This is a genomic window from Nonomuraea sp. NPDC003214 (assembly GCF_053590035.1).
Genome location: NZ_JBSFSX010000008.1, coordinates 1 through 55,337, shown reverse-complemented (window position 1 = coordinate 55,337; position 55,337 = coordinate 1). Strand labels below are relative to the sequence as shown.

55 protein-coding genes and 1 pseudogene (1 of these 56 running past the window's edge) are annotated in these 55,337 nt (G+C 71.8%); 24 read left to right on the top strand and 32 right to left on the bottom strand.

Annotated features, from left to right (window positions below; all coding sequences use genetic code 11):
- Together ACWDXC_RS25095 and ACWDXC_RS25090 are read left to right on the top strand one after the other, a co-directional pair.
- Nucleotides 1-1,883, top strand: the 3' portion of a protein-coding gene (locus tag ACWDXC_RS25095; protein WP_449985925.1) for a sodium-translocating pyrophosphatase. Its footprint begins 403 nt before the window's first position; 1,883 of the gene's 2,286 nt are visible here — the last part of the coding sequence; the start codon falls outside the window, past its left edge; its stop codon occupies nt 1,881-1,883.
- A 360-nt stretch (nt 1,884-2,243) separates the two neighbouring features.
- The gene (locus ACWDXC_RS25090) at nt 2,244-2,720 is read left to right on the top strand and encodes a SixA phosphatase family protein (protein WP_449985923.1); all 477 of its coding nucleotides are present in this window, start codon (nt 2,244-2,246) and stop codon (nt 2,718-2,720) included.
- On the opposite strand, the gene serB is transcribed toward ACWDXC_RS25090, so the two are convergent.
- The 3 genes from serB to ACWDXC_RS25075 are packed head-to-tail and all read right to left on the bottom strand — an operon-like array spanning nt 2,692 to nt 5,642.
- Complete coding sequence (gene serB, locus ACWDXC_RS25085) at nt 2,692-3,927, bottom strand: phosphoserine phosphatase SerB (protein WP_449985920.1); 1,236 nt, start codon at nt 3,925-3,927, stop codon at nt 2,692-2,694. The two genes, ACWDXC_RS25090 and serB, sit on opposite strands and share 29 nt — an antisense overlap.
- 51 nt (nt 3,928-3,978) lie before the next feature.
- Nucleotides 3,979-4,989: an S-adenosylmethionine:tRNA ribosyltransferase-isomerase gene (locus tag ACWDXC_RS25080; RefSeq protein WP_449985917.1), complete on the bottom strand. Its 1,011-nt coding sequence runs from the start codon at nt 4,987-4,989 to the stop codon at nt 3,979-3,981.
- The gene (locus ACWDXC_RS25075; protein ID WP_375072595.1) at nt 4,986-5,642 is read right to left on the bottom strand and encodes an SDR family oxidoreductase; all 657 of its coding nucleotides are present in this window, start codon (nt 5,640-5,642) and stop codon (nt 4,986-4,988) included. Before ACWDXC_RS25075 ends, ACWDXC_RS25080 begins: the two co-directional genes overlap by 4 nt.
- A 93-nt stretch (nt 5,643-5,735) precedes the next feature.
- On the opposite strand from ACWDXC_RS25075, the gene ACWDXC_RS25070 reads away from it, so the two are divergent.
- Together ACWDXC_RS25070 and ACWDXC_RS25065 are read left to right on the top strand one after the other, a co-directional pair.
- On the top strand, nt 5,736-6,851 hold the full coding sequence (locus ACWDXC_RS25070; protein ID WP_449985914.1) for a GAF domain-containing protein: 1,116 nt from the start codon (nt 5,736-5,738) through the stop codon (nt 6,849-6,851).
- Complete coding sequence (locus ACWDXC_RS25065) at nt 6,848-7,465, top strand: response regulator (protein WP_449985912.1); 618 nt, start codon at nt 6,848-6,850, stop codon at nt 7,463-7,465. Before ACWDXC_RS25070 ends, ACWDXC_RS25065 begins: the two co-directional genes overlap by 4 nt.
- On the opposite strand, the gene ACWDXC_RS25060 is transcribed toward ACWDXC_RS25065, so the two are convergent.
- Nucleotides 7,466-8,191: a hypothetical protein gene (locus ACWDXC_RS25060; RefSeq protein WP_449985910.1), complete on the bottom strand. Its 726-nt coding sequence runs from the start codon at nt 8,189-8,191 to the stop codon at nt 7,466-7,468.
- 68 nt (nt 8,192-8,259) lie between these two features.
- On the opposite strand from ACWDXC_RS25060, the gene ACWDXC_RS25055 reads away from it, so the two are divergent.
- On the top strand, nt 8,260-9,048 hold the full coding sequence (locus ACWDXC_RS25055; RefSeq protein ID WP_219509562.1) for an ABC transporter ATP-binding protein: 789 nt from the start codon (nt 8,260-8,262) through the stop codon (nt 9,046-9,048).
- Here the strand turns inward: ACWDXC_RS25055 and ACWDXC_RS25050 are convergent.
- From ACWDXC_RS25050 to ACWDXC_RS25025, 6 genes are all read right to left on the bottom strand, one after another.
- Nucleotides 9,045-10,220: an ABC transporter permease gene (locus ACWDXC_RS25050; RefSeq protein ID WP_449985907.1), complete on the bottom strand. Its 1,176-nt coding sequence runs from the start codon at nt 10,218-10,220 to the stop codon at nt 9,045-9,047. The genes ACWDXC_RS25055 and ACWDXC_RS25050 overlap by 4 nt on opposite strands.
- Nucleotides 10,221-10,224: 4 nt before the next feature.
- Nucleotides 10,225-10,896, bottom strand: coding sequence for an ABC transporter ATP-binding protein (locus tag ACWDXC_RS25045; protein WP_449985904.1), 672 nt, complete (start codon nt 10,894-10,896; stop codon nt 10,225-10,227).
- Nucleotides 10,889-12,583 carry a peptidoglycan-binding protein gene (locus ACWDXC_RS25040; RefSeq protein WP_449985901.1) on the bottom strand — a complete coding sequence of 565 codons (1,695 nt, stop codon included), beginning with the start codon at nt 12,581-12,583 and terminating at the stop codon, nt 10,889-10,891. Before ACWDXC_RS25040 ends, ACWDXC_RS25045 begins: the two co-directional genes overlap by 8 nt.
- Nucleotides 12,580-13,452: a hypothetical protein gene (locus ACWDXC_RS25035; RefSeq protein WP_449985899.1), complete on the bottom strand. Its 873-nt coding sequence runs from the start codon at nt 13,450-13,452 to the stop codon at nt 12,580-12,582. Before ACWDXC_RS25035 ends, ACWDXC_RS25040 begins: the two co-directional genes overlap by 4 nt.
- A gap of 79 nt (nt 13,453-13,531) precedes the next feature.
- Nucleotides 13,532-14,431 (bottom strand): hypothetical protein, encoded by a 900-nt coding sequence (locus tag ACWDXC_RS25030; protein WP_449985897.1) that lies wholly within the window; start codon nt 14,429-14,431, stop codon nt 13,532-13,534.
- Nucleotides 14,428-14,751, bottom strand: coding sequence for a PadR family transcriptional regulator (locus tag ACWDXC_RS25025; RefSeq protein ID WP_449985895.1), 324 nt, complete (start codon nt 14,749-14,751; stop codon nt 14,428-14,430). The genes ACWDXC_RS25030 and ACWDXC_RS25025 overlap by 4 nt, the downstream gene beginning before the upstream one ends.
- Before the next feature lie 121 nt (nt 14,752-14,872).
- Between ACWDXC_RS25025 and ACWDXC_RS25020 the strand changes: the two genes are divergently transcribed.
- From ACWDXC_RS25020 to ACWDXC_RS25010, 3 genes are all read left to right on the top strand, one after another.
- The gene (locus tag ACWDXC_RS25020) at nt 14,873-15,796 is read left to right on the top strand and encodes an SPFH domain-containing protein (RefSeq protein WP_449985892.1); all 924 of its coding nucleotides are present in this window, start codon (nt 14,873-14,875) and stop codon (nt 15,794-15,796) included.
- A 79-nt stretch (nt 15,797-15,875) separates the two neighbouring features.
- A complete protein-coding gene (locus ACWDXC_RS25015; protein WP_219509569.1) occupies nt 15,876-16,631 on the top strand; it encodes a sulfite exporter TauE/SafE family protein in 756 nt (251 codons plus the stop codon).
- Nucleotides 16,632-16,661: 30 nt separating this feature from the next.
- Nucleotides 16,662-16,880, top strand: a complete 219-nt coding sequence (locus ACWDXC_RS25010; RefSeq protein ID WP_357584728.1) for a hypothetical protein — start codon at nt 16,662-16,664, stop codon at nt 16,878-16,880.
- Nucleotides 16,881-16,882: 2 nt separating this feature from the next.
- Here ACWDXC_RS25010 and ACWDXC_RS25005 read toward each other — a convergent pair whose 3' ends face one another.
- The 6 genes from ACWDXC_RS25005 to ACWDXC_RS24980 form a co-directional block, all read right to left on the bottom strand.
- Complete coding sequence (locus ACWDXC_RS25005; RefSeq protein ID WP_449985888.1) at nt 16,883-17,701, bottom strand: NAD(P)H-binding protein; 819 nt, start codon at nt 17,699-17,701, stop codon at nt 16,883-16,885.
- A 29-nt stretch (nt 17,702-17,730) separates the two neighbouring features.
- Nucleotides 17,731-18,552 (bottom strand): Rieske 2Fe-2S domain-containing protein, encoded by an 822-nt coding sequence (locus tag ACWDXC_RS25000; protein ID WP_219509572.1) that lies wholly within the window; start codon nt 18,550-18,552, stop codon nt 17,731-17,733.
- Between the two features lie 119 nt (nt 18,553-18,671).
- Entirely contained in the window at nt 18,672-19,283 is a 612-nt protein-coding gene (locus tag ACWDXC_RS24995; RefSeq protein WP_219509573.1) for an HD domain-containing protein, read from the bottom strand.
- A gap of 1 nt (nt 19,284) precedes the next feature.
- A complete protein-coding gene (locus ACWDXC_RS24990; protein ID WP_449985884.1) occupies nt 19,285-21,495 on the bottom strand; it encodes a molybdopterin-dependent oxidoreductase in 2,211 nt (736 codons plus the stop codon).
- A 151-nt stretch (nt 21,496-21,646) separates the two neighbouring features.
- Nucleotides 21,647-22,315 carry a hypothetical protein gene (locus ACWDXC_RS24985; RefSeq protein ID WP_449985881.1) on the bottom strand — a complete coding sequence of 223 codons (669 nt, stop codon included), beginning with the start codon at nt 22,313-22,315 and terminating at the stop codon, nt 21,647-21,649.
- A gap of 1 nt (nt 22,316) precedes the next feature.
- On the bottom strand, nt 22,317-22,532 hold the full coding sequence (locus ACWDXC_RS24980; RefSeq protein ID WP_219509575.1) for a hypothetical protein: 216 nt from the start codon (nt 22,530-22,532) through the stop codon (nt 22,317-22,319).
- A gap of 638 nt (nt 22,533-23,170) precedes the next feature.
- Here ACWDXC_RS24980 and ACWDXC_RS24975 point away from each other — a divergent pair.
- Together ACWDXC_RS24975 and ACWDXC_RS24970 are read left to right on the top strand one after the other, a co-directional pair.
- Nucleotides 23,171-24,034 carry a helix-turn-helix domain-containing protein gene (locus tag ACWDXC_RS24975; RefSeq protein WP_219509576.1) on the top strand — a complete coding sequence of 288 codons (864 nt, stop codon included), beginning with the start codon at nt 23,171-23,173 and terminating at the stop codon, nt 24,032-24,034.
- Between the two features lie 54 nt (nt 24,035-24,088).
- Nucleotides 24,089-24,313, top strand: a complete 225-nt coding sequence (locus ACWDXC_RS24970; protein WP_364167925.1) for a DUF397 domain-containing protein — start codon at nt 24,089-24,091, stop codon at nt 24,311-24,313.
- A gap of 195 nt (nt 24,314-24,508) precedes the next feature.
- On the opposite strand, the gene ACWDXC_RS24965 is transcribed toward ACWDXC_RS24970, so the two are convergent.
- Both ACWDXC_RS24965 and ACWDXC_RS24960 read right to left on the bottom strand, forming a co-directional pair.
- A complete protein-coding gene (locus tag ACWDXC_RS24965) occupies nt 24,509-25,957 on the bottom strand; it encodes a catalase (RefSeq protein WP_449985877.1) in 1,449 nt (482 codons plus the stop codon).
- A gap of 23 nt (nt 25,958-25,980) precedes the next feature.
- Nucleotides 25,981-26,385 carry a Fur family transcriptional regulator gene (locus tag ACWDXC_RS24960; protein ID WP_219509579.1) on the bottom strand — a complete coding sequence of 135 codons (405 nt, stop codon included), beginning with the start codon at nt 26,383-26,385 and terminating at the stop codon, nt 25,981-25,983.
- Nucleotides 26,386-26,547: 162 nt separating this feature from the next.
- Between ACWDXC_RS24960 and ACWDXC_RS24955 the strand changes: the two genes are divergently transcribed.
- Together ACWDXC_RS24955 and ACWDXC_RS24950 are read left to right on the top strand one after the other, a co-directional pair.
- Nucleotides 26,548-27,624: a CapA family protein gene (locus ACWDXC_RS24955; RefSeq protein WP_364167923.1), complete on the top strand. Its 1,077-nt coding sequence runs from the start codon at nt 26,548-26,550 to the stop codon at nt 27,622-27,624.
- A 162-nt stretch (nt 27,625-27,786) separates the two neighbouring features.
- Entirely contained in the window at nt 27,787-28,356 is a 570-nt protein-coding gene (locus tag ACWDXC_RS24950; protein WP_449986591.1) for a TetR/AcrR family transcriptional regulator, read from the top strand.
- 4 nt (nt 28,357-28,360) lie between these two features.
- Here the strand turns inward: ACWDXC_RS24950 and ACWDXC_RS24945 are convergent, their stop codons facing one another.
- A complete protein-coding gene (locus ACWDXC_RS24945; RefSeq protein ID WP_219509581.1) occupies nt 28,361-28,639 on the bottom strand; it encodes a hypothetical protein in 279 nt (92 codons plus the stop codon).
- A gap of 180 nt (nt 28,640-28,819) precedes the next feature.
- Between ACWDXC_RS24945 and ACWDXC_RS24940 the strand changes: the two genes are divergently transcribed.
- Nucleotides 28,820-29,350 carry a tetratricopeptide repeat protein gene (locus tag ACWDXC_RS24940; protein WP_308125975.1) on the top strand — a complete coding sequence of 177 codons (531 nt, stop codon included), beginning with the start codon at nt 28,820-28,822 and terminating at the stop codon, nt 29,348-29,350.
- A 360-nt stretch (nt 29,351-29,710) separates the two neighbouring features.
- Here the strand turns inward: ACWDXC_RS24940 and ACWDXC_RS24935 are convergent, their stop codons facing one another.
- From ACWDXC_RS24935 to ACWDXC_RS24900, 8 genes and pseudogenes are all read right to left on the bottom strand, one after another.
- Nucleotides 29,711-30,349, bottom strand: coding sequence for a hypothetical protein (locus tag ACWDXC_RS24935; protein ID WP_219509582.1), 639 nt, complete (start codon nt 30,347-30,349; stop codon nt 29,711-29,713).
- Between the two features lie 219 nt (nt 30,350-30,568).
- Complete coding sequence (gene clpB, locus ACWDXC_RS24930; protein ID WP_364167917.1) at nt 30,569-33,139, bottom strand: ATP-dependent chaperone ClpB; 2,571 nt, start codon at nt 33,137-33,139, stop codon at nt 30,569-30,571.
- Nucleotides 33,140-33,172: 33 nt separating this feature from the next.
- Nucleotides 33,173-33,496 (bottom strand): annotated as a pseudogene (locus ACWDXC_RS24925) (heat shock protein transcriptional repressor HspR); the annotation flags it as partial.
- Between the two features lie 3 nt (nt 33,497-33,499).
- Nucleotides 33,500-34,678 (bottom strand): molecular chaperone DnaJ, encoded by a 1,179-nt coding sequence (dnaJ, locus tag ACWDXC_RS24920; protein WP_449985870.1) that lies wholly within the window; start codon nt 34,676-34,678, stop codon nt 33,500-33,502.
- Between the two features lie 19 nt (nt 34,679-34,697).
- Nucleotides 34,698-35,312, bottom strand: a complete 615-nt coding sequence (grpE, locus tag ACWDXC_RS24915; RefSeq protein WP_449985867.1) for a nucleotide exchange factor GrpE — start codon at nt 35,310-35,312, stop codon at nt 34,698-34,700.
- Nucleotides 35,313-35,319: 7 nt separating this feature from the next.
- Complete coding sequence (gene dnaK, locus ACWDXC_RS24910; RefSeq protein WP_219509586.1) at nt 35,320-37,188, bottom strand: molecular chaperone DnaK; 1,869 nt, start codon at nt 37,186-37,188, stop codon at nt 35,320-35,322.
- Nucleotides 37,189-37,358: 170 nt separating this feature from the next.
- On the bottom strand, nt 37,359-41,156 hold the full coding sequence (locus ACWDXC_RS24905; RefSeq protein ID WP_449985863.1) for a LamG-like jellyroll fold domain-containing protein: 3,798 nt from the start codon (nt 41,154-41,156) through the stop codon (nt 37,359-37,361).
- A 115-nt stretch (nt 41,157-41,271) separates the two neighbouring features.
- Nucleotides 41,272-41,721, bottom strand: coding sequence for a hypothetical protein (locus ACWDXC_RS24900; protein WP_308125976.1), 450 nt, complete (start codon nt 41,719-41,721; stop codon nt 41,272-41,274).
- 68 nt (nt 41,722-41,789) lie between these two features.
- On the opposite strand from ACWDXC_RS24900, the gene ACWDXC_RS24895 reads away from it, so the two are divergent.
- Together ACWDXC_RS24895 and proC are read left to right on the top strand one after the other, a co-directional pair.
- Nucleotides 41,790-42,644 carry a proline dehydrogenase family protein gene (locus tag ACWDXC_RS24895; RefSeq protein ID WP_449985860.1) on the top strand — a complete coding sequence of 285 codons (855 nt, stop codon included), beginning with the start codon at nt 41,790-41,792 and terminating at the stop codon, nt 42,642-42,644.
- 19 nt (nt 42,645-42,663) lie between these two features.
- A complete protein-coding gene (proC, locus tag ACWDXC_RS24890) occupies nt 42,664-43,458 on the top strand; it encodes a pyrroline-5-carboxylate reductase (protein WP_219509588.1) in 795 nt (264 codons plus the stop codon).
- 45 nt (nt 43,459-43,503) lie between these two features.
- On the opposite strand, the gene ACWDXC_RS24885 is transcribed toward proC, so the two are convergent.
- From ACWDXC_RS24885 to ACWDXC_RS24870, 4 genes are all read right to left on the bottom strand, one after another.
- A complete protein-coding gene (locus tag ACWDXC_RS24885) occupies nt 43,504-44,247 on the bottom strand; it encodes an ABC transporter permease (RefSeq protein ID WP_449985858.1) in 744 nt (247 codons plus the stop codon).
- Nucleotides 44,244-45,134, bottom strand: coding sequence for an ABC transporter ATP-binding protein (locus ACWDXC_RS24880; RefSeq protein ID WP_449985855.1), 891 nt, complete (start codon nt 45,132-45,134; stop codon nt 44,244-44,246). Before ACWDXC_RS24880 ends, ACWDXC_RS24885 begins: the two co-directional genes overlap by 4 nt.
- A gap of 80 nt (nt 45,135-45,214) precedes the next feature.
- Nucleotides 45,215-45,883, bottom strand: a complete 669-nt coding sequence (locus ACWDXC_RS24875) for a response regulator (RefSeq protein WP_219509591.1) — start codon at nt 45,881-45,883, stop codon at nt 45,215-45,217.
- A complete protein-coding gene (locus ACWDXC_RS24870) occupies nt 45,880-47,019 on the bottom strand; it encodes a sensor histidine kinase (protein WP_449985851.1) in 1,140 nt (379 codons plus the stop codon). Before ACWDXC_RS24870 ends, ACWDXC_RS24875 begins: the two co-directional genes overlap by 4 nt.
- A gap of 109 nt (nt 47,020-47,128) precedes the next feature.
- Between ACWDXC_RS24870 and ACWDXC_RS24865 the strand changes: the two genes are divergently transcribed.
- From ACWDXC_RS24865 to ACWDXC_RS24825, 9 genes are all read left to right on the top strand, one after another.
- A complete protein-coding gene (locus ACWDXC_RS24865; RefSeq protein WP_449985848.1) occupies nt 47,129-48,292 on the top strand; it encodes an acetoin utilization protein AcuC in 1,164 nt (387 codons plus the stop codon).
- A gap of 9 nt (nt 48,293-48,301) precedes the next feature.
- A complete protein-coding gene (locus ACWDXC_RS24860; RefSeq protein ID WP_449985845.1) occupies nt 48,302-49,084 on the top strand; it encodes a phosphatase in 783 nt (260 codons plus the stop codon).
- Nucleotides 49,085-49,396: 312 nt separating this feature from the next.
- Entirely contained in the window at nt 49,397-49,600 is a 204-nt protein-coding gene (locus ACWDXC_RS24855; RefSeq protein ID WP_043629748.1) for a helix-turn-helix domain-containing protein, read from the top strand.
- A gap of 177 nt (nt 49,601-49,777) precedes the next feature.
- On the top strand, nt 49,778-49,876 hold the full coding sequence (locus tag ACWDXC_RS24850) for a 30S ribosomal protein bS22 (RefSeq protein WP_018654693.1): 99 nt from the start codon (nt 49,778-49,780) through the stop codon (nt 49,874-49,876).
- Between the two features lie 23 nt (nt 49,877-49,899).
- On the top strand, nt 49,900-50,955 hold the full coding sequence (locus tag ACWDXC_RS24845) for an NAD-dependent epimerase/dehydratase family protein (protein ID WP_449985842.1): 1,056 nt from the start codon (nt 49,900-49,902) through the stop codon (nt 50,953-50,955).
- Entirely contained in the window at nt 50,952-51,815 is an 864-nt protein-coding gene (locus tag ACWDXC_RS24840) for a lysophospholipid acyltransferase family protein (protein ID WP_449985839.1), read from the top strand. Before ACWDXC_RS24845 ends, ACWDXC_RS24840 begins: the two co-directional genes overlap by 4 nt.
- Before the next feature lie 67 nt (nt 51,816-51,882).
- Nucleotides 51,883-52,677 (top strand): SDR family NAD(P)-dependent oxidoreductase, encoded by a 795-nt coding sequence (locus ACWDXC_RS24835; protein WP_449985836.1) that lies wholly within the window; start codon nt 51,883-51,885, stop codon nt 52,675-52,677.
- 72 nt (nt 52,678-52,749) lie between these two features.
- Nucleotides 52,750-53,334: an RNA polymerase sigma factor gene (locus ACWDXC_RS24830; RefSeq protein ID WP_219509598.1), complete on the top strand. Its 585-nt coding sequence runs from the start codon at nt 52,750-52,752 to the stop codon at nt 53,332-53,334.
- A gap of 2 nt (nt 53,335-53,336) precedes the next feature.
- A complete protein-coding gene (locus ACWDXC_RS24825; RefSeq protein ID WP_449985833.1) occupies nt 53,337-54,332 on the top strand; it encodes an LCP family protein in 996 nt (331 codons plus the stop codon).
- Nucleotides 54,333-54,353: 21 nt separating this feature from the next.
- On the opposite strand, the gene ACWDXC_RS24820 is transcribed toward ACWDXC_RS24825, so the two are convergent.
- Nucleotides 54,354-55,229 carry an HAD family hydrolase gene (locus tag ACWDXC_RS24820; RefSeq protein WP_449985830.1) on the bottom strand — a complete coding sequence of 292 codons (876 nt, stop codon included), beginning with the start codon at nt 55,227-55,229 and terminating at the stop codon, nt 54,354-54,356.
- Between the last annotated feature and the right edge of the window lie 108 nt (nt 55,230-55,337).

Sequence of the window (55,337 nt, the reverse complement as noted above, 5' to 3'; positions counted from 1 at the left end):
GCGAATCGGGCGAGAAGCGCGCGATGCGCATCGCGTTCCGCACCGGCGGCGTGGCCGGCATGTTCACGGTGGGCCTCGGCCTGCTGGGCGCGGCCGTCGTCGTCTTCTTCTACCAGGGCAACGCGCCGGGCGTGCTCGAAGGCTTCGGCTTCGGCGCCGCGCTGCTCGCGATGTTCATGCGTGTCGGCGGCGGCATCTTCACCAAGGCCGCCGACGTGGGCGCCGACCTGGTCGGCAAGGTCGAGCAGGGCATCCCCGAGGACGACCCGCGCAACGCCGCGACGATCGCCGACAACGTGGGCGACAACGTCGGTGACTGCGCCGGCATGGCGGCCGACCTGTTCGAGTCCTACGCCGTCATGCTCGTCGCGAGCCTCATCCTGGGCCGGGTGGCCTTCGGCGAGGAAGGGCTGATCTTCCCGCTGATCGTCCCGATGATCGGCGTGCTCACCGCGATCATCGGCATCTTCGTCACCCGCATGCGCGACCGCGACCGCAACGGCATGGCCGCGATCAACCGCAGCTTCTTCATCTCCGCGGCGATCTCGGCGGTGCTGGTCGCCGCCGCCGCGTTCTGGTACCTGCCCAGCAGCTTCAGCGGCCTGAGCGGCGCGGCGGTGCAGTCCGACGCCGACCCGCGGATCATCGCCATCGGCGCGGTGCTCATCGGCCTGGTCCTGGCCAGCGCCATCCAGCTGCTCACCGGCTACTTCACCGAGACCAACCGCCGCCCGGTGCGCGAGATCGGCGAGAGCTCGGCGACCGGCCCGGCGACCGTCATCCTGGCCGGCATCAGCGTCGGCCTGGAGTCGGCCGTCTACTCGGCGCTGATCATCGGCGGCGCGGTCTACGGCGCGTTCCTGCTCGGGTTCGGCAACGTGACGGTCGCGCTGTTCGCGGTCGCGCTCGCCGGCACCGGCCTGCTGACCACCGTCGGCGTCATCGTCTCCATGGACACCTTCGGCCCGGTCTCCGACAACGCGCAGGGCATCGCCGAGATGTCCGGCGACGTCGAGGGCGAGGGCGCCCGCGTCCTCACCAGCCTCGACGCGGTCGGCAACACCACCAAGGCCATCACCAAGGGCATCGCGATCGCCACGGCGGTGCTCGCGGCCACGGCGCTGTTCGGGGCGTTCCGGACGGCCGTGGAGAGCGAGCTGCCGCAGGGCGCCGGGTTCAACCTGGGCATCGACGCGCCGAACGTGCTGGTGGGTCTCATCATCGGCGCCGCGGTGGTGTTCCTGTTCTCCGGGCTGGCGATCTCGGCCGTCGGCCGGGCCGCGATGCGCGTGGTCTTCGAGGTACGCGACCAGTTCCGCAACAACCCGGGCATCATGGACGGCAGCGTGAAGCCCGAGTACGGGCGCGTCGTCGACATCTGCACCCGCGACTCGCTGCGCGAGCTGGCCACGCCCGGCCTGCTGGCGGTCATGACGCCGATCGCGGTCGGTTTCGCGATGGGTTACGCGCCGCTGGGCGCGTTCCTCGCCGGGGCCATCGCGTGCGGCACGCTCATGGCGGTGTTCCTGTCCAACTCGGGCGGCGCCTGGGACAACGCCAAGAAGCTCGTCGAGGACGGCCACCACGGCGGCAAGGGGTCCGAGGCCCACGCGGCCACGGTCATCGGCGACACCGTCGGCGACCCGTTCAAGGACACCGCCGGTCCGGCCATCAACCCGCTGATCAAGGTGATGAACCTGGTGGCGCTCCTGGTCGCCCCGGCCGTGGTGCTGTACGCGGACAACGCGATGCTGCGGATCGGGATGACCGTGGTCGCCGTGGGCGTGGTGGTCGTGGCCATCATCGTCTCCAAGCGCCGCTCGGTGAACGCCGAGCCGGCCAACAACGACAACCATCGCGAGCAGGAGCCCGTAGCCTCCTGACCCGCCCGTGCACGCCCGCTCCCGAGCCTGGGGGCGGGCGTTTGCATTGCCGGCCCCGGTGAGCACCCGCCCCGTAGCCTCCCGACCGGCCCGTGAGCGCCCCGCCCGGTCGCCTCCCGACCGGCCCAGGGGCGTCCCGTCCCGTAGCCTCTGGACCGGCCCGCGAACGCCCGCCCCCGGGCGTTCTTACGGTGCGGTCGTGGTCATCCGGGAGGGGTGTTCGCCGGGCGGGCGGCCCCGATGGGAAACTGGGCGGATGGACGAGAAGCCTCCCAACGGCGGGAAGACGCTGGCCATCATCCTGCTCGCGATGCTGGCGATCCTGGCGGTGCTCGTAGGGCTGGCCGTGTGGGCGTCGAGATGACGGGGCCGCGTACGTTGATCGTGCTGCGGCACGCCAAGGCCGCCCAGGACGCCGGCGTCCCGGATCGGGAGCGGCCGCTGACGGAGCGGGGCGAGCGTGACGCGGTGCGGGCGGGGGCGGAGATCAGAGCGCTGGGCCTGGAGCCCGACCTGGTGATCTGCTCGCCGAGCCGGCGCACCACGCGCACCGCGGAGCTGGCCTTCCCGGGCGTCGAGGTCGACTACCAGCGGGACGTCTACGGCGCCTGGCCGGAGGAGCTGCTGGAGATCGTGCGCAGGGCGGATCCGGAGCGCCGGACGGTGGTGCTGTGCGGGCACAATCCGGGCGCCCTGGATCTGGCGATGCAGCTCACGGGCGGCGATTTCGGCTTCCGGCCGGGGGCGTTCGCGGTGGTGGAGGTGGAGTCGGCGTGGGCGGAGCTGTGGCCGGGCGGCGGCCGCCTGGTCACACTGTGGGACCCCAAGGAGCCGTGAGCAGCGCGTCCTCGGCGTCGGCGGCCTCGACCTCGTCCCGGGAGATGCCGAGCAGGTAGAGGATGGAGTCGAGGTAGGGCGTGTTGACGGCGGTGTCGGCGGCCTGCCGGACGACGGGTTTGGCGTTGAAGGCGACGCCGAGCCCGGCGGTGGCGATCATGTCGAGGTCGTTGGCGCCGTCGCCGATGGCGACGGTTTGGCTGATGGGCAGCCCGGCCTCCTTGGCGAACCGCTCCAGGGCCCTGGCCTTGCCGGGGCGGTCGACGATCTCGCCGACGACGCGGCCGGTGAGCTTGCCGTCGACGACTTCGAGCACGTTGGCGGCGGAGTAGTCGATGCCGAGGTCGTCGACGAGCGCGTCGGTGATCTGGGTGAAGCCGCCGCTGACGATGGCGAAGCGGTAGTCGAGCCGCTTGAGGGTGCGGACGAGGGTGCGGGCGCCGGGGGTGAGCACGACTTCCTTGCGCACCTGCTCGAACACCTCGGCGGGCAGCCCTTCGAGGAGGGCGACGCGGCGGCGCAGCGATTCGGCGAAGTCGAGCTCGCCGCGCATGGCCTCCTCGGTGACGCGGGCGACCTCGTCGAGGCAGCCGGCGTGGGCGGCGAGCAGCTCGATGACCTCGCCCTGGATGAGGGTGGAGTCGACGTCCATGACGATGAGCCGCTTGGCCCGCCGGGACAGCCCGGTGCGCTGCACGGCGACGTCGACCTGCTGGAGGGCGGCTTCGGCGGCGAGCTCGATGCGCAGGGCGTCGGGGTTGGCGCCGGAGACGGACAGCTCGATGCAGGTGACGGGCCACTGGGCGAGGCGTTCGATGCGGTCGATGTTGGCGCCGGCGGCGGCGATGCGCCCGGCGATGCCGGCGATGGCGGCGGGCTGGAGGGTGGGGCCGAGGACGCTGACCGACAGCCGGCCGCGGCGGCGCTGTTCCTTGGCCGTGGAGCCGGTGGAGAGCTCGACCTCCATGCCGAGGTCCTCGGCGATCTGCTCGACGGCGGTCCACATGGCGCCGAGCGTGGTGCCGGTGCCGGTGGAGGGGCCGCCGGCGTAGGCGACGAGCACGCCGAGGGTGAGCCTGCCGCGGATGACGACCTGCTCGATGTCGGCCACGGTCACCGGAAAACCAGACAGGACGGAGAAAAGTCTCGAAGTAACGCCCGGGCGGTCAGGGCCGGTAAATGTGATCAGGAGGGTGCGCTGGTCCACATTCAGCCACGGTACTGCGCCCGTTCGTGTGCTCGCGTACCAGGTGCCCTCCTATGCCGAGAGGATCAGGTGGGTGTCGCCGAACTCGTGCCACAGGTACCCCTCCCGTATCGCCGCCTCGTAGGCCCGCCTGAGCGGCTCCTCGCCGGCGATGGCGGTGAGCATCTGCAGGTGGCTGGAGCGCGGCTCGTGCAGGCCGGTGATCAGCCCGGTGACCGCGCGGACGCCGTCGTCGGGCGTGACGACTCGCGTGGTCCAGCCGGTCGAGGCCGACACCCGCCCGTCGGCGCCCGCGGCGGTCTCCAGCGCGCGCACCACGGTCGTGCCCGCCGCCACCACCCGGCCGCCGCTCCGCCTGGCCAGGTTGACCAGCCGGGCGGTGGACTCGGGCACCTCGTAGCGCTCGGCGTACGGGGGCTCGTCCTTCTCGGGTGAGGCCACGCCGGTGTGCAGGGTGACGGGCGCGATGCCGATGCCGCGGGCCACCAGCGCGGTCACCAGCTCGGCGGAGAACGGCCGTCCGGCGCTGGGCATCTCGGCGCTGCCCGGCACGGTCGCGAACACGGTCTGGTAGGCGTCCAGCGGCCAGTCGCGCTCCACGTACGAGTAGCGGATGGGGGCGCCGTGCTCGCGCAGGTAGGCGGGCACGTCGCGGTCGAGGGCGGCCCGCCACAGGCGCGGCGTCTCCCGGCCGAGCAGCCGCAGCGTGGCGCGTCCCGGCAGCGGCAGCCACTCGCCTGCCTCGCCGCCCAGGTACGGCTCCGACGCGGTGGACGTACGGCGGCGCAGCTCGACCAGCCAGGTGCCGTCGTCGCGTGCGGTGGAGAAGTGCACCGCGAGCCGGTCCAGCCGGACGGCGGCCGGCAGGGTGGCGGAGTTGTTGACCACGATCAGGTCGCCGGGAGAGAGCAGGCCGGGCAGGTCGGTGAAGCGCCGGTGCAGGGGCTCGCCGGCGCCGGGGGAGACCAGCAGCCGCACCCCGTCCCTGGTCAGCCCGCGCGCCTCGGGCGGCTCGTGGGCGGACAGCGCGGGCGGGAGCGCGAAGTCGAGTGCCGTGCTCATTGCAGGCTCACCCTGCCGCTCGCGGGCCGGGTCCTGATCAGGTCGTGCAGCGTGGCGGCGACCTTGGCGGGGTCGCCCGCGGCGGCGGCCTCGTCGGCGCCCACGGCGTCGGCCAGCATGCGGGTGTTCATCTCGCCGGGGTCGACCCACCAGACGGCCAGGCCGGGCTCCTCGGCGGCGAGCACGTTGGAGAGCTGGTCGAGCGCGGCCTTCGTGGCGCCGTAGCCGCCCCAGCCCGGGTAGGCGCCGGTGGCGGCGTCGGAGGAGACGTTCACGACGGCGCCGCGCCGGGCGCGCAGCGCGGGCAGCGTGGCCTGGACGAGCGCCAGGGGCGCGGTCACGTTCGTCTCCAGCAGTTCCCTGAACTCGGCCAGCGGATACGCGGCCAGCGGCGGCAGCGGGGTCGCGCCGAGCCCGCTGGCGTTGTTGACCAGCAGGTCCAGCTCGGGTACGGCCGCCGCGAGGCGGGCGACGTGGGCCGGATCGCGCACGTCGCCGGGCAGCGCGGTGGCGCCCAGCTCGGCGGCGGCCCGGTCGAGGTCGGCCGCTCCTCTGGCGGTGAGCACGAGGTTCCAGCCGGCGCCCGCCAGGGACCTGGCCAGGGCGAGGCCGAGACCGCGGGAGGCGCCGGTGATGAGTGCGGTGTTCGTCATGACTCGACGGTAGGAACCGGCGGACGCGGGCACATCGGCCGCTGGCCCCGCCCGCGGCTGGGCACTTCGTCCTAGGACCTTAGAGTGGACCGCGTGACGGCGGACCGAGACGAGATCCTGCAGGCGGTGAGCTCCGCCGTGCTCGCGGTCACCCGGCACCTGTCGGTGCGGGAGGTGCTGCAGGTCATCGTGCGCTCGGCGCAGCGGCTGCTGGACGCCCGCTACGCGGCGCTCGGCGTGCCCGATGACGACGGCTCGTTCGCCGAGTTCGTCGCCGAGGGCATCACCGACAAGCAGTGGGACGCGATCGGCCCGCTGCCCCGCCAGCATGGCATGCTCGGCGCGATGCTCCGCGACGGGGTCCCGGTCCGGCTGCCCGACCTGCGCGAGGACGAGCGGTTCGAATACTGGCCGAAGGCGCATCCGGTGATGAAGGACTTCCTCGGGGTCCCCATCCTCGACGGCCGCCAGACGCTCGGCATCATCTTCCTGGCCAACAAGCGCACGCCCGGCGGTTTCACCCAGGCCGACCAGGAGCTGCTGACGCTGTTCGCCGCGCACGCGGCCATAGCGCTGACCAACGCGCGGCTGTACGAGCGGGGCCGCGAGCTGGCCATGCTGGAGGAGCGCAACCGGATGGCGCGCGACCTGCACGACGCCGTCACGCAGAAGCTGTTCTCGCTCCGGCTCACCGCGCAGGCCGCGGCCGCGCTGGTGGAGAGCGCCCCGGACAAGGCCGCCGCCGAGCTGGAGCGGGTGCAGCGGCTGGCCGGCGAGGCGTTGGCGGAGCTGCGCGCGGTGATCGTGGAGCTGCGCCCGGCGGAGCTCGACCGGCACGGGCTGTCGGAGACGCTGCGCAAGCACGTGCGCATGCTCGACCGGCTGCATCCGGCCTCGGTCACCTACGAGTGCGCCGAGGTGCCGCCGCTGGGCTCGGAGTCGGAGGTGGTGGTGCTGCGGGTGGCGCAGGAGGCGCTGCACAACGCGCTCAGGCACTCCGGCGCCTCCGAGGTGGCCGCCAAGCTGTCGCACGAGGGCGGCAGGCTGGTGCTGACCGTGCACGACAACGGCAGCGGCTTCGAGCACGGCGAGACCCGGGGGCTGGGCCTGGTGTCGATGCGTGACAGGACCGAGTCGGTGGGCGGGCGGATGAGCGTCGAGTCCGCCCCCGGCCGTGGGACGACCGTACGCGTGGAGGTGGACGTGTGATCCGGGTGCTGATCGCCGACGACCATCCGGTGGTGCGGCAGGGGCTGCGCACCTTCCTCGACCTGCAGGACGACATCACGGTGGTGGGCGAGGCGGCCGACGGGGAGCAGGCCGTCGCCCTGGTCGGCGAGCTCGCGCCCGACGTGCTGCTTCTCGACCTGAAGATGCCGGTGCTCGACGGCCTCGGCGCGCTCGGCAGGCTGACCGGCTCGGCGACCCGGGTGCTGGTGCTGACCTCGGTGAGCGACCGGTCCGACGTGGGGCCGGCGATGCGCGCGGGCGCGTCGGGGTTCCTCTACAAGGACGTCGACCCGACCGCGCTCGTGCAGGCCGTGCGCGCCGTGCACGAGGGCCAGGTGCTGCTGGCGCCGGAGGCGGCGGAGGCGATGCTCAACGGCGGCGGCTCGGGCGTGCCCACGTCGGTGCCGCTGACCGAGCGCGAGCGGGAGGTGCTGGCGCTGATCGCGGCGGGCCGGTCCAACCGGGAGATCGCCCGCAGCCTGGCGGTCGCGGAGAAGACGGTCAAGACGCACGTGTCGAACGTGCTGATGAAGCTGGGCGTGCAGGACCGGACCCAGGCCGCGCTCTACGCGGTCCGGCACGGCCTGACCTGATCAGCGTCCCCGCTCGTTCCTGACCGGCTCGAAGATCGCGTGGTGGGCGGCCACGACGGCGCGGCGCACGGCGCGGTCCAGCTCGCGCAGGGCGGCCCCGGCGTCGGCGAGCTGGCCCGCGGTGAGCCCGCGCTCCTCGGCCAGCCGCAGCACCGCGCCGAGCCGCGTGGCGAGCGCCGACACGCGGTGGGCGCGCCCCGGATAGCCGGGGGCGAGCTCGCCGCCCTGCCCGACGTGTTCGGGGCGGCTCTGCGCGGGCCCGCCGACGGACGTGAGCGCCTGCGTGGCCGACCGCATGGCCTCCGACAGCTCCCGTTCGGCCTCGGCCACCGACGGCAGGTCCTGCCGGGCGGGCCCGGTTTCCTGTACGTCCAGCCGTACGCCGACATAGGACGACCCGCGCAGATCGAGCGACGGGACCAGGCCGAGACACCGGTCGGGCAGCACCGCGATGACGGCCTGCCCGGCGTCGACCGCGGCGGAGTTGAACGACGGCGGCCCGGACAGCCCGAGCGGGTCGCCGGGCGCCGGGAGCGCCAGGCGGAGCTCGGCGAGCCGGTCGGCACGCAGGTTTGCCAGGTAGCGGCGCAGCGGCACCTCACCGGCGACGGTGGGCCCGCCGACGGCTTCGACGTGGTCGACGGCCTCGTCAAGACCGACATGACCGGCGAGCCAGGCGTTCCCCCAGGCGACGAGCGCGGCACAGACAGGCGATTCAGGGTGCACCGATCCACGATAAGCGCTCGCCCTGCAATAGGTTTGTCTCAAGGGTCACTCCTGGAGGAGGAACGGGGATGGGTGGTCAGGTGCTGCGGTTCCAGGATGTCGCCTACAGGCGCGACGGGGCGACCCTGCTACGCGGCATCGACTGGACGGTCGAGGAGGACGAACGCTGGGTCGTGCTCGGGCCGAACGGGGCGGGGAAGACGACGTTGCTGCAGGTGGCGGCCACGCTGCTGCATCCCAGCGACGGGGTGGCCGAGGTGCTGGGGGAGCGCATCGGCGTGGCCGACGTGTTCGACCTGCGCCCGCGCATCGGGCTGGCCAGCTCCGCGCTGGCCGAGCGCATCCCGCCGGACGAGAAGGTCATCGACCTGGTCCTCACCGCCTCCTACGCGCTGCTGGGGCGGTGGACGGAGGAGTACGACTCCAACGACGTCACGCGGGCCGTCGAGCTGATCGACATGATGGGCGCCGCCCACCTGATCCGGCGTCGGTTCGCCTCGCTGTCGGAGGGTGAGCGCAAGAGGGTGCAGATCGCCCGCGCGCTCATGCCCGACCCGGAGATGCTGCTGCTCGACGAGCCGGCGGCCGGGCTCGACGTGGGCGGGCGCGAGGACCTGGTGCGGCGGCTGTCGGTGCTCGCGGGCGACTACCGCTCGCCCGCGCTGGTGCTGGTGACGCATCACGTGGAGGAGATCCCGGCCGGCTTCACGCACGGGCTGCTGCTGCGTCACGGCTCGGTGGTGGCGCAGGGGCCGCTGGAGCACGTGATGACGGCCGACAACCTGTCGCAGACGTTCGGCGTGCCGCTCGCCCTTGACCGCAGCGCCCAGGGCCGCTGGTACGTCAGGCCGTACTAGCGAAGCGCCTCGACCGGCTCCAGCCGGGCCGCCCGCAGCGCCGGGTAGAGCCCGGCCAGCAGGCCGACCAGCGCGCCCGCGACCGGCGCGGCCAGGGCGATGCGGACGTCGAGCAGCGGCGTCCAGCGCTGGACGGCCGACACGGCGACGACGGCGACGACGCCCACGCTGGTCCCGATCACCCCGCCGGCCAGCCCGACCAGCGTCGACTCCAGCAGGAACTGACCGGCGACGTGCCTGCGGGCGGCGCCGAGCGCCCGGCGCAGCCCGATCTCGGGCACCCGTTCCATCACGGTGACGAGCGTGACGTTGGCGATGCCGACCGCGCCGACCACCAGCGACACCAGGCCGAGGATCAGGAACAGGCCGTTGAGGTCGTTCTGGACGCCGTCGCGGGCCCGTGCGGGGCTGGGCGGCTTGACGACCTGCAGCAGGGCGTGGTCGGCGGGGCTGAGCGCGAGCGGGGCCTGGCGGGCGACCAGGTCGGCGGCCCCGAGGTCGGTGGCGACCAGCACGCGGGTGACGTCGCGCAGCCCGAACTCGGCGCCGGCGGTGGGCGGCACGATGACGGCGCCGGTCAGGATGCGCTCCCGCTTCAGGTCGCCGACGACGCCGATGACGCTGTAGGGGCGGCCGTCGACGAAGATCGCGGGCTGTCCGTCCAGGCCGCCGACGCCGAGCATCCGCGCGGCCTGCTCGCCGAGCACGGCCACGCGGTCGCCGCGCCGCACGTGCCCGGCGTCGAAGAAGCGGCCCCGGACCATCCGGCCCCGGGCGGCCTGCGGCAGGCTCGGCGTGGCGGCCACGACGGCGAGCGACTGGCCGGTGATCCGGGTGGGGTCCACCAGGGCGTTGGCGGTCACCGTCAGGTTGGAGCTCTCCTCCGTCTGGGCGATCGCGGTGACGGCGGCGACGCCGCGCAGCCGGGCGAGCTCGTCGGCGGCCTCCCAGGTGACCAGCGGGTCGTCGTCCTGCGGCACCTCGACCGTGAGCGCGGTCGCGGTCAGCTCGTCGAACCGGCCGACGATCTGGTTGCCCGCCGTGCCGGCGACGCCCAGCGTGACGACCAGCGTGGCGATGCCGATCACGGTGCCGAGCGTCGTCAGGGCCGAGCGCAGCGGGCGGGCCAGCACGCCGGCGAGGGCCTCCGTCCAGAGATCGCGCGGATCCACCCGTTCACTCCTCCGTCAGGATGCCGTCGGTGATGCGCACCCGCCGTCCGGCACGCGCGCTCACCTCGTCCTCGTGGGTGATGACCACGATCGTGTGCCCCTGCTCGCGCAGCTCGTCGAGCAGGTCGAGGACCAGGGCGGTGTTGCGGCTGTCGAGGTTGCCGGTGGGCTCGTCGCACAGCAGCAGCGAGGGCCGCCCCATCAGCGCGCGGGCGATGGCGGCGCGCTGCCTCTCGCCGCCCGACAGGCGTCCGGGCATGAACCCGGCGCGGTGCGTCATCCCCACCCGCTCCAGCGCCCGTTCGGCGCGCCGCCACCGGTTGCGCCGGTCGCCGCCGTACACCTCGGCCAGGGCCACGTTCTCCAGTACGGTCCGGTGCGGGAGCAGGTGGAACGCCTGGAAGACGAAGCCGATCCGGCTGCCGCGCACCCGGGTCCGCGCGCCGTCCTTCAGCGTGGTCGTCTCGATCCCGTCCAGCCGGTACGACCCCGAGGTGGGCCGGTCGAGCAGGCCCAGCGTGTTGAGCAGCGTGGACTTGCCGGAGCCCGACGGGCCCACGACGGCCACGTAGTCGCCCTTCGCCACGCTCAGCGACACCCGGTGCAGCGCCCGCACGGGCGGGTCGGCGGGGAACTCCCGGCTGACGTCGGTGAGCCGGATGACCGGTTCATCCATCGCTGACCACCACCCGGTCGCCCTCCTTGAGCGCGGCCGCCCGTACCGGGGTGATCTGGACGGTTCCGTGCGCGGTGAGCCCGGTGCGCACCTCGACGTCCTGGGTGCGGTCGGGGGCGCTCTCCACGCGCACCCGCGCCCGGCCGTCGGCCGAGGTGACCACCGCCGTGACGGGGACGGTCAGCACCGCGCTCCTGGTCGAGCCCACGGCGATCTTCACGGTCACCGGCGCGCCCACGGCGGCGCGCAGGCCCTTGGCGGCGGCGGGCGTGATGAGGACGGGCACCGTGCCCACGCCGGGCTCCGCGTCCGCGGCCTTGTCCACCCGCGCGCCCGGGCCCTTGGCGGTCAGCCGCGCCCGGTACGCGCGGCCGTCGGACAGCTCGACCACCGCGGCCATGCCGGGCTTGAGCAGCCTGCCTTCGGCGTCGCCGACGGAGCCGGTGACCATGAACGCGGTGTTGGTGACGGTGGCCACCTCGTCCTCGACCCGTTCGCCGGCCCGCGCCTCGGCCTTGTGCAGCCGGGCGGGCAGCTTCGGGAGGAACACGATCTCGCCGGGCGGGACGCTGACCCCGTACGTCCTGCGGTACTCGGCCAGCGTGGCCCGTGCGCTCGCCACGTTCCGGCGCCCGTTGGCGATCTTCAGGCGCAGCGGCGAGGTCTCCTTGGCGCGCTTCAGCGCCTGGCCTGCGGTGAGCGCGGCCTCCTCGGCGGTCCTGACGGCCTTGCGGAGCTCCGCCAGGCGCGCGTCCCTGGCGGTCGCGGCCTCCTCCAGGAAGAGGTCCACGGCCCGCCGCGCCGACTCCAGGTCCCGCTCGGCGTTGGCCGCCTTGAGCTCCAGCAGCCGCCTGTCGTCCTCGGGCTTGGCCGCGGCGAGCGCCTGGCGGGCGGCCAGCAGCTCCTCCTCGGCGGCGCGTACGGCCTGGTGCAGGGCGTCGAGCCTGCCCTCGTCCGCGGGGGTCGTCTCCGCCTGCTCGGCCTCGGCGAGCGCGCTCTCGGCCTCGGCCAGGTCCTGGCGGGCGTGGTCGAGCGCGACCTTGAGCGGCCGCACCTCGCGGCCCGCCTCCAGCGCCTTGCGGTCGGTCAGCAGCGTCTCCTCGGCGGTCTGTACGGCCTGGCGGAGCTGGTCGAGCGTCTGCCGGGCGGTCAGGTCGGGTTCCTGGGCCCGGTAGCCCTTGCTGGCGTACCAGCGCCGGACGGCCGAGGCGGTGGCCGCGTCGAACACCCCGGTGGCCGCCGTGCCGTGGCCGAAGCGCCGCAGCGCCCGCTGGAGCTGCCGGACGTCGGCGCCCTCGGTGCCAGGGGCGATCGTCCGGTGCATCGGCACCCTGCCTTCGAGCGCGAACACCGGCCGGCCGTTGACCTCCATCAGGACCGACCCCTCGGCGAGCCGCCCGGGACGCGGGGCGCGGGTGACGCGCTGCGCCTCGGCCGTGCCGCCGACCGCCCCGGCGAGCGTGACGGGCAGCGGCGAGCCGTACTCCAGGGTGCCGCTGACCGCGACGGTGCTGGTCAGCTTCTGCCGCCGCACCGGCGCGGTCACCAGCGACGGCGCGGGCGCCTGGCGGGCGGCGGCCTCGTCGGCGGGGGAGCGCAGCCGGGAGCCCACCGCCCAGCCGGCGCCCGCGATGACGAGCACGCCGGCCAGGACGCCGCCCAGCGCCCGCCGGGGACGCCGGGTCACGACCGCTCCAGGGCGAACTCCTCCAGCATGCGGCGGTCGATCTCGGTCTTCTTCGGCTGGTAGGCCGCGTAGAAGTCCTTGCCGCACTCCAGGTCGTCCAGTGCCGCCTTGATCTCCTTGTCCAGGTACGGCCTGGCCTGGTCGGCGGTCATCTCCGGGATGATGATCGCGTTCTCGTTCTTGGACCCGGCCATGCCCGGCTGCTGCTCGCGGCCGATCTCGGTCATCTCGTCGTGGAACCGGTCAGGCCCCCGCCGGGCCAGGGCCGAGGGCTTGGCCGAGGCGACCGCGTAGCCCTTGCCCTTGAGGCAGTCGCCCATGGCGGCGGCCAGGTCCACCAGGCCGGGGTCGCCGTCGATCTCGCGGGCCACGTTGCGCTTGACCGTCTGGGCGCCCTGCTTGAACAGGTCCATCTTGCTCTTCACGGCCTTGCCGAGGGCCTGCTTGGCCGCCTTGGCGTAGCAGGGGTCCAGGGCCGCGTAGTAGGCGCCGGTCTGGGTTTCCGACAGCGAGCTGACGATCTTGTCGTTGGGGTTCGAGGGGCCCGCGCCTCGGGGCATCGTGCCGGGGCCGTTCGGGTAGACGATGCTCGACCAGACGCCGAAGCCGTACTTGGCCCGGTGCGCCTTCGTGGTCTCGTAGTCGCCCGAGTCCCGCCTGCGTTCCTCGTCGGTCACCGTGGCGGCCGGGGGGACGTAGGGGACGTACTCGAAGCCCTTCTGCTTCATGCAGTCGGCCAGCACGGTCTGGAGCTGACGCTGACGGTCCTGGGGCGACGGCTGGGCCGCCTCGGGCTGTGCGGCGGGCGTGCTTCCGCAGGCGGCGAGCGCCAGGGTCAGCAGGGCGGCGGCGGTGAGTCGTCGGTGCACGGTGAGCTCCTTGCGTTCGAGGGCATGGCGAACCGGGCGCGCGTCGCGGGAGCGACGCCGCCTGGGGGAGTGGAGGGGGTCAGAGCACGGCGTGACGGCGCCCGCGATGCGGCATCGCGGCGGCGACCAGGGTCAGCGTGAGGAGCACGATCCAGTGGACGGCGTCCTGGCGGGTCTGCGCGGCCAGGTTCTCGAAGAGGATCGCGAGGGCGGGCAGCAGGTAGGCGCCGGCGGCGATCGCCCACCGGTGGTCACCCGTGAGCCGGCCCGCCCAGGCGGCCCCCGCGAGCAGGGCGGACTCCAGGGCGACCCGGGCCACCACGGACACGGACCCGCTGTCCAGCCCGCCGCCCACGTCGAGCCAGGCGGGGTCCGCGCCCGCGAGCACCGGCGCCGCCGCCACCCAGGCCCACGACCTGACGCGCACCGGCTCCCGCCGCACCGCCAGGACCGCCAGCCCGGAGATCGCCACCAGGTACGAGACGGCCGGGGCGATCGGGCCGCCGGTGCCGTACAGCGCGGGGGCGTCCCAGAGCGGGTCGGGGTAGACGGGCAGGATCGTGTGGTCCAGGACCGGACGGCCGTGGGTGATGCCCCAGACCTTGACCCCGGCGGCGGCGACGAGGGGGAGCGCGAGCAGCACCCGGCCGCGCAGCACGGCCAGGAAGGCGGCGGCCGAGACGGCGACCCACAGCGGGACGCGCCCCGCGTACGGGACGAGCGTCGCGAGCTGGACCAGGGTGAGCACGGTGACGCCCAGGTGCAGCCCGTCCGGCCAGGCGCGTCCCCGGGCGGCCTGCGTGATCCGGGTGCGGGCGCCGGCGACGAGCAGGGCGACCGCCTCCCGGGCCGGGGGCAGCCGGCGGCCGGGCTCGGTGGTCTCCAGCAGCACGTCCAGGAGCTCGCCGCCGTGGTCGGACCGGTAGCCGTGCGGGTAGGCGCGCAGCAGCAGCCGGTACTGGCGTTCCAGCGTCGTCATGCCAGGGCCGTCCCGATGACGATCGCGGCCGCCTGGCGCAGGCGCAGCGCCTCGGCGCGGAGCTGCGTGCCGCCCTCCTCGGTGAGCCGGAAGTAGCGGCGCCTGCGGCCGTCGACGGTCTCCTCCCGGTCCAGGACGACCAGGCCGCCGGCCGCCAGCCGGTCCAGCGCGCCGTAGAGCGTGCCCACGGGGAGCTTGACCCGGTGCTCGGAGAGCGCCAGGACCGTCTTGATGATCGCGTGCCCGTGCTTGGGGCCGTCGAGCAGCGCCGCGAGCACGAAGTACGCGGGCTCGCTGAGCCCACGTGATCCTTCAGCCATGACGCAGGACCATACTTCGGCTCGCGAAGTATGGTCAACCGGAATTGATCAAAACGGTCACGGAACGGCGAAACCAAATATCATCAACCGAGTCGCGCTATATCGGCTTCGGAGCGTCGCCATGACCACGCAGCAGCTCATCGTCGCCCTCGTCGTGGTCGCGGTGGTGGGCTTCGGCCTCGCCCGGACGATCCGCATCATCCCCCAGGCCACGGCCGCCGTCATCGAGCGCCTGGGCCGCTACCACCGCACGCTGACCCCGGGGCTCAACCTGGTGGTGCCGTTCATCGACCGCATCAAGGACCTGATCGACCTGCGCGAGCAGGTGGTCTCGTTCCCGCCGCAGCCGGTGATCACCTCCGACAACCTCGTCGTCTCCATCGACACCGTCATCTACTTCCAGGTCACCAACCCCAGGGCCGCCACGTACGAGATCGCCAACTTCCTCGTCGGCGTCGAGCAGCTGACCGTCACGACCCTGCGCAACGTCGTCGGCGGGATGGACCTGGAACGCACGCTCACCTCCCGCGAGGAGATCAACACCGAGCTGCGCGGCTCCCTCGACGAGGCCACCGGCAAGTGGGGCATCCGGGTCAACCGGGTCGAGCTCAAGGCCATCGACCCGCCCGCCTCCATCCAGGACTCGATGGAGAAGCAGATGCGGGCCGACCGGGACAAGCGCGCCGCCGTGCTCACCGCCGAAGGGCAGCGCCAGGCCGCCATCCTCGCCGCCGAGGGCGACAAGCAGGCGGCCGTCCTGCGGGCGCGCGGCGACGCCGAGGCCGCCGTGCTGCGCGCCCAGGCCGAGGCCGAGGCGGAGGCGATGCGGGCCAAGGGGCAGGCGGACGCGATCGGCATGGTGTTCAAGGCCATCCACGAGGGCAACCCGGACCAGCGCCTGCTCGCCTACCAGTATCTGCAGACCCTGCCGGAGATCGCCAAGGGCGACGCGAACAAGCTGTGGATCGTCCCCTCCGAGATGGGCAAGGTGCTGGAGGGCCTGGGCGGCCTGTTCTCCCCCCGCGACCCCGACAAGCCCGCCTGAGCCCCACCCTCGGGCGTTGTCCCAGGAAGGCGCCCCTCTAGGCTCTGGTGGCACGAACGGCCGGGTCTGGAGGGTCAGCGTGACAGTGTGGGAAGTGGTCGCCGTGTGGGCGGCCGGGGTGGCGGCCGGTGCGATCAACGCGGTCGTCGGGTCCGGGTCGCTGATCACGTTCCCCACGCTGGTGGCGGTCGGGATCGACCCGATCGTGGCGAACGTGTCCAACAACGTCGGGCTCGTCCCCGGCTCGTTCACCGGCGCCTACGGCTACCGTGCCGAGCTGCGCGGGCAGCGGGCCAGGCTGGCGCGGCTGGGCGTGGCGTCCGCCGTCGGCGCGGCGGCCGGCGGCGTGCTGCTGCTCTACCTGGACCCCGACGTGTTCAAGGTCGTCGTGCCGGTGCTCATCGGCCTGGCCTGCGTGCTGGTGGTGCTGCAGCCGAAACTGAACGGCTGGCTGGCGGCCCGGCGCGAGCACGCGCACCCGCACGGCGGGATGGCGCTCTGGCTGGGCGTGCTGGGCGCGGGCATGTACGGCGGCTACTTCGGCGCGGCCCAGGGCGTGCTGCTGATCGGGCTGCTCGGCGCGTTCCTGGACGAGGGCCTGCAACGGGTGAACGCGGCCAAGAACGTGCTGTCGCTGATCGTGAACGGCACCGCCGCCGTCCTGTTCACGCTGATCGCCGAGGTCGACTGGTGGGCGGTGCTGGCGGTCGCGCTGGGCGCGATGCTGGGCGGCTTCCTGGGCGCCAAGGTGGGCCGCCGCATCCCGGCCCCGGTGCTGCGCGGGGTGATCGTGGTGGTGGGAGTCGTGGCGATTGTCAAACTGGTGTACGGATAAATTTCGGGCTTTGTGGGTATAAATCCGTACATGAAGGGTGATCGGGTGGAGATCGTCATCGACGCGGGCGGCACCCCGCGTACCTACGAGGTCGCCGCCACCCGGGCGGGCCGCCGGGTCGAGGTGGCCACGCGGCGGGGGCTCGTCGAGGTGAGCGAGGTCACCCGCAGCGGCACGGCCATCCGCACGGCGCGGTTCATGTCCAGCCGCATCCTCGCCCTGGTGGAGCACCCCGCCGACGAGCAGTAGCGTCAGCGGAAGTCCGCCGCGTGATCGGCCGCCCACTGCTCGAACGGCAGCGCCGGCCGGCCGATCAGCCGCTGCACGGTGGGCGTGACCTCCTCGGGCTCGTCCACCAGCCGCCCCCACGCCTCCAGCGCGCCGTCGACGAACGCGGCGTCGCCCCAGGCCGCCAGCAGCGCCTCGCGGGCCTCCTGCGGCTCCTGGTCCTCCCAGCGCACCTCGCGCCCGACCGCCCGCCCGATGACCGCCACCTGCTCGGCCTGCGTCAGCCTGGCCGGCCCGCTCAGCGTGTAGGCGGCCCCGTTGTGGCCGGCGGAGGTCAGCACGTGCACGGCGACCGCCGCGATGTCCTTCTCGTGGATCAGTGACCTGGACGCCTGCCCGTACGGCCAGCGCACGACGCCGGTTTTGATCTGGTCGGCCCAGCCGAGCGTGTTGGCGGCGAACCCGCCGGGCCGCAGGAACGTCCAGTTGATCCCCGAGCCCCTGATCAGCCGCTCGACGTCGGCGTGGAACGTGGGCGTGCCGGCGGGGACGTTCGCCGACAGGTAGACCACGCGGCGGGCGTGCGCGGCGACGAGGTCCACCACGGGCCTGGCCGCCTCGCCGGAGAAGCCGGGCCACACCAGGAACACGCTCTCCACCCCGGTGAGGGCGGGCGCCAGGGTCTCCGGTGCGGTGAGATCACCCTTGACCGCCTCCACGCCCTCGGGCAGATCCGCCCGGACGGGATCACGCACGAGAGCGCGTACCCGCAGGCCCGCCCCCGCGAGCTGCGCCACCACATGTCTGCCCACGTTGCCGGTCGCACCGGTTACCAGAATCATGCGGCCGACGATAAAACCTCAAGTGGACTTCAGGTCAAGCTCGGCCGCACCTGCACGGTGCCGTCACGGCGTACCCGGCTGTCGAACATCGGCGCGGGCGCCGTCGCGGGTCCGTGCCGCACCGAGCCGTCGTCCAGCCGGAACGTGCTGCCGTGCCACGGGCACACCACGCACGGCTCGTCGCCGTCCATGACGATCCTGCCCTGGTGCAGCGGCCCGGCCAGATGCGGGCACCGGTCGACCAGCACGGTGACGGCGTCGTTGCGGCGCAGCACGAACAGCTCGATGTAACCCAGCCGCCGCGAGACGGGCCTGCCTTCCGGGAGGTCGGTCAGCAGGCACAGATCATGCCAGCCCAGCGGCACCAGGTGGGTGACCTGCGGGGCGTGGTTGGCCCCGGCGGCGAGCCGGTAGGCCAGGTGCCCGCCCAGATAGCCGCCTAGCGCCCCCATCCCGAGCCCGGCGTACGACAGCGCCCGGCCGGCCTGCTCGCGCCCGCGCATCCTGGCCAGCAGTGAGGCGGAGAACAGGCCCAGCGTGGTCACGTTCGCCAGCATGTGGATGAAGCCGACGCGCTGCTGCTCGATGTGCAGCGACGACCAGTCGGTCATGCCCGCCGCCGCCGTCGGCAGGGAGGTGGCGATCCCGGTGGCCAGCAGCAGCCGCACCGCCCGGGGATCGGCCTTCGCCGCGTCGAGCAGGGTGGCGGACATCCAGCAGCCCAGCGTGACCGTGGCCAGCGGGGGATGCACGGGTTTGCCCGTCGGCACCCCGTGCAGCAGGTCACGCAACAGCCCCGGGCGGATGCGCGCGCGCACGGCCTTGGCCAGCCCTCTGATCGGCCTGTCCATGGACTTGGACCTCTCGAGCCGATCGGTCAGGTCGATCGGCCCCACGAAACGCCGCAACTGCCGACGTCTCGCCCGAACTGTCTCTTTCACGACATTCCCCTACCCCAGCCTTACCGGCATCACTCGGGCAGGTGGCCCCGGGCGACGGAGAGCTCGACCAGCTCGCGGGCGTACGCGCCCAGCGTGGGCGCGCCTTCCTCGATGATCCGGACCTTCTCCAGCACCATCGCCGAGGTCACCTTGAACAGCTGCCAGGTGCCGCCCTCGGTGTGATGGTTGGCCAGGATCGGCGCGAACCTGTCGAGCGCCTTGGCGAACCTCGCCTCGGGCGTCTCCCTGGCCTCGAACTCGTCCCACAGCTCGCGCAGCCGCGCCCCCTGGTCGCCGGGCAGCAGCGCGAAGATCCGGTCGGCGGCCTGCCGCTCGGCCTCCGCCTGCGCGGCCACCGCGACGGGGTCGTAGATGAACGTGTCACCCGCGTCGATCTCGACCAGGTCGTGCACGAGCAGCATCGCCGTCACGCGCTGCAGGTCGGTCCCGGGCGGGGCGTGCTCGCCCAGGACCATGGCTAGCGTGGCCACGTACCAGGAGTGCTCTGCGTCGTTCTCCCGCCGGGAGCCGTCCATGAGCAGGTTGCGGCGGATGATCCGCTTCAACTTGTCGATCTCGACGGCGAAGGCGATCTGTGTGTTCAGGCGGTCCTCTTCTGGTGCGATAGTCACGCGCGACACCCTAATGTGCGGTGATCACCCCAGTTGGCAAAATACTTACCGGAACTCCGTTGAACACTGCGTTACCGGACAGAATATCCAGGGTGGACGCGTCGGTCAGCACGTTGGCGCTGACCCCGGCGTGCTCGGCCGCCACGCGCTGGCCGCCCGCCGTGTGCCCCCAGCCGTGCGGCAGGCTCACCACCCCCGGCATGATCGTGTCGGTCGGCTCCAGCGTCACCGTCAGCCGGCCCGTCGCCGAGCGCACCTCGGCCTCCTCGCCCAGCCCGAGCCGGGCCACGTCGGCCGGGTTGATCTGCAGCGTGCACGTGTTGCTGCCGCCCACCAGCGGGCCCACGTTGTGCATCCAGCTGTTGTTGGAGCGCAGGTGCCGCCGCCCGATCAGCACCAGATCGGGCGGCTCCGACTCCAGCCCGGCACGCAGCCGCTCCACGTCCCCGAGAATCTCGGGCGGGGCCAGCTCGACCAGCCCCGACGCGGTGTTGAGCAGCTCGTCCAGGCGCGGCTCCAGCGGCCCGAGATCCAGCCCGTGCGGATGGTCCAGCAGCTTGCGCAGCGACAGGTCCCCCTCGCCCGACCACTCGCCGTAGGGCCCGAGCCTGAGCATGAGGTCCAGCCGCAGCTCCGCGCCCGTGTCGCCGTCCAGCGCGGCCCGCAGCTCCGCCACGTCGCGCCCCTCGACCCCGGAGCCCGGCGTGCCGACCGCCCTGGCCAGCGTCTGCCCGATCACGAACTCGTCCAGATCGCCCTCCAGCCCCGAGGCGATCATGGTCAGCCTGGCCAGGATCTCCGCCTCGGACGGCCGCCCGTCCAGCGGCAGCGCCGGCGGCGAGTAACGCGCGTAGTTGCGCACCGCGAACCCCAGCAGCGCGAAGTCGTAGTGCCCCGACTGCAGCACGCGCGGCGGCGGCAGGATGACGTGCGCGTGCCGGGTGGTCTCGTTCAGGTACGGGTCCACGCTCACCATGAAGTCGAGCCCGGCCAGCGCCTCGTCCAGCCGGGAGCCGTGCGGCGCCGACAGCACCGGGTTGCCCGCCACCGTGACCAGGAACCGGATCCGCCCCTCGCCCGGCGTCTCGATCTCGTCGGCGAGCGTGGCCACCGGCAGCTCGCCGTTCGCCTCAGGCAGCCCGCGCACCCGGCTCCGCCACCGGCCCACCGTGTACGTCCTGCGCCGGCCCGCCGAACCCGTGGCGGGCTTGGGGAACATGGCGCCGCCCGGCCTGTCGAGGTTGCCGGTGAGCACGTTCAGCACGTCCACCAGCCACTGCGCCAGGGTGCCGAACTCGGCCGTGCAGGTGCCGATCCTGGCGTAGACGGCCGCGGCCGGGGCCGAGGCCAGCTCCCTGGCCAGCCGTACGATCACCTCGGCCGGCACGCCGGTGCGGCGGGCGACGGCCTCGGGCGGGAAGTGCTTGACCGCGTCGCGCACCTCGGCCAGCCCGTTGACCCGCTGCCGCACGTCCGTCAGGCCCTCGGCGAACAGCGTGTGGGCGATGCCGGCCAGCAGGTACGCATCGGAGCCCGGCCGGACGAACACGTGCTCGTCGGCCAGCGCGGCGGTCCTGGTGCGGCGCGGATCGACCACGACCAGCCGCCCGCCCCTGGCCCGCAGGGCCTTGAGCCGGCCGGGGAAGTCGGGCGCGGTGCAGAGCGAGCCGTTGGACTCCAGCGGGTTGGCGCCCAGCATGAGCAGGTAGCCGGTGTGGTCCAGGTCCGGCACCGCGACGGTCATCGGATGGCCGAACATCAGCCCGCTGGCCACGTGCTTGGGCATCTGGTCGGCGGTGCTGGCGGAGAACACGTTGCGGGTGCCCAGCGCCTTGATCAGCGGCGTGCCGTAGAGCGTCCCGGCCATCGTGTGCGCGTTGGGGTTGCCCAGGTAGACGCCGGTCGCCTGGCGGCCGTGCGCCGCCACCACCCGGTCGAGGCCCTGCTTCACGGCGGCGAACGCCTCGTCCCAGCCCGCCTCGCGCCACACGTCGCCCTCGCGGATCAGCGGCCTGCTCAGCCGGTCCGGGTCCTCGTCCAGCTTGCCGAGACTGGCGCCCTTGGGGCAGATGAAGCCCTTGCTGAAGGGGTCGTCGCGGTCGCCGCGCACGCTCGTGACCCGGCCGCCGTCGTCGAGGGTGAGCGTGAGCCCGCAGACGGCTTCGCACAGCGGGCAGGTCCGGTGGACGGTCGAGGTCATCGCCACTCCTGAGTTCGTCATCTGAACTCATCTTCACCCGTACGCCCTCCGCGGGGAAGGCCGTTCCGCATGCTCGTTCAGTGCGGAGGGCGTTGGGAAGCCCCGGAGCCCCCGCGGTCCCCGGGGCCTCGTACCGGCGTCCGCCGCTTGGCCCCGGGCGGACGCCGGAGCCTCAGCCCGGCTGCGGCAGCGCCAGCCGCCGGCTCAGATCGGGCGGCTCCTCCACCTCGCGCACGTCGCCGCGGAGGCCGGGCCGGAGCGCTTCCCACGCGCCGCGGCCGAAGAGCCGGTCGAGCCCGGGGGAGACGGCGCCCGGCAGCTCGTCCCGCCGGACGATCTCCACGATCACCAGGTTGGCCCGCTCCCGGTGCCGGTGCACCGTGACGCTCCTGGCCCAGCAGGCGGCGGCGATCTCCTCCGCGTACGCCCCGAACTCCTCGGCGCTGATGCCGGCCCTGGTCAGGATCAGCGCCTTCTCGCCCGTGGTGGTCGGGGTGATCCACAGCACCAGGGGGATCCGGCCCGCCCTGGTGTGCATGGTGGTCTCCAGGCAGGTGCGCTGCAGCCGGTGCCGGGACACCACGCACCAGAAGTGCGCGGTCAGCCAGCTCCGGCCGGCCCTCGTGGCAGCCGGCATGGAGACGGCGCTGGTCAGCAGGATGAACGGCAGCCAGCTGCCCTCCTGCGCGGCTCCCAGCACGGTCAGCGCGAACAGCGCGAGCGCGGCGGCCAGCAGCAGCTCGCTGCGGGCGCGCCAGAGCCGCACCAGCGGCCCCGCGCCGCGCGCGGCCGGCAGGTCCTCGTTGGCCGGGAAGATCTGGTTGCGCGGGTTCCTCGGCATGTCAGGACACCTCCTCCGGCACTTTGAGCGCGATCCTGAGCTGGTCGAAGCGTGGGTCGCGGTAGCGACGGGCGCCGAAGCCGGTCCTGGTCACGGTCCAGCCCCTGCGCATGGCGAACTCGTCGGGCTCCCAGCAGATCTCCCTGTCGGCCCAGGCGATGTGTTCCAGGAGCCGGGACTTGATTCGACCGAGTCCCTTGGTACCTTGTGAGTACATAGAAGACCCCTTTCGCGGCATTACTCGAGGTGGCTTCTTTCCGCCGGACTGCAGGCCGATGACGGCCGCGTCGCAGGGTGGCAGCCCTTGATGCGGCGGGCGCGTGCGTTGGCCTCGGTCCGGCATTCGCTGTGCTCTGATGAGCGATGACGGCGGCGATTCTTCAGGCGAGTGTGAGATCCCTCCGGCAGGCGGCCTCCCTGGGGCGGTGATTCGAATCCGGGACGGCGACGTTGCCGGTGTGGCGGCCTGAGCCGCTTTCAGCGAGAAGGTGAACCTTCCTGGGACGATCGTCCTCCCGCCCCTGCCCTGCTGCAATACCTTTCGCAAGAAAGATTGGAATTTCTTCGCAGATTGTGCGACGTCTTGCGGTGCACAGGTCAATGCAACTTGCACGCAATAAGCGCGGGCGCATAGAGGCGCGGAATGGGTTGACGAACACGGCGAACACGGCCCCCGGCTCCTTTCCCCTGAGGAGCGTTGCTTGCCTCTACGCTCTACCCATGTCAGCCTTCTGGCAAGGCCTCGCGGCAGTACTCGTGCAAGTTGCAGTGTAAGATTAAGTGAACGGCCCAGAACGGCGGGCTCGAAACGATCCCTTCCGGCTACACCTTCATTCCCGGCAAGGAGAGTCGACGGTGCCATCGAAGCAGGGCAGCCCCACCGTCCGCAGGCTGAGACTCGGCCAGGAGCTGCGCCTCCTGCGCGAGCGGCGCAGTTTGACCGGCTCCAAGGCCGCCCACGAGCTCGGCTGGTCGCCCAGCAAGATCAGCCGCATCGAAGCGGCCAAGACCATGCCCAGCACCGAAGACGTCAAGGCGATGGCCAAGCTCTACGGCGCCGACGGCGACAAACTTGAAGAACTCTTCGGCTTGTTGCGAGACGCGGACCAGCGTGGGTGGTGGGAGGATTACGAAGACGCTCTGCCCGAGGAATACACAAGATTCCTCGGGTTGGAGGCGGAGGCCACTTTTCAGCGCAACTGGGAACCCCAGATCGTGCCCGGCCTCCTACAGACCGAGGACTACGCGCGAGAGGTCATCCTGGCCGTCCGCGGCATCGTGCGCATCACGCACAGCGGTGTCCGGAGCCGGGTCGAGGCCCGCCTCGACCGTCAGCGGCTGGTCATGCACCGGGCGGATCCCTGCCAGATGCGCTTCGTGCTCGACGAGCCGGCCCTGATGCGCCGATTCGGCGAGCCCTCGGTGATGCGGGAGCAGATGGAGCACCTTCTGGAGCTGTCCCTGCTGCCGCACGTGAGTGTCCAGGTGCTGCCGATGGACGCGCTCCATCCGGTCAACACCGGGGCGTTCATTCACCTGAAGTTCGCGGAGTTCGACGATGTGGTCTACCTGGAGCAGCTCTATACTGCACACTTCGTCGAAGATCTCGAACGGGTGGCTGGTTACGAGACCGCCTTCGAGCACATCAGGTCGCAGGCGCTTGACGAGGACGAATCACGCGTGCTCATCCAGCGCAAGGCCATGATGTGGCGGGGCTAGCGAAAAGAACAACATCAAGGGGCAATGGCGCCCCTTTACCCATTTGGGGAGAAAATGCGCACCCAACCCACGATGGCGGCATGGCAGAAGAGCAGCTTCTGCAACGGCGCGAGCAGCTGCGTCGAAGTCGCCCCCCTGGCCGACGGCAACGTCGCGCTGCGGGACAGCAAGGAGCAGGACGGCCCCATCCTGGTCTTCACCCCGGCCGAATGGGCGGCCTTCACCGCCGGCGTCCGCGACGGCGAGTTCGACCTGGAGGCCCTGACGGCCGGAGCGTGACGAACGGCCCTGGCGTGTTGGTCGCAGCAACCCGCAGGGCCGTTCGCAGGAGCCACATCCTGGCACAGCACCCGCCCCAAGATCACCCGCGACACGGCCATTCGTGCCGCGCCTTCCCGCTCCCCGAGTGCGAACTTCCCCCGCACGGGAGCGGCGCGTGCCTCCGGAGAGGGACGCGCCGCCGGATCCGTCAGATCAGAGCAGGCCGAGGCCCTGGGCGACGCCCTGGCCGAGGTCCTTGTGGACGTTGGTCCAGTAGTCCACGACCCGCTTCTTCATCTCGCCCGTGACCTCCGGCTTGGAGGCGTGGCCGATGATGTTGGACACCATGTGGGCGCGGTCGGTGTCGGACAGCACGTTCTCCCACAGCGCGCGCGGCTGGGTGAAGTCGTCGTCCTCGGCGTGCTTGGTGTAGGCCGAGCGGACGATCTCGCCGGTGACGCTGTAGTGCGAGCCCTCGTACAGCGACGGGTCGGCCGCCGGGCCGCCGTAGCTGTTGGGCGCGTAGACCGGGTCCTGCGGGTTCCGGAACGTCATCGGGCCGTCGAAGTTGTAGGAGTTGACCGGCGACTTCGGCTGGTTGATCGGAAGCTGCAGGTAGTTGGGCCCGATGCGGTAGCGGTGCGCGTCGGGGTAGGAGAACAGGCGGCCCTGCAGCATCTTGTCCGGCGACGGGCCGATGCCCGGCACCAGGTTGGCCGGCTCGAAGCCCGCCTGCTCGACCTCGGCGAAGTAGTTGTCCGGGTTGCGGTCGAGGGTGAAGCTGCCGATCGTGATCTCGGGGTAGTCGCTGTGCGGCCACACCTTGGTCAGGTCGAACGGGTTGAACCGGTAGTCGGCGGCGTCCTCGAACGGCATGATCTGCACGTTGACCGTCCACGACGGGTGGTCACCGCGCTTGATCGAGTCGTACAGGTCGCGGATGTGGTAGTCGGGGTCGGTCGCGACGAGCGCGTCGGCCTCGGCGGCGGTGAAGTTGCGGATGCCCTGGTCGGTCTTGAAGTGATACTTCACCCAGAACTTCTCGCCCGCGGCGTTGTACCACAGGAAGGTGTGGGAGCCGAAGCCGTGCATGTGCCGCCAGGAGGCGGGCGTGCCGCGGTCGGTCATGAGGAACGACACCTGGTGGGCCGACTCGGGGTGCAGGGTCCAGAAGTCCCACTGCATGTTGTGGTCGTGCAGGTGGTTGTCGGCGCGCCGCTTCTGGCTGTGGATGAAGTCGGAGAACTTCTGCGGGTCGCGGATGAAGAAGATCGGCGTGTTGTTGCCGACGATGTCGTAGTTGCCCTCGTCGGTGTAGAACTTGATCGCGAAGCCGCGCGGGTCGCGGGCGGTGTCGGCGCTGCCGAGCTCGCCGGCGACGGTGGAGAAGCGCAGGAAGAGCGGCGTCTCCTTGCCCTTCTGGAAGAGCCCGGCGCGGGTGAACTGGCTGACGTCCTCGGTGATCCGCAGCCGGCCGTGCGCGCCGCCGCCCTTGGCGTGGACCACGCGCTCGGGCACGCGCTCACGGTTGAAGTGCGCCATCTTCTGGATCAGGTAGTGGTCCTGAAGAAGCAGGGGGCCGTTCGCGCCGACGGAGAGCGAATGGTCGTCGCTCGGCGCGGGAACGCCCGCGTCGTCGGTGGTGAGAGGCCTGGTCGGCATCGCGTGATCCTCCGGAATTATCATCATTGACAGCTCGGGCACACGCCCCAGAACGTGACATCGGCTTCGTCCACGACGTAACCGGCGGAGTCGACCGGGTCGAGGCAGGGGGCGGCCCCCGCGACGCAGTCGACGTCCGTGACCGATCCGCACTGCCGGCACACGAGGTGATGGTGGTTGTCGCCCACCCTGGCCTCGTAACGGGCCGGGCTGCCCATCGGCTCGATCTTCCGCAGAAGACCGGCCCCGTGCATCGCGTGCAGCGAGTCGTAGACGGCCTGGAGGGACACCTGACCCACGCGCTCGCGCACCCCGCGGCAGACGGCGTCCACGTCGAGGTGGTCGCCGGCGCGCACGGTGTGCATGATCGCCAGGCGGGCCGCCGTGACGCGGAGTCCGGCCTGACGCAGCAGGTCATCGTCCCTCATGCGGCTCAGGCTATGCCCTAAACCTGAATCATTCAACTTTGAGAACGAATCCAGTTTGGCTGGTCACGGTCTGCTCTCGACTGGGATGCCGAGCCGCGCGGGGAACATCCGCACATGGCATGCTCATCCCTGAAAGTCTGAATCGAGCGGAAATGGCGACCGATGAACCTCCCCCGCGTCCTCCCGGCGTTAGCCGTCGTCGTCGCGTCCCTCGTCGCCTGCTCATCAGCCGAACCCGCCGCCCCCGGACGTGAGCAGCTCGCGGGCAAGACGTCCGCCGAGCCGACCGCTCCCCCCAAGCCGCAGCGCAAGCCGTACACCATCGCCTTCGGCGGGGACGTGCACTTCGAGGGCATCCTCAGACCGCGGCTGAACGACCCCCGCACCGCCCTCGGCCCCATCGCCAAGGTGCTGCGCAAGGCCGACCTGGCCATGGTCAACCTGGAGACGGCGATCACCACCGGCGGCACCCCCGCCCCCGGCAAGCAGTTCACCTTCCGCGCCCCGGCCAGCGCGCTCACCGCGCTCAAGGCCGCCGGCGTGGACGTGGCGTCGATGGCCAACAACCACGGCATGGACTACATGGACAGCGGCCTCCAGGACTCGCTGGCCGCCGTCAAGCGGTCGAAGTTCCCCGTCGTCGGCATCGGCGCCGACGAGGCCCAGGCGTACAAGCCGTACCGGAAGGTCGTCAACGGCAACCGCGTGTCGATCATCGGCGCGACCCAGGTGCTCGACGACGAGTTCATCCAGGCGTGGACGGCCACGCCGGACAAGGGCGGGCTGGCCTCCGCGAAGAACGAGCCCCGCCTGATCAAGGCGGTACGGCAGGCGCGCCGCAACTCCGACACCGTGATCGTCCACCTGCACTGGGGTACCGAGATGCAGAAGTGCCCCAACCAGGCGCAGCTCTCCCTCGCCCCCAAGCTCATCAAGGCGGGCGCCGACGTGATCGTCGGCGGGCACGCGCACATCCTGCTCGGATCCGGCTACCTGGACAACGCCTACGTCAGCTACGGGCTCGGCAACTTCGTCTTCTACAACTCCAACCCGGCCACCACCGGCCGGACCGGCGTGCTCACGCTGACGATCAACGGCCGCAAGGTGCTCAAGGACTCCTGGACCCCCGCCACCATCCAGGGCGGCGTCCCGGTGCCCATGACCGGCACCGCGCGGACCGGCGCCATCGCCGACTGGAAGGCCCTGCGCTCCTGCGCCGGGCTGTCGGCCGAACGCTGACGGACCGGCTCCCAGGAAATCCGCAGAATCGCAGGTAACGATCGGCCCCATGGGGGGAAGATGTTTCCTGTGTCCTCGCCGCTAGCAGAAGATGACTGTGCGTCACCGAAGCCGCTGCGCCGCCAGCCCACCCAGCGCCGCAGCGCCCGCCGGGTCGAGCGGATGCTCGACGCCTGTGCCGAGCTCCTCGACGAGATCGGCTACGAGGCCCTGTCGACGACCCGCATCGCCGAACGGGCCGGGGTCGCGATCGGCTCCGTCTACCAGTTCTTCCCCGACAAGCGCGCCATCACCCAGGAGCTCACCCGGCGCAACGTGGAGCAGTTCGTCACGAGGGTCGGGCGCAGGTTCATGGAGGAGGACTACCGGGGCTGGTGGGAGGCCGTCGAGGCGATCATCGACGAGTACGTCTCCATGCACCGGTCCGTCGCCGGCTTCAAGAGCCTCCACTTCGGCGACGTCGTCGACCTCAACCTGCTCGACTCCGACTCCGACAACAACGCCGTGATCGCCGGGCGGCTGCGCGGGCTGCTGCTCAAGGAGTTCGGGCTGGCCGACAGCCACCAGCTCGACGTGGCCGTCCTGGTCGCCGTCGAGGCCGGTGACGCCGTGCTCAAGCTCGCCTTCCGGCGCGACCCCGACGGCTCACCGGAGATCATCGAAGCCGCGAAACAGCTCGTCTGCGGCTTCCTGTCCCGCCAGCTCGCCTCCTGGGCCCGGCAGGCCGGCTGACCCGTCAGCCGTGCCCCGGACGATCGGCGACCGCCGGCCGGCCCTGACCCTTCAGCGCTTCCAGCAACTCCGGCAGCCAGTCAGGACGCCGGCCCGGCAGGTCGCACGGCGCCGGGAACGACACCGGACGGACGTGACGCGCCTGCCGGGCGTCGAGCCTCGCCTCCAACGCCCGCAGGTTGCGCTCCGCCGACTCGATCGCCTCCAGCCGGGCCGACAGGTAGCCGGACACCCCCGGCACCAGGGCCGACAGCACCACGGCACAGGCCAACGTGAAGGTCAACTGCCTGGACCTGCCCATCGTCAGCCCCTTCCGTCGCGGAGGCACACTCCGTACCTGCCCGTTGACGTGCGGTGATACGCACGGCATGGGCAGCCTTGGCCAACGCGTTGCCATAGCCGATCGTCATCCGCGATACGCATTGACCGGGCGAAACCGCAGCGCGCTCGGTAGTCTCGCGTTGTGGCGCATGTGACCCGTGAGCACCTTGATCGCCTGCTCGAGCAGGCGCTGCTGGCCGACGACCACAGCTCGCTGGCCAGGCGGCTGTACGACGTGGCGCTCAGCTATTCCACCGGCGACGTTTCCAGGGCGTCCATCCTGGTCCAGGCCGCCGAGGAGTGGAGAGCCGCCGGGCAGCCCGCGCGTGCCCTGGAATGCTTCCAGCGCGCGCTCGAAGACGGCGGCGAGGTCAGCTTCGACCCGCGTGCCGGCATCGCCGACACGCTGTTCGAGCTCGACCGGCACGACGAGGCCAGGGAGGTCATCGAGACGATCCGCGCCGAAGGAGCCGCCTCGGCGGCCACCGCCCACACGGTCGCCGAGACCCTGGTCGCCTACGGTGACCTCCAGGGCGGGCTCGAGTGGGTGACCCAGGCGGTGCTGGCCTGTGACGAGGACGACCCGGAGCACAAGGCGATGCTCCGCACCCGCTACCGCATCCGGGTCGACCTCGGCCTGCCGGAAGACGACCTCGACGCCCTCATCTCCTGACCCCGCCGGGGCCGACGCCCTCCGTGCGGAGGGAGCCGCCCCCGGCCGTGGCCATCTGCGAGCGGCCTCCCGGGGGCGACCTGCGCGGCGCCGCGCTGCCCCCTGCCCGCCGACGCCCCCGCAAGACGGGCCGAGGGCCGGTAAGACGGGGACAACACCCCGCCGTGCTGCGTTGCCCTCGCCGTCCTGCGTGGGGACCTGGCGGGCGCGTACGTGCTGAGGGGCCGCGACGGCGGGGTCGCGGCCCCTCAGGAAACCGTGGGCGGGTGGCGCGGCCCGCGCCACGGTTCGCGGGGGGCGTGCTCCCGGGGCGCCGCGCCGGTGCGGTCGGTGGGCGGCCGGGGAAGGCAGGCCCGGTGGTCAGCTCAGGTCGAGGGCGTCCAGCAGGCCCGTGAGGGAGGTGTGCGCGTCCGGGAGCCGGGTGGCGTCGTTGATGCCGCCGACGGCCGCCGGGACCTGCGGCAGCATCTTGTTGACGAGCTCGTCCTTGAGCTTGTTGACCGGCTGGGGCAGGTTGAGGGGCGCCTTGAAGCCCTCGGCGGCGACCTTGGCGGGGTCGGGCAGCTTGCCGACGCTGGCGCCGACGGGCAGGTCGCGGATGCCGGGGATGGTGGGCAGGTTGGGCAGGTCCGGCACTTCGGGCAGCCGGGTGAGGCTGGGCAGCGCGCCGGAGAGGGGGACGCCCTGGGAGAGCGCGGGCATGGCGGAGGAGGCGGCGAAGCCGCCGAGGTCGGAGAGGCCCATGGCGCGGACGGAGCCGAGACCGGTCAGGCCGATGCGCTGGGCGAGCCGGGCGGCGCTGTGGGCCAGGCGGGAGGTCTCGGACTCGACGAGCTCGGCGGTGCCGGTGGGGTCGTCCACCCCGAACCGGGTGACGCCGTCGCACATCGTGGTGACGGTTCGCTGGGCGCGTACGGTCGCCGACCGCTCTTGGCACGGAGCGGCAGCCTCGGCGGCGCCCGCCCCCAGCCAGGTGACCCCCGCGGTCAGAGTGACCATGGCAAGGATGCTTCGGATGCTCCGAGATGACATTTCACGTCCCCCTGATCGTGCTCGGTGATCTGACGAACGCTGAAGCTAGCCAGGCCCGCGGTGCGGGGTGGGCCGCTTGCCCGAAGGCTGGGCCGATCCTTACGCACGCGGGGCGCCGATGACCGGGGCGTGGAACGCGTGCGCCCGGGGGCCGACCGGCCTCCGGGCGCTGTGTGCGGGCTGTGGTCAGCCGCGCTGGACGGTGAGCTCGTCGTCGCCGAGATCGACGAGGACCTTGTCGCCGTCGACGACGTCACCGGCGAGCACGGCCCTGGCGAGCTTGTCGCCGATGGCCGACTGGACGAGCCGGCGCAGCGGCCGGGCGCCGTACAGCGGGTCGTAGCCGGTGAGCGCCAGCCATTCGCGGGCCGCCGGGGTGACCTCCAGGACGAGCCTGCGGTCGGCCAGCCGGCGGGCGAGCCGGTCGACCTGGAGGTCGACGATCCTGGTCAGCTCTTCGGAGCCGAGCGCGTCGAACAGGATGACGTCGTCGAGCCGGTTGAGGAACTCCGGCTTGAACGCGGCCCGTACGGCGGTCATGACGGCCTCGCGCTTGGCGCCGTTCTCGAGCTGGGGGTCGACGAGGAACTGCGAGCCCAGGTTGGAGGTGAGGATCAGGATCGTGTTGCGGAAGTCGACGGTGCGGCCCTGCCCGTCGGTGAGCCGGCCGTCGTCGAGCACCTGGAGCAGCACGTCGAAGACCTCGGGATGGGCCTTCTCCACCTCGTCGAGCAGCACGACCGTGTAGGGGCGCCGCCGGACGGTCTCGGTGAGCTGGCCGCCCTCCTCGTAGCCGACGTAACCGGGAGGCGCGCCGACGAGCCGGGCGACGCTGTGCTTCTCGGCGTACTCGCTCATGTCGATGCGGGTCATCGCCCGCTCGTCGTCGAACAGGAACTCGGCCAGCGCCTTGGCCAGCTCGGTCTTGCCGACGCCGGTCGGTCCGAGGAACAGGAACGAGCCCGTCGGCCTGTCGGGGTCGGCGATGCCGGCCCGGCTGCGCCTGACCGCGTCGGAGACGGCCTGTACGGCCTGCTGCTGGCCGATCAGGCGCCGGCCCAGCTCTTCCTCCATCCGGAGCAGCTTGGCCGTCTCCGCCTCCAGCAGGCGGCCCGCCGGGATGCCGGTCCAGGACGAGATCACCTCGGCGATGTCGTCGGCCCCGACCTCCTCCTTGACCATGGCGTTGTCGGGCGGCGCGGCCTCGGAGGCGGCCTTGATGGCCTGCTCCAGCCGGGGCACCTCGGCGTACATGATCTTGGACGCGGTCTCGAAGTCGCCGTCGCGCTGGGCCCGCTCGGCGGTGCCGCGCGCCTCGTCGAGCTGCTTCTTCAGCTCGCCGACCTTGTTGAGGCCGGCCTTCTCGTTCTCCCAGCGGCCGACGAGCGCGTTGAGCTCCTCCTGGCGGTCGGCGAGCTCCTGGCGGAGCCGTTCGAGGCGCTGTACGGAGGCGTCGTCGGTCTCCTTGGAGAGCGCGAGCTCCTCCATCTTCATCCGGTCGACGTTGCGCTGGAGCTGGTCGATCTCCACAGGGCGGGAGTCGATCTCCATGCGCAGCCGCGAGGCGGCCTCGTCGACCAGGTCGATGGCCTTGTCGGGCAGGAAGCGGTTGGTGATGTAGCGGTCGGACAGCGCGGCGGCGGCCACGAGGGCGCCGTCGGCGATCTGGACCTGGTGGTGGCCCTCGTAGCGGCCCTTGAGCCCGCGCAGGATCGCGATCGTGTCCTCGACCGTGGGCTCGCCCACGTAGACCTGCTGGAAGCGCCGCTCCAGCGCCGGGTCCTTCTCGATGCGCTCGCGGTATTCGTCGAGCGTCGTGGCGCCGATCATGCGCAGCTCGCCGCGGGCCAGCATCGGCTTGAGCATGTTGCCCGCGTCCATGGCGCCCTCGGCGGCCCCCGCGCCGACGACGGTGTGCAGCTCGTCGATGAACGTGACGATCTGCCCCTCGCTCTCCTTGATCTCGGAGAGCACGGCCTTGAGCCGCTCCTCGAACTCGCCCCGGTACTTGGCGCCGGCCACCATCGCGCCCAGGTCGAGCGAGATGAGCCGCTTGTTGCGCAGCGACTCGGGCACGTCGCCGGCCACGATGCGCTGGGCCAGGCCCTCGACGACGGCGGTCTTGCCGACGCCGGGCTCGCCGATCAGCACCGGGTTGTTCTTGGTGCGGCGGCTGAGCACCTGGACGACGCGGCGGATCTCGGAGTCGCGGCCGATGACCGGGTCGAGCTTGCCCGCGCGGGCGCGCTCGGTCAGGTCGACGCCGTACTTCTGCAGCGCCTGGTAGGTGTCCTCGGGGGTCTCGCTGGTGACGCGGGCGTTGCCCCGTACCTTCTCGAACGCGTCGAGCAGCGCCTGCGGGGTCGCGCCCTGCGCCTTGAGCAGGTCGGCGACCGGGCCGCCGTCGGCCGCGAGGCCGACGAGCAGGTGCTCGGTGGAGACGTAGAGGTCTTCCAGACGGTTGGCGTGCTGGGCGGCGGTGTTCATCACCTTGAGGAGGTGACGGGAGCTCGACGGGGCGCCGACGGTGGCGCCCTGCGCCTTGGGCAGCGTCGCGAGCTGCTCCTCCGCCTTGGCGCGCAGCGTGCGCCAGTCGGCGCCGACGACGTCGAGCAGCGGCACGGCGGTGCCGCCCGTCTGGCCGAGCAGCGTGGTGAGCAGGTGAGCCGGGGCGATCTCGGGGTTGCCCTCGGCGGCGGCGCGCCTCATGGCACCCGCGAGAGCCTCCTGGCTCTTCTGGGTGAGCTTGTAGTCCATTGCTTTCTAGGCCCCCGGTGGCAGCTCGTAGCGGATCAGCGCCCTGACCATCTGCATCTCGGCGCGCAGCCGGTGAACCTCCTCGCGCAGTCGCAGCGCTTCGTTCTCCAGCTCCAGGATCCGCTTGATGCCGGCGAGGTTGATGCCCTCCTCCTGGGAGAGCCGCTGGACCTCGCGCAGCTGGACGATGTCGCGTGTGGAGTAGAGGCGGCCGCGCCCCGCGGTGCGGCCCGGGCACACGAGCCCGAGCCGGTCGTACTGCCGCAGGGTCTGCGGGTGCAGCCCCGACAGCTGCGCGGCCACCGAGATCACGTAGACGGGTGTGTCGTCTGAGAGATCGAAATAGTTGGCGTCCATCGGCTACTCGCTTCTGGCTCTCTGTATGAGATCAGCCCGCGGGTCCTCGGCCGCGGTCGCGGTGTTGAACTCCGTCAGGAGTTCGCGTGACTTGTCGTCCAGCGTCTTGGGCACGACGACCTCGACGCTGGCGAGCAGGTCTCCCTTGGTGCCGTCCTTGCGGGCGGCGCCCCGGCCGCGGACCCGGAACGTGCGCCCGTTGGGCGTGCCCGGCGGGATGCGCAGCGTGACGGGCATGCCCTTGAGGATCGGCACCTTGATCTCGGCGCCCAGAGCGGCCTCGGTGAACGTCACCGGCACGGTGATGGTCAGGTTGTCGCCCGACCTGCCGAACACGGCGTGCGGCTTGACGTGCGTCTGGATGTACAGGTCGCCCGCCGGGCCGCCGTTCTCGCCCGGTGCGCCCTTGCCCTTGAGCTTGACCCGCTGCCCGTCGGCGACCCCCGCGGGGATGCGCGCCTGGATCGTGCGGGTGCTCTTGGCCCGGCCGCTGCCGTCGCACACGGGGCAGGGGTCGTCCACGAGGAGGCCGCGGCCCTTGCAGTCGCGGCAGGGCTCGGAGAAGGCGAAGTTGCCCAGGTTGCGGCTTGCCGCGCCGGTGCCCTCGCAGGTCGGGCAGACCCGCGGGGTGGTGCCGGCCTTGGCCCCCGTGCCGCTGCACCCGGTGCACGCCGCCGAGCTGGTCAGCCGGAGCGAGACCGTGGTGCCCTCGACCGCCTCGGTGAACGAGAGCGTGACCTCGGACTCGATGTCCTGCCCACGCCGCGGCCTGGTCGCGCCGGTGCTGCGGGTGCCCGCGCCGCCCCGGTTGAACAGGCCGCCGAACAGGTCGCTGAAGCGCTCCCCGGCGCCCTGGCCGGGCTGCTGCTGCCCGGTCGTCCCCCCGAACAGGTCGCCGAAGTCGAACGGGAAGCCGCCGCCCGCGCGCTGGCCGCCCACCCCCGACCCGAACAGCGTGCGCGCGTCGTCGTACTCCTTGCGGCGCTTGCTGTCGGACAGGATGTCGTACGCCTCGGAGACCTCCTTGAACTTGGTCTCCTTGGACGGGTCACCCTGGTTGGTGTCGGGGTGATACTGGCGGGCCAGCTTGCGATAGGCCTTCTTGATGTCTTCGGCGCTGGCGGACTTGGGCACACCAAGGACGGCGTAGTAGTCCTTCTCCAGGTAGTCCTTGGTGCTCATCTAACGCCCTTCGTCCTCGTCAGTTGTCTTCGTCATCGGACGCCGAGGGGGCGTCCCCGGGCTCGGCGACCGCGACCCGCGCGGGGCGCAGCACCCGCTCGCCCATGCGGTAGCCGAGCTGCAGCACCTCGACGGCGGTCGGCTCGGTCACCTCCGGCGAGTAGCTGTGCATCAGGGCCTCGTGCACCGTCGGGTCGAAGGGGTCGCCCTTCTGGCCGTAGGGGCTGAGGCCGAGCTTGGTGAGCACCGATTCCAGAGACTCTGCCACCTTCGCGAAGCCTCCGGTGAGCTCGCCGTGGTCGCGGGCCCGGCCGATGTCGTCGAGCACGGGCAGCAGCTCGGTGAGCACTCCCGCCACGGCCAGCTCGCGGACCGCGACGCGGTCGCGCTCCACCCGGCGGCGGTAGTTGGTGTATTCGGCCTGAAGACGCTGGAGGTCGGCGGTCCGCTCGGCGAGCTGCGCCTGCAGCTCGCCGTCGACGGCGCCGTCCGCGGCGCTTCCGGCGGCCGGCGCGGGCGGCTGCTCGGCCTCCTCGCTCTCCTCGGCCTGCGTCCGCACCTCCCCGGTCTCCGGGTCGATCTTGCGATTGTCGCGGATCACCGGCTCATCGTGCCCGTTGTCACGCGGCGGCATCACTTGATCACTTGTCCTTCTTCGGCTCGTCGTCCACGATCTCGGCCTCGACGACGTCTTCGTCGGCCTTCTGCTCCTGACCAGGGGCGGAGGCGTCCTGCGGGGCGCCCTCGCCGCCGGCGGCCTGCTGGCCCTGGGCGTAGATCGCCGAACCCATCTTCTGGCTGACCGTGGCGAGCTTCTCGGCCGAGGTGCGGATGACGTCGGTGTCGGTGCCCTCCAGAGCCTTCTTCAGCTCGGCGAGCGCGTCGTTGACCTCGGTCTTGATGTCGCCGGGGACCTTGTCGTCGTTCTCGCGGAGGAACTTCTCCGTCTGGTAGGCCAGTCCGTCGGCGTTGTTGCGGACCTCGGCCTCCTCGCGGCGCTTCTTGTCCTCCTCGGCGTAGGACTCGGCCTCGCGCATCATCCGCTCGATGTCGTCCTTCGGCAGCGCGGAGCCGCCGGTGATCGTCATCGTCTGCTCCTTGCCCGTGCCCAGGTCCTTGGCGGAGACGTTGACGATGCCGTTGGCGTCGATGTCGAAGGTGACCTCGATCTGCGGGATGCCGCGCGGCGCCGGGGCGATGCCGGTCAGCTCGAACGTGGCCAGCTTCTTGTTGTAGGAGGCGATCTCGCGCTCGCCCTGGTAGACCTGGATCTGCACCGACGGCTGGTTGTCCTCGGCCGTGGTGAAGACCTCGGAGCGCTTGGTCGGGATCGTGGTGTTGCGCTCGATGATCTTGGTGAAGATCCCGCCCTTGGTCTCGATGCCCAGCGACAGCGGGGTCACGTCGAGCAGCAGGACGTCCTTGACCTCGCCCTTGAGCACGCCGGCCTGCAGGGCGGCCCCGATGGCGACGACCTCGTCCGGGTTGACGCCCTTGTTGGGCTCCTTGCCGCCGGTCAGCTCCTTGACGAGCTCGGAGACGGCGGGCATGCGGGTCGAGCCGCCGACGAGCACCACGTGGGCGATGTCGGAGACCTTGATGCCGGCGTCCTTGATGACCTGGTTGAACGGGCCCTTGGTCCGCTCGAGCAGGTCGGCCGTCAGCCGCTGGAACTCGCTGCGGGTGAGCTTCTCGTCCAGGTGCAGCGGGCCCTCGGAGGAGGCGGTGATGTAGGGCAGGTTTATGTTGGTCTCGGACTGGCTGGACAGCTCGATCTTGGCCTTCTCGGCCGCCTCGCGCAGACGCTGGAGCGCCATCTTGTCCTTGGCCAGGTCGACGCCGTGGGCGTTCTGGAAGCGCTTGACGAGCTCGTCGACGACGCGCTGGTCCCAGTCGTCACCACCGAGGTGGTTGTCGCCCGAGGTGGCCTTGACCTCGACGAAGCCGTGGCCGTCCTCCTGGCCGACGTCGAGCAGGGACACGTCGAAGGTGCCGCCGCCGAGGTCGAAGACCAGGATCGTCTGGTCCTCCTCCTTGTCGAGCCCGTAGGCCAGGGCGGCCGCGGTCGGCTCGTTGATGATGCGCAGCACGTTGAGGCCCGCGACGGTGCCGGCCTCCTTGGTGGCCTGGCGCTGGGCGTCGTTGAAGTAGGCCGGGACGGTGACCACCGCGTCGGTGATCTTCTCGCCCAGGTAGGCCTCGGCGTCCTGCTTGAGCTTCTGCAGCACGAAGGCGCTGATCTGCTGCGGGGAGAACTTCTTGCCGTCGATCTCCTGGGACCAGTTGGTGCCGATCTCGCGCTTGACCGAGCGGATCGTCCGGTCCACGTTGGTGACGGCCTGTCGCTTGGCGACCTCGCCGACCAGGACCTCGCCGTTCTTCGCGAAGGCGACCACGGACGGCGTGGTCCGCGAGCCCTGCGCGTTGGCGATGACGGTGGGCTCACCGCCCTCGAGGATCGAGACGACGGAGTTGGTCGTCCCAAGGTCGATACCTACCGCACGTGCCATGAGTACGTCCTTGTGGTCAAAGTTGAGTTGGTTGGACTCAACCTACGAATGTGTGCCGTCTTTGTCAAACGACTTGAGCCTACTCGGCTCAACCCCGGGTGCGCGAAAAAGCCCCCGAGTCTCCCGGGAGAGGGGGCGAGGAGGGGACTCCCGGGAGACGGCTCGAGGGCTCAGACGGGCGTGTTCATGTCCGACTGGATCCGGGCGGCGGTCAGGGGCTCGCTGTAGACGCGAACCTCGTCGATCAGGCCGTCGAAGTGCTCGCCCCACAGGCTGTTGCCGCCGATGCGCAGGGCTCCTCCGTCGGTGCGGATCGGCCCTCCGGCGGCCTGCTGGCTCACCTGCGTGCCGTTGACGTACAGCCGCAGCGTGGCGCCGTCGTAGGTGGCGGCCAGGTGGCTCCAGGTGTTCAGCGGCAGCGAGACCGTGCCGCCCGCGCCCACCTCGCCGGTGGTGTGGATGACGGCGTGCGGCCGGTCGGTGTAGCTCCCGGCCGACAGGACGTACGCCAGGTCGCCCGCGTACTCCTTCATGATCACCGTACGCCAGCTCGTCACGGTCGACGGCCTGACCCAGGCTTCCAGCGTCATGCCGGTGGTGAGGCGCAGGCCGGCCGAGTCGGCGACCGTGACCCAGCTCGACGAGCCGTTGAACGACAGCGCCTGGCCGTACCTGCCGGAGGCCGTCCAGGCGGCGTCCTTCAGCGTGCCGGCGTTGCCCAGGCCGGAGGAGTCGGCCGTGGTGGTCCCGGCGCCCTCGTTCATGCCGAGCGCCGCCACCAGGCCCTGGCTGCTGGGCGGCGCGGTGACGGCGGCCGCGTCCTCGGCGGACGGCGTGCTGGTGTTGCCCGCCGCGTCGAAGGCCACCACGCGGTAGTAGTACGTGCCCTCGGCCAGCCCCGGGTCGGTGAACGCGGTGGTCTGCGACGAGCCGACCTGGTTGGCCCCCGACGGGGTGAAGCCGGAGGTGGCGGAACGGTGGACGGTGTAGCCCTCCACGCCCCTGTCATCCGTGGACGCGGTCCAGGCGAGCTGGGCGTGGCCGGGTCCGCCGGTGGCGGCGAGGGAGCCGGGGGTGCTCGGCGGCGTGGTGTCCGGCTCGGGCGCGGCGCCGATCGGGGTGGTCATGTCGAGCTGGATCTGGGCCGGGGTGAGCGCCCGGTCGTAGATCCTCACCTCGTCGATGAGGCCGTCGAAGAACTCGCCCCACAGGCTGTTGCCGCCGATGCGCAGCACGCCGCCGTCGGTGCGGATCGGGCCGCCCGCGGCGCGCTCGGCGACCTGCGTGCCGTTGACGTACAGCCGCAGCGTGGCCCCGTCGTAGGTGGCGGCCAGATGGCTCCAGGTGTTCAGCGGCAGCGAGGCCGTGCCGCCCGCGCCGACCTCGCCGGTGGTGTGGATGACGGCGTGCGGCCGGTCGGTGTAGCTGCCCGCCGACAGCGTGTAGGCCAAATCGGTCCCGTACTGCTTCATGATCACCGTGCGCCAGCTCGTCACCGTCTCCGGCCTGATCCACGCTTCCAGCGTCATGCCGGTGGTCAGGCGCAGGCTGGCCGAGTCGGCGACCGTGACCCAGCTCGACGAGCCGTCGAAGGCCAGCGCCTTGCCGAACTTGCCGGTCGCCGCCCAGGTCGTGTTCGCCGCCGTGCCGGGGTTGCCGGCCGGGGAGGCGTCGCCGACGGCGGTGCCCGAGCCCTCGTTCATCGCGTACGCGGCCACCAGGCCCGCCGGGGAGTGCGAGGTCTCGAACGTCGCCGTGTAGGTGGCCGCCGACGCCGGGGCGGTGATGTTGTGCGTGGCCGCGCCGCCGTCGGACCAGGCGTCGAACACCTGGTCGCCCTGCGGCGACGGCGCGGTGACGGAGTTGCTGGACCCGGCGATCACGGTCCGGGTGAACGGCGCGATCGTCTGCTCCTGGTTGAACCCGAGCCGCAGCCCCGGCGGGTCCGTCCTGAAGGTCAGCTCGACGGTCCTGGGCTGGAGCAGGACGCTCGCGGTGTCGGTCAGGCCGTGCCCGTCCTCGACGGTGAGCCGCAGCTCCAGGTGCGACGGATACTCGTGATCGGGGGCCTGGAAGGAGCCGGACGCGCCGGTGTAGCGGGTGATCTCGTGCTCGTGGCAGGCGCCGGGGCAGTGGTGCATGATCAGCGTCCAGGTCATGCGGGAGCCGGGGATCGCGCCGTCCTCGGCGTCGGTCCCGGCGCCCGAGAAGCCGATCGTGTCGCCGACCGCCCAGGTCGTGGTGGCCGCCGGGGTGGTGATGGCGGCCGTGGGCGCGCTGTTGCCGACGTTGATGGTGACGGTGGCGTCGCCCTGCCCGCCCTTGCCGTCGTTCACCCGTAACCTGACCTGGTAGGACCCGTTCTGCGCGTAGGTGCGGGACGGGGTGGCGGAGGTCGAGTCGTCCAGTTCGCCGTCGCCGTCGAGGTCCCACGCGTAGGTGAGCGGGTCGCCGTCGGCGTCGCTGGAGCCCGTGCCGGAGAACGTCACGGCCAGCGGGGCCGCGCCGGAGGTGGGCGTCGCGTCGATCACCGCGGTGGGCGGGGCGTTGTCGTAGATGTAGCGTACGACCGCGCCGCCGTCGTGGTCGACGGCGAACAGGTCGCCGTTCGGCCCGCTCTCCAGCTCGACCGTGCCGATCCCGGTGTCGAACGCGGTCACCGTCGCCGGGTCCGGCAGCCCGTTCGCGCCCTCGGTCATCACCCAGACGCACCTGCGGCTGTAGTCGGAGAAGAACAGCGCGCCGTCGTACGCCTGCGGGTAGGGCCCGCCCGGGTAGAAGGCGACGCCGCTGGAGGACGACTGGCCGCCGGGGGCGCACGGGTCGCCCGGGTAGAGGCGCTGGCCGTGGTTCCAGGCGAAGTGCGGCTTGGTGTGGGCCGCCGCGCCCTCGGCGTACAGGTTCTCGCACAGGGTCAGGTTGAGCGCGTCGTAGCCGTCCTCGCGGGGCGCGCCCTCGTAGCAGGGCCAGCCGAAGTTGGCCACGCCGCCCGTGGGGTCGGCCACGCGGTTGATCTCCTCGAAGGAGCCCCAGCCGACCTCGCCCGCCCAGATCTCGCCGGTGCCCGGCCGGTTGGTGATGCGGAACGGGTTGCGCAGGCCGTGGGCGACGATCCTGGCCACGTTCGGGTCGGCGGCGCCGGCGTTCGGGTTGCCGGGGGCGGCGGCGCCGGTGTCGGGGTCGATGCGGATGATGCTGCCGGCCAGCGTGGCCGGGTCGCCGCCGGTGCGCACGTCCTGGGCGCGCAGCGCGCCGCCCTCGGCCGCGGGCGGGGTGGGCGAGGTGCCCACCGCCGTCGGCGGGTCGCCGCACGGGTTGTCCGGTACGACGTCCGAACCCGGCAGGTTGTCCTGCCCGTAGTCGGCGAACTGGAAGCTGGCCCCGTCGCCCGCCGAGGCGTAGAGCATGCCGTCGGGGCCGAACTGCAGGTCGCCGATGGAGTGGCTGGGGTACTGCTGGCACCAGTCGGTGATCAGGGGCGTCTCGGCGCCGGTGGGGGAGATGACCGACAGGCGGCCGGTGATGCGGCAGCCGTCCCCGGTCGGGCCGGGCGGCGAGGGGCACTCGTCGAAGTCGTCGTTCGCCTGGCCCCAGCGCGGCGCGCCGCCCCCGGGCTCGGCGTCGTAGGAGTAGAGCACGTACACGCGGGGGTCCTGCGGGAAGTCCGGGTGCAGGGCCAGGCCGAGCAGGCCGCGGTCCCAGAAGTCGTGCACCTTGGTGCGCAGGTCGGCGTAGACGGTGGGCGTGGTGTCCGTGAGCGAGTCGAAGACCTTGACGTAGCCGCCCTTCTCGGCCACGAACACCCGCCCGTCAGCGGCGAACTCGACGTTGGTGGGGCTGGTCAGCCCGCTGAAGATCGTCTGTTTCTCGAAGCGTTCCGGCAGGGCCTGCGCGGGCGGCGCGGCCAGCCCGATCAGTCCGGTGGTCATGAGGATGACGGGCAGCAGGGCACGAACGAGCCGCTTCACGGGTTCCCCCAGTCACGCACACCTTCACCGGGGCGCCCCCGCGCCTTAGGTGCCTTGATCGATGTATCGCAACAAATCGATCAAATGTCACTGGGGTTGTCCGCATGTGGACATGTCAGGATTTGGCGCCGTCCACGATCTTCCGCTTGCCGACCGGGGCCTTGAGCTTGACCGTGGTCGTCTTCTCCACGGCCATCATGATGCAGGACACGCCCTTCGCCTTGGGCGAGGTGCCCTCGTACAGCGTGATCGTGACCCGCTTCCTCGTCTCCTTGACCTTGACGCGGTCCAGGACCGTGCAGGGCTCCACGCCCGACCACCACCTGAGCTGCACCTTGTGGCCCTTGGACACCGCCTTGGCCTTCGTCCAGCGGACCTTGCGCGTGTTGAGCGCGTCACCGGTCGGCTTGACCGGCTTGGGCTTGGCGTCGGGCGGCGTGGTCGTGGCCACCGAGGCGCTGGTCACGGGCGCGCCGGGCGCCTTGGACAGCGGCCGCTCCTGCGGCGTGGCCGAGCCGCACCCGGTCGCGAGCAGCAGGCATCCGGCCACGAGAGTCGTCGTCACAGTGCGCATACCTCTACGACGGATCAGATCGGCCACCGGTTCAGCGTCGGCGAAGCTAGGGTTGTGGCGTGCTTCGTCAGGCCCTGCTCGCCGCATCCCGGAGCGACCGCGCCGAGCGCGTCGTGTCCGCCTCGCCGCTCACCGGCACCATGGTCAGGCGTTACGTCGCCGACGACGTCGGGGCCGCCGTGACGGAGCTGACCCGCAGGGGCCTGCTCGTCACCGTCGGCAGCCTCGTCGCCGAGGCCGGCGACCGGGCCGAGGCCGAGGGCAACGTCCTGGCGCACCAGCGGCTCGTCGAGAGCCTGCCCCCCGACGCCGACGTGTCGGTCGACCTCACCGCGCTCGGGCTGCGCCTGTCGGAGCAGCTCGCGCTCGACAACGCGGCCACCCTCTGCGAGAGCGCCGCCGAGCGCGGCGTCACGCTCACGCTCGACGCGAGCGGGCCCGGCGCCGCCACCGGCCTGCACTCCATCCACGCCACCCTGCGCAAGGAGCACCCCGCCGTGGGCGTCGTGGTGCGCGCCGGCGAGCCCGGCTCCGCCGAGCGCTGCGCCCGCCTCGACGGCGCCCGCGTCCGGCTCGTCAAGGGCCCCCGCACCGCGCCCGCCGAGGTCGACCGCGCCTTCGCGCGCTGCCTGCGGGTGCTGATGTCCGGCGCCGGCTACCCGATGATCGCCACCCACGACCCCCGGCTGCTGCGCGTCACGGCCGCCCTGGCCGTCCTCGAAGGGCTCGAACCCGCCGGGTTCGAATACCAGATGCTGTACGGGGTCCGCCCCGACGAGCAGCGGCGCCTGGCCGGGCAGGGCGCGCGGGTGCGCGTCCACGTCCCCTACGGCGCCGGCTGGTATCCCTACCTGATGCGCCGCCTCGCCGAGCGCCCCGCCTTCTTCGCGCGCACGCTGCTGTCACGCCGATAGCCGCCGGTAGGCTGCGCACATGATTGCGATTCTCGGCACCGGCAAGATGGGCGAGGCGCTGCTGTCCGGGCTGCTGCGGGCGGGCTTCAAGCCCGGCGACGTGCTGGCCACCGCGCGCCGCGCCGAGCGCGCCCAGGCGCTGCGCGAGACCTACGGGGTCCGCACGGTGTCCAACACCGAGGCCGCCAAGTCCGCCGACACGCTCATCCTCGCGGTCAAGCCGCAGGACATGGCGGCGCTGCTGGCCGAGATCGCCCCCTGCGTGCCCGCCGACCGGCTGGTCATCACCGCCGCAGCCGGCATCACCACGGCCTTCGTCGAGCAGCGCCTCGGCGTCGACGCGCCGGTGGTCCGGGTCATGTCCAACACGCCCATCCGCTTCGACGAGGCGATGAGCGTGATCTCGGCCGGGTCCCACGCCGGCGAGGAGCACCTCAGGCTCACCGAGGACCTGCTCAGGCCGGTCGGCAAGGTGCTGCGCATCCCCGAGTCGCAGCAGGACGCCGCGACCGCGCTGTCGGGCAGCGGGCCCGCCTACTTCTTCTACCTGGTCGAGGCCATGGTCGACGCGGGCATCCTGCTCGGCATGCCGCGCGCCGCCGCGCTCGACATGGTCACCCAGTCGATCGTCGGGGCGGCCGTCATGCTGCGCGACTCGGGCGAGCACCCCGTGATCCTGCGCGAGGCGGTGACCTCGCCGGGCGGCACCACGATCGCCGCCATCGCCGAGCTGGAGCGCCACAGCGTGCGCGCCGCCTTCCTGGCCGCGATCGAGGCGGCCCGCGACCGGGGCCGCGAGCTCGCCGCCGGCTGAGGAGACCGCCTCGACACGGTCGTCCCCAGCCGGCGAGTCATGGGGTCAGGCGTCGCGCCGCCGCATCAGCACGGCCGCCAGGACCAGCGTGACCGCGATCCAGGCGAGATAGACGCCGTAGCCGGACCACGGGCCCAGCGGGTTGTCCGGGTTCGGCGCTATCACCTGCAGGCCGGCGTTGGAGGTGAAGTGGTGGTGCACGGTCCGGCCCAGCTCTCCCGGCAGCATTGAGGTGACCTGCGGCAGCACCAGGATCAGCGCGATCACCGACACGACCGCGCCCGGCGTGTGCCGGATCAGCGCGCCCAGGGCCAGCCCGAACAGCCCGCTCGCGGTCAGATAGAGCGAGGTGCCGATCACCACCTGCGCGACGCCCGGGTCGCCGAGCGCCGCCGTCCCGAGGATGAGCGGTCCGCCCACCAGGAACGCCGCCAGGGCGGAGACCGCCGAGACCACCAGCGTCACGACGGTGAACACGACGATCTTGGCCGACAGCACCCGCAGCCGCTGCGGCACGGCCATGAACGTCGTCCTGATGGACCCCGTCCGATACTCGCTCGAGATCACCAGCACCCCGAACGTGGCGAGCGCGAGCTGCGCGAACAGCGTGCCCGACAGGGTGACCCTGGCGGCCTCGATCCCCGTGGGCGGCTCGCCCGCCGAGTTGGCGATCGACACGGTCAGCAGGATGCTGAACCCGATCAGCAGCAGCCCGGCGCAGGCCAGCGTCCACATCGTGGAGCGCACCGAGCGGATCTTGGTCCATTCGGACCGGATGACGTCCATCATGACGAGAACTCCAGGCTGTCCTTGGTCAGCTCCATGTACGCGGCCTCCAGCGAGGGCCGCACGAACGTCAGCTCCTCCAGCGGCAGTCCGGCCCGCGCGGTCGCGGTGCCGATCTCCAGCGGCTCCATCCCGGTCACCCGCAGGTGGTCCGGGTGCAGCTCGGCGCCCTTGATCAGCTCGGCGACCTCGGCCAGGCGCGGCGACCGTACGCGCACGTACCCCTGGGAGCTGCGGCCGATGAACTCCTGCACGCTCGTGTCGGCGATCAGCCGGCCCTTGCCGATCACCACCAGGTGGTCGGCGGTCTGCGCCATCTCGCTCATCAGGTGGCTGGAGACGAACACCGCGCGCCCGTCGGCGGCCAGCTTGCGCATCAGCGTGCGGATCCACAGGATGCCGTCCGGGTCCAGGCCGTTGACCGGCTCGTCGAACAGCAGGATCTCCGGGTCGCCGAGCAGCGCGGCGGCGATGCCGAGGCGCTGCGACATGCCGAGCGAGAAGCCGCCGATGCGCCGTTTGGCCACTGTGCTCAGGCCGACCAGCTCCAGCACCTCCTCGACCCGGGCGGCCGGGATCGCGTTGCTCTGCGCGATGGCCAGCAGGTGGTTGCGGGCGCTGCGCCCGCCGTGCACCGCCTTGGCGTCCAGCAGCGCGCCCACCTTGCGCAGCGGGTGCCTGAGCTCCCCGTACGGCTTGCCGTCCACGAGCACGCCGCCGCCGGTGGGGCGGTCGAGCCCGAGGATCATGCGCATGGTGGTCGACTTCCCGGCGCCGTTCGGGCCGAGGAAGCCGGTCACCTGGCCGGGCTCGACGTCGAAGGACAGGTCGGTCACGGCCGCGGTCTTCCCGTAATGCTTGCTCAGGTTCGTTGCCCGAATCGCGGTCATATGTTCAGGATGATCGGCGGCGCGGGGCGAATCTTCCTGCTGCGGGACAGTCCTGCGGGCGGGCCGGTAGGAGCGTGGTCCTACTCTCCTGGGTTGATCAGCCCCGCCTCGTAGGCCGCGATCACCGCCTGGGCCCGGTCCCTGACCCCGATCTTGGCGAACACGCTCGTCACGTGGTTCTTCACCGTCGAGGCGGACACGCCCAGCTCGGCGGCGATCTCCGCGTTGGACCTGCCGCGCGCGATCAGCACCAGGATCTGCCGTTCGCGGTCGGTCAGGCCGGTCAGCCCGGCCCGGTGCAGGGGCGCCGTGTGCCGCTGCGGCCGGGGCGCGCGCACGTAGGCGCCGATCAGGCGGGTGAGCAGCCGGGGGGCCACGGCCGCCTCGCCCCGGTGCACGATCCGTACGCCCTCGACCAGCTCCTCGGGGGAGACGTCCTTGGGCAGGAACCCGTCGGCGCCCGCCCGCAGCGCCGCCACCACGTTCTCGTCCAGGTCGAACGTGCTCAGCGCGAGCACCCGCACGCCCGGCACGCCGCCGGTGATCCGCTCGGTGGCGCGCACCCCGTCGAGGCCGGGCATGTGCAGGTCCATCAGCACCACGTCGGGCCTGAGCCGGGTGGCGAGGTCGACCGCCTCGTCACCGTCGGCGGCCTCGCCCACGACCGTCAGGTCGGGCTGGGCGTCGAGCATCAGCCGGAAGCCCTTGCGGACCAGCGCGTGGTCGTCCACCAGCAACACCGAGATCACGTCTTCTCCAGGGGGATGCGCGCGTGCACGCGGAAACCGCCTTCCAGCCGGGGACCGGTCGATAACTGCCCGCCGCAGAGGGCGACGCGCTCGGCCATCCCGCCCAGCCCGAACCCCGCCGTCGCGGGGTGTTTGGGGGCGCCGTCGTCGAGCACCTCGACCTCGATGGCACCCGGATCGTAGACCAGGCGGACGCTGGCCCGCGCGCCTTCGGCGTGCTTGCGGGTGTTGGTCAGCGCCTCCTGGACGATCCGGTAGACGGCGTGGTCGACGGTCGTGGGCAGCGGGACCGGCTCGCCGGTCACGACCAGGCTCGCGGGCAGCCCGGCGCTCCTGACCTCCTCGACCAGCGCGGGCAGCCGGGACGCGCCCACCCCGGTCGCGGCGTCGGAGCCGCCGCCGTCGTCGGCCCGCAGCACGTCGAGCAGCTCGCGCATCTCCGACAGCGCCTGGCGGGCGCTCTGCTCGGCCCCCGACAGCGCCTCGCGGGTCACCTCCTGGCCCGGCGCGAGCGTCGCCCGCGCCCCGCCGACCAGCGCGTTGATGACGCTCAGGTGGTGGGAGACGACGTCGTGCAGCTCGCGGGCGATCCGCCGCCGCTCGGCCCGCACCGCGCTCTCGGCGGCCTCCCGCTTGCCGCGCTCGCGCAGCTCGGCCCGTACGCGGTTGAACTGGCCCAGCACGACGGGGATGGCGATGAGGGTCAGGCCGGTCAGCCACGCGCCCTCGGGCTGCGGGCCGGGCTGGAAGCGGGTGGCGAGCTCGTTCGCGGTCCCGTAGAGGAGGGAGATCAGCCCGGCGGTGATCCAGACCGTGCGGCCGGAGGCGTAGCGGCCCAGGCTGTAGGCGGCGATCATGGTGACCGGGCTGCCGGGGGAGACGATGTCGGCGGAGACGGCGACCACGTCGAGCGCCGTGATCAGCGCCGCCGTCAGCACCGGCCGGTTGCGCCGCATCAGCAGCGGCGGCACGGTCAGCAGGTAGTGCACGCTGAAGGACATCGGCCGGCCCTGGGACAGGACGGCCAGCCCGCCGATGATCCCCGGGAGGAGGAGCGCGATCACGAGCGTGATGTCGAAGACCCGCGGACGCCGGAAGAACCGCCATGCGGCCTTGACGCGTCGCACGATGCGCATGGGATCGAGATTACGTCACGAAACTCCCGTGCGACCGGGCGATCCGGCTGGACCGGTGCCGTTGACGCTGCGGTAACGTCACCTCAAGGCGCGGGAAACGGGAGCATGCATGAGCCAGTCGGCACGGGTCATCTGGGACGACGCCCTCACCTCCTACGACTTCGGCCCCGGCCATCCGCTGGCTCCCGTCCGGGTGGCGCTCACGATGGAGCTGGCCAGGGCGCTCGGGGTGCTCGACAAGGTGGACCTGGCGGGCTGCGACCCGGCCACGGACGCCGAGCTGGCGATGGTGCACGACCCCGGTTACGTCGAGGCGGTCAAGCGCGTCTCCGCGACCGGGGCCCCCGACCTGTCGGCAGGGCTGGGCAGCAGCGACAACCCGGCGTTCGCGGGCGTGCACGAGGCGTCCGCGCTGATCGCGGGCGCGTCGCTGGCCGCCGCCCGCGCGGTCTGGGAGGGCGAGGCGGAGCACGCGGTCAACGTCGCGGGCGGGCTGCACCACGCGATGGCGGCCTCGGCCAGCGGCTTCTGCGTCTACAACGACCCGGCGCTGGCCATCGCCTGGCTGCTGCGCCAGGGCGCCAGGCGGGTCGCGTACGTGGACGTCGACGTGCACCACGGCGACGGGGTGCAGGCGGCCTTCTACGACGACCCGCGGGTGCTGACGATCAGCCTGCACGAGAGCCCGCTGACGCTGTTCCCCGGCACCGGCAGGCCGGGGGAGACAGGCGCCGAGGGCACCGCGGTCAACGTGGCGCTGCCCGCCGGGTGCGGTGACTCCGGCTGGCTGCGGGCCTTCCACGCGGTGGTGCCGCCGCTGCTGCGCGAGTTCGCGCCGGAGGTCCTGGTGACCCAGCACGGCTGCGACAGCCACGCGCTCGACCCGCTCGCCCACCTGATGCTCAGCCTCGACGGCCAGCGGACCGCCTACGCTGCCCTGCACCGGCTGGCGCACGAGACCGCCGGCGGGCGCTGGATCGCCACCGGCGGGGGCGGCTACGAGCTGGTCCAGGTGGTGCCCCGGGCGTGGACCCACCTGATCGCGGAGCTGTCGGGCCACCCGCTCGCCCCCTCCACCCCGACGGGCGAGGCCTGGCAACGGCTGGTACGGGAACGTACAGGCGAGACGGCCCCGCTCACCATGACAGACGGCCGAGACCCGGAATTTCAGGACATCTCACATGGTTATGACCCAGCGGACCCCATCGACCGTGCGGTCATGGCGACCCGGCACGCGGTGTTCCCCCTGCACGGCCTCGACCCGATGCCCTAAGGACACGCAGTGCTGACCCGCGACGAACTCCGCGAGCACCTGATCATGAGCCGCATCGCCGGCGACGTCGCGACCCCGCGCGAGAACAACCTGGATCACTACAGCTCGCTGGCCAACCGTGATCCCTACTACATGCTGGGGCTGACGTTCGACCAGCCGTGGACCTACCGCGACGTGCTGGCCCTGATGGCCAAGGCCGCGGGCGTGGTCGCCGACCCGGGCCACCGCTGGGGGCAGGACACCATCGACCCCGAGCGGACCATCGACGCGCTCGACGCCATGGCCGACCGCATCGCTGCGGCGCTGTCGCAGGAGAGCCCGCGCGTGCTGTTCGCCACCGGCCACCCGACCGGCCTGCTCGCCGTCCACCTGCCGCTGGCCAGGCTCGCCGCCGAGCGCGGGGCCGTGCTGCTGTCGCCCGCCGAGGGCTGGGCTTACTCCGGCTCCGGGTTCGGGCGTCCGCGCCGCATCCGCTATCTCGGCGACGTGGCGATGCTCGACGACAAGGGCGCGTTCGTCCACACCCACGACGCCGCGCCGATGGAGCACATGCTGGCCGAGCTGGGCGAGGACCGGCCCGACCTGGTTATCGCCGACCACGGGTGGGCAGGGGCAGCGGGAGAGGCGGGAGTGCCCACTGTGGCTTTCGCCGACAGCAACGATCCCGGGCTCTTCGTCGGAGAGGCCGAGGGCAAGATCGATGTGGTGGTGCCGCTTGACGACAATGTGCTACCGCGCTACTACGCGCCGTTGACCGAACGACTCGTCACTCGAGTCTCACGAGCCCTATGAGTTGAAATCGGTCATCCCCATACCGTCTTTTCGCGCCTGCATTCCCAGAGGCTCGCCGTCCCTTTGCCAACTTTTGATGGAGCCCGGGCGACTCTTATAGGTGACAAATTGGACAGTTCCAACGTCCGATTGAGGTGCTCGGTGCGATGTCTGGCCAGCGGCTTTGCGGGTTCGGCTGACAGGCGGCTGCGGGGACTGAGAAACTAGGGGGTTTGCGCGCTCGGAGTCCCGACTTACGCTGACGGCAGTACACGTGCGTGAGCAATGGCACCAGTGGGGATAACCCGGAAACACGTGCGGAAGAGGCGTCCGATGGCTGCAGGCGAAAGACCTCTCAGCGAGGTGAAGTTCCTGACGGTGGCCGAGGTGGCCACGGTCATGCGAGTGTCGAAGATGACCGTCTACCGGCTGGTGCACTCTGGCGAGTTGCCGGCCATCCGGGTCGGCCGCTCGTTCAGAGTGCCCGAGCAGGCGGTGCACGATTATCTTCGCGAAGCCTACATCGAAGCAGGGTGAGACAGGCGTAGCGGCGCGCCGGGCGCGCCGTGAATACGGTCGCGGGAGAGGCCCGGTCGCCGATTGCGGTGCCGGGCCCTCACCCCGAGGGGCGATCCACCGCCGATCGCCGGTAGTCTGTCACCCGGTGTGCGCTCGCACATCGATTCAGACTTGCTATCAGTACCTGGGGGTCCCGTGGGCTCTGTGATCAAGAAGCGCCGCAAGCGGATGGCCAAGAAGAAGCACCGCAAGCTGCTCAAGAAGACGCGCATCCAGCGGCGTAACAAGAAGTAAGACGACGCAGCTGCGAGGCGCTGATGACCCACACCGTGCTCGTCACCGGGGTCTCGCGCCACATCGGCGCCCGGGTGGCGAGTGTTCTCGCGGCCGACCCGGACATCAGCCGCGTCATCGGAGTGGACGCTGTGTCCGATGCAGGACCCGATTCTGTGTCCGACGCAGGGTCCGATGTTGCGTCCGATGGGCTGTCGCCTCTCCCGGGCAACCGGGACGACGGCACGGCCGGCCGGATCGAGTACGTACGGGTCGATCTGCGCAGCCCTGACATCGCTCAGGTGATCGCGGCCGCCGACATCGACACCGTCGTGCACATGAGCCTGGTGAGCGCTCCCTCGCGGAGCACCGGCCGGGCGGCCATGAAAGAGCACAACGTCATCGGCACCATGCAGTTGCTCGGCGCCTGCCAGCGGTCGGCGACGGTGCGCCGCGTGGTCGTCCGTTCCACCACCGCCGTCTACGGTTCCTCGCCCAGGGACCCGGCGGTCTTCACCGAGGACCTGGAGCCGCACGACGGCCCCAGCCACGGTTACGCCAAGGACGCGGTGGAGGTCGAGGGCTACGTGCGCGGTTTCGCGCGCCGCCGGCCCGACGTCACCGTGTCGCTGCTGCGTTTCGCCAACTTTCTCGGGCCGGGCGTCGACTCGCCGCTCACCCGTTACTTCACCCAGCCGGTGCTGCCGACCGTGTTCGGCTTCGACCCGAGGCTGCAGTTCGTCCACGAGGACGACGCGGTCGAGGTGCTGCGCCGGATGGCGACCGAGGACCACCCCGGCACGTACAACGTGGCCGGGGCCGGCGTGCTGCTGCTGTCGCAGTGCGTGCGCCGGGCCGGGCGGCTGTCGCTGCCCCTGCCCTCGCCCGCCTTCCGGCTCCTCGGCACCGCCGTGCGCCGCGCCGGGCTGGTCGACTACTCGCCCGAGCAGCTGCGGCTGATGAGCCACGGCCGGGCCGTCGACACCGCCGAGCTGGAGGCCGAGCTGGGCTGGAAGCCCAAGTTCAGCACCGGGGCGGCGTTCGACGACTTCCTGCGCTCGCGCGAGCTGCACCCGCTCGTGGGAGGTGCGCGCCTGTGACGGCCGACCCCGTAGCGGACGGCACGGCCGACCGGACGGCCGAGCTGCTGGCCTTCCTGCGCAGGCGGCTCACCGGCGACTACGAGGTCGACGAGTTCGGCTACGACGCCGAGCTGACCGACAAGGTGCTGCTGGAGCTGCTGCGGCCGCTCTACCGCCACTGGTTCCGGGTCGAGACCGCCGAGCTCAAGCACATCCCCGACGAGGGCGGCGCGCTCGTCGTCGCCAACCACGCCGGCACGCTGCCCGTCGATGCGCTCATGATGCAGGTGGCGCTGCACGACGAGGCGGGCCGGGCGCTGCGCCTGCTCGGCGCCGACCTGGTCTACCAGCTCCCGGTGCTCGGCCACCTGTCACGCAAGACCGGCCACACGCTGGCCTGCCCCGAGGACGCCGACCGGCTGCTGCGCAAGGGCGAGCTGGTCGGGGTGTTCCCCGAAGGCTTCAAGGGCGTCGGCAAACCGTTCTCCGAGCGCTACAAGCTGCAGCGGTTCGGCCGTGGCGGCTTCGTCGCCTCGGCCATCCGCGCCGGGGTGCCGATCGTGCCGACCGCGATCGTGGGCTCGGAGGAGATCTACCCGAAGATCGGCGACCTGCCCTCGCTGGCCCGGCTGCTCGGGCTGCCCTACCTGCCGATCACGCCGTTCTTCCCGCTGCTCGGGCCGCTCGGGCTGGTGCCGCTGCCGTCGAAGTGGATGATCGAGTTCGGCGAGCCGATCCGGACCGACGAGTACGAGCCGGGCGCGGCCGACGACCCGATGCTCGTCTTCAACCTGACCGACCACGTCCGCGAGGTCATCCAGCAGCTGCTCGACCAGCTCAGGCTGCGTCGCGGCCACGCGTTCCCGCCGTTCCTCTAGAGAGTGCAACCGCTCCGGTCCGGCCGGTGTTCTTACGACCGATAGAGAACACCGAAAGGGACATGTCATGAATCTGCAGCTTTCCGGCCGCGTCGCGGTCGTCACCGGCGCCTCCAAGGGGATCGGCCTGGCCGTCACCCGCACCCTGGCCGAGGAGGGCGTCCACGTCGTGGCCGTCTCCCGCACCCGCGGCGACGACCTGCCCGAGCAGGCGCTGCACGTGCCCGTGGACCTGATGGACCCGGCGGCCCCCGCCGAGATCGTCGCCCGGGCCGTGGAGGCGTTCGGGGGCGTGGACATCCTGGTCAACAACGCGGGCGGGCCGCCCCCCGGCGTGACGCTGCCGCGCGTCGGCTTCCTGACGCCGGACGACGGCGACTGGCAGGCGATGTTCGAGTTCAACCTGTTCGCCGTGGTGCGCCTGATCCGCGCCACGCTGCCCGTCATGCTGGAGCGCGGTGGCGGCGCCATCGTCAACGTCTCCTCCGGCTCGGCCCGGCAGCCCGGCGCGATGAACGTCGACTACGGCGCCGCCAAGTCCGCCATGAACCACATCAGCAAGGCCCTGTCCGAGGAGTACGGCCCGCGCGGCATCCGGGTCAACACCGTCTCGCCCGGCCCGGTGCTGACCGACTGGTGGACCAAGGACGGCGGAGCCGCCGACGTCATCGCCGGGTTCGTCGGCGCCGACAAGGGCAGTGTGATCACCAAGGCGGCCCCCGAGATGATGCGCCTGGTCACCGGCCGTCTGGTGCACCCGCAGGAGATCGCCGACGCGGTGGCGCTGCTCGCCTCGCCGCGCTCGGCCAGCACCACGGGCGCCGACTTCGCCGTGGACGGCGGCTTCCTCAAGGAGCTGTAAGCCGCCCGCGTGAACCCCGGCGGCGGGTTGTGGCGAGATATCTTCGACCGATTCCCGCGCAGAAGGGCGGAGATGATCACACAACCCGCCGTCGCCAGGGGTGCGGACGCCGAACTGATCAACGCTTCGCTGACCGAACCCGAAGCGTTCGCGAACCTGTTCGACCGCTACTCCGCCATGCTCTACCGGTACGCCTCCCGGCGTCTGGGCCCCGAGCCCGCCGAGGACGTCGTCGGGGAGACGTTCCTGGTGGCCTTCTCCCGCCGCACCAGCTACGACCTGAGCTGCCCCGACGCCAGGCCGTGGCTGTTCGGCATCCTCACCAAGCTCATCTCCCGGCATCGCCGCACCGAGGCCGCCCGCTACCGCGCGCTGATGCGCGTCGCCGCCGACCGGGACGTGGAGTCGCCCGCCGACCGGGTGGCCGCCGGCGTGAGCGCGCAGGCGGCCGGTCCCGGCCTCGCCAGCGCGCTGGCCGCGCTGCCCGCCAAGGACCGCGACGTCCTGCTGCTCATCGCCTGGGGCGATCTCACGTACGAGGAGGCCGCGCGGGCGCTCGGCATCCCGATCGGGACCGTGCGCTCCCGCCTCAACCGGGGCAGGCGGAAGGTACGCGCGGCGCTCGGCGACACCAATCCGCTGCTGGGGGAGGAGTGACGATGGACGATCTGAAGCTGCTGCGTGACTTCGGCCGGCAACTGGAGCACGAGCCGCCTCCCACGCTGGTCCGCCAGCGTGACCGCCTGCTGCGGTCCGGGACCCGCGGGCCGGGGCGGCGCAGGCTCGGCTGGATGACGGCCGGGCTGGTCGCGGTCGCCACCGCGCTGGCCGTGGCCGTGCCGGCGCTGCTGGTCGGCGGCCAGAACACGGCGGGCGTCGCCACGGGTCCGCTCGGGGCGAAGGTGACCGGCGCGCTCAACGTGCTGCTGGTCGGCACCGACAGCCAGGTGGGCACCGAACGCTTTCGCAATGGCGCGCGTACCGACGCGATGATGCTCGTCCACCTGACCGCCGACCGCGAGAAGGTCACGGTCCTCAGCATCCCCCGCGACTCGCTGGTGAAGATCCCGTCGTGCGGCGGCAAGCCGGCGCGGGAGGGATTGATCAACTCCGCCTACGACACCGGCGGGATGGCGTGCGCGGTCAAGACCGTCGAGTCGCTGACCGAGGTGCGCGTCGACCACACGGTCGAGGTGGACTTCTCCGGGTTCGCCGCCCTGGTGGACGCGCTCGGCGGCGTCGAGGTCAAGCTGCCGCAGGCGGTGGACGACCGCGCGGCCAAGCTGCGCCTGCCCGCGGGCCGGCAAGAGCTCGACGGCGAGCAGGCCGTCGGCTACATGCGGCTGCGTCACGTCGGCGACGGCTCCGACATCGCGCGCATCAAGCGCCAGCACGCGGTGGCGATGGCCATGCTGAAGAAGGCGAAGAGCGAGCTGGGCGACCCGGACCGGCTGCGGGAGTTCGTGACGGCGGCGTCGCGGGCGGTCAGGACGGACGCGGGGCTGAACATGGACACGCTGATCGAGCTCGCCGCCGCGGTGCGGGGAAGCAAGGTCAGCCTCGTGACGGTCCCCTGGCGCCCCCACCCGAAGGACCCGAGACTGGTGGCCTGGCGGCAACCGGACGCCGACCGGCTCTTCGCCCGCTTCCGCTGACGGACCGGCGAGCGCGCGGGGTCAGCGGGAGGAGCGGTAGAGGCGGCGCAGGGCCAGGCCGGCGGCCACTCCTCCCGCCACGGCGCCGACCCCGGCGGCGATCGGCAGCGCCGTCATCGTGGCCTTGCGGCCGGTGCGGAAGTCCTTGATCGGCCAGTCGTGCTTCCTGGCGTGCTCGCGCAGCTCGCTGTCGGGGTTGATGGCCACCGCCTGCCCGACCAGCGACAGCATGGGCAGGTCGTTGGAGGAGTCGCTGTAGGCGGTGCACCGCGTCAGGTCGAGCCCCTCGCGGCGGGCCAGCGCGCGCACCGCCTCGGCCTTGGCCGGGCCGTGCAGCAGGTCGCCGACCAGGCGGCCGGTGTAGATGCCCTCGCTGGTCTCCGCCACCGTGCCGAGCGCGCCGGTCAGGCCCAGCCGCTGGGCGATCACCCGGGCCAGCTCGACCGGCGTGGCCGTCACCAGCCACACCCGCTGCCCCTGGTCGAGATGGCTCTGCGCGAGCGCCCTGGTGCCGCCCCAGATGCGGTCGGCCATGACCTCGTCGTAGATCTCCTCGCCCAGCCTGACGACGTCGTCGACCTTGGCCCCGGCGACGAACGCCAGCGCCGTCTCGCGGGCCACCGCGATGTGCTCGGGGTTCTCGTTGCCGCGCATGCGGAAGACGGCCTGCCCGACGGCGAACTTGAACAGGTCGGAGGTGTTGAACATGCCCCGCGTCGCCAGCCCCCTGGCGAAGTGGTAGATCGACGCCCCGCGCATCATCGTGTTGTCGACGTCGAAGAAGGCCGCGGCCTGGAGGTCGGGCTCGGCGGGAGGCGCCACGACGGCGGCCGCCGCGGCGGCCTCACCGGCGATCTCCGCCTCGACCTCGTGTCGTCGTCGGATTAGGCGCCACATGGGCCTCAGCTTACCTAGATGATTGATTCCAAGGGGTTGGGATCAGTGGTCGTAGGCGGTCAGTGAGCGGGCGATGGGCTGACCGGTCTTGTCGTTGTGCCAGATCAC

What these genes read in the sequence shown, in the direction of transcription:
- ACWDXC_RS25090 (WP_449985923.1), top strand. Translation starts at nt 2,244, where the DNA reads ATGACGGGGCCGCGTACGTTGATCGTGCTGCGGCACGCCAAGGCCGCC.
- ACWDXC_RS25080 (WP_449985917.1), bottom strand. Translation starts at nt 4,989, where the DNA reads ATGAGCACGGCACTCGACTTCGCGCTCCCGCCCGCGCTGTCCGCCCAC.
- ACWDXC_RS25075 (WP_375072595.1), bottom strand. Translation starts at nt 5,642, where the DNA reads ATGACGAACACCGCACTCATCACCGGCGCCTCCCGCGGTCTCGGCCTC.
- ACWDXC_RS25055 (WP_219509562.1), top strand. Translation starts at nt 8,260, where the DNA reads ATGGGTGGTCAGGTGCTGCGGTTCCAGGATGTCGCCTACAGGCGCGAC.
- ACWDXC_RS25045 (WP_449985904.1), bottom strand. Translation starts at nt 10,896, where the DNA reads ATGGATGAACCGGTCATCCGGCTCACCGACGTCAGCCGGGAGTTCCCC.
- ACWDXC_RS25030 (WP_449985897.1), bottom strand. Translation starts at nt 14,431, where the DNA reads ATGACGACGCTGGAACGCCAGTACCGGCTGCTGCTGCGCGCCTACCCG.
- ACWDXC_RS25025 (WP_449985895.1), bottom strand. Translation starts at nt 14,751, where the DNA reads ATGGCTGAAGGATCACGTGGGCTCAGCGAGCCCGCGTACTTCGTGCTC.
- ACWDXC_RS25020 (WP_449985892.1), top strand. Translation starts at nt 14,873, where the DNA reads ATGACCACGCAGCAGCTCATCGTCGCCCTCGTCGTGGTCGCGGTGGTG.
- ACWDXC_RS25010 (WP_357584728.1), top strand. Translation starts at nt 16,662, where the DNA reads ATGAAGGGTGATCGGGTGGAGATCGTCATCGACGCGGGCGGCACCCCG.
- ACWDXC_RS25005 (WP_449985888.1), bottom strand. Translation starts at nt 17,701, where the DNA reads ATGATTCTGGTAACCGGTGCGACCGGCAACGTGGGCAGACATGTGGTG.
- ACWDXC_RS25000 (WP_219509572.1), bottom strand. Translation starts at nt 18,552, where the DNA reads ATGGACAGGCCGATCAGAGGGCTGGCCAAGGCCGTGCGCGCGCGCATC.
- ACWDXC_RS24990 (WP_449985884.1), bottom strand. Translation starts at nt 21,495, where the DNA reads ATGACGAACTCAGGAGTGGCGATGACCTCGACCGTCCACCGGACCTGC.
- ACWDXC_RS24985 (WP_449985881.1), bottom strand. Translation starts at nt 22,315, where the DNA reads ATGCCGAGGAACCCGCGCAACCAGATCTTCCCGGCCAACGAGGACCTG.
- ACWDXC_RS24980 (WP_219509575.1), bottom strand. Translation starts at nt 22,532, where the DNA reads ATGTACTCACAAGGTACCAAGGGACTCGGTCGAATCAAGTCCCGGCTC.
- ACWDXC_RS24970 (WP_364167925.1), top strand. Translation starts at nt 24,089, where the DNA reads ATGCGCACCCAACCCACGATGGCGGCATGGCAGAAGAGCAGCTTCTGC.
- ACWDXC_RS24965 (WP_449985877.1), bottom strand. Translation starts at nt 25,957, where the DNA reads ATGCCGACCAGGCCTCTCACCACCGACGACGCGGGCGTTCCCGCGCCG.
- ACWDXC_RS24960 (WP_219509579.1), bottom strand. Translation starts at nt 26,385, where the DNA reads ATGAGGGACGATGACCTGCTGCGTCAGGCCGGACTCCGCGTCACGGCG.
- ACWDXC_RS24955 (WP_364167923.1), top strand. Translation starts at nt 26,548, where the DNA reads ATGAACCTCCCCCGCGTCCTCCCGGCGTTAGCCGTCGTCGTCGCGTCC.
- ACWDXC_RS24950 (WP_449986591.1), top strand. Translation starts at nt 27,787, where the DNA reads ATGCTCGACGCCTGTGCCGAGCTCCTCGACGAGATCGGCTACGAGGCC.
- ACWDXC_RS24935 (WP_219509582.1), bottom strand. Translation starts at nt 30,349, where the DNA reads ATGGTCACTCTGACCGCGGGGGTCACCTGGCTGGGGGCGGGCGCCGCC.
- clpB (WP_364167917.1), bottom strand. Translation starts at nt 33,139, where the DNA reads ATGGACTACAAGCTCACCCAGAAGAGCCAGGAGGCTCTCGCGGGTGCC.
- dnaJ (WP_449985870.1), bottom strand. Translation starts at nt 34,678, where the DNA reads ATGAGCACCAAGGACTACCTGGAGAAGGACTACTACGCCGTCCTTGGT.
- grpE (WP_449985867.1), bottom strand. Translation starts at nt 35,312, where the DNA reads ATGCCGCCGCGTGACAACGGGCACGATGAGCCGGTGATCCGCGACAAT.
- dnaK (WP_219509586.1), bottom strand. Translation starts at nt 37,188, where the DNA reads ATGGCACGTGCGGTAGGTATCGACCTTGGGACGACCAACTCCGTCGTC.
- proC (WP_219509588.1), top strand. Translation starts at nt 42,664, where the DNA reads ATGATTGCGATTCTCGGCACCGGCAAGATGGGCGAGGCGCTGCTGTCC.
- ACWDXC_RS24885 (WP_449985858.1), bottom strand. Translation starts at nt 44,247, where the DNA reads ATGATGGACGTCATCCGGTCCGAATGGACCAAGATCCGCTCGGTGCGC.
- ACWDXC_RS24880 (WP_449985855.1), bottom strand. Translation starts at nt 45,134, where the DNA reads ATGACCGCGATTCGGGCAACGAACCTGAGCAAGCATTACGGGAAGACC.
- ACWDXC_RS24870 (WP_449985851.1), bottom strand. Translation starts at nt 47,019, where the DNA reads ATGCGCATCGTGCGACGCGTCAAGGCCGCATGGCGGTTCTTCCGGCGT.
- ACWDXC_RS24865 (WP_449985848.1), top strand. Translation starts at nt 47,129, where the DNA reads ATGAGCCAGTCGGCACGGGTCATCTGGGACGACGCCCTCACCTCCTAC.
- ACWDXC_RS24855 (WP_043629748.1), top strand. Translation starts at nt 49,397, where the DNA reads ATGGCTGCAGGCGAAAGACCTCTCAGCGAGGTGAAGTTCCTGACGGTG.
- ACWDXC_RS24845 (WP_449985842.1), top strand. Translation starts at nt 49,900, where the DNA reads ATGACCCACACCGTGCTCGTCACCGGGGTCTCGCGCCACATCGGCGCC.
- ACWDXC_RS24835 (WP_449985836.1), top strand. Translation starts at nt 51,883, where the DNA reads ATGAATCTGCAGCTTTCCGGCCGCGTCGCGGTCGTCACCGGCGCCTCC.
- ACWDXC_RS24830 (WP_219509598.1), top strand. Translation starts at nt 52,750, where the DNA reads ATGATCACACAACCCGCCGTCGCCAGGGGTGCGGACGCCGAACTGATC.
- ACWDXC_RS24825 (WP_449985833.1), top strand. Translation starts at nt 53,337, where the DNA reads ATGGACGATCTGAAGCTGCTGCGTGACTTCGGCCGGCAACTGGAGCAC.
- ACWDXC_RS24820 (WP_449985830.1), bottom strand. Translation starts at nt 55,229, where the DNA reads ATGTGGCGCCTAATCCGACGACGACACGAGGTCGAGGCGGAGATCGCC.